Here is a 57,671-nt window from a genome sequence, read left to right as displayed (position 1 = left end):
GCCAAGGCGCTGCAGGCGGCCGGCAACCCACCCGAAGGCATGATCGTGCAGTCCGGCGAAGGCCACGGCTTCTACAAGGAAGAGAACAACCTCAACCTCTACACCCGGATGCTGGGGTTCTTCGACGCGCACCTGGGCGGTTCCGCGGCACGACCGAGCGCATCCGCGCAGGCCGGCGCGCCCTGACGCTGGCGCAGACAACGCCACGGCGCGCCGCCGTGGCACGCGCGGCGCGCTGCACGCGCCGCGCCTTTCCCTCGCCCTGGTCGCCATGCCAGGGTTCTTTTTTTCTTGCCGCTACCGTCCGCCGCCGCTCAAACGCGCAACAACGCCATCGCCGCATTGTGGCCGGGCGCGCCGGTCACGCCGCCACCGGGGTGGGTGCCGGAGCCGCACAGGAACAGGCCGGGAATCGCACCGCGGTACGCCGCCTGGCCGAGCATCGGCCGTGCGCTGAACAACTGGTTGAGGCTCAGCGCGCCATGGAAGATGTCGCCGCCGATCAGCCCGAAGGTGCGCTCCAGGTCCAGCGGGCTCAGCACCTGCCGGCCCAGCACCGAGGCGGCGAAGCCAGGCGCGTAGCGCTCGACGGTGGCGATCATCAGGTCGGCGACCTCGTCGCGGTGCGCGTCCCAGCTGCGCCCGTCCGGCAACTTCGGCGCGACGTGCTGGCAGAACAGGCTGGCCACGTGCTGGCCGGGCGGCGCCAGGCCATCGTCCAGGGTGCTGGGAATCAGCAGTTCGACGATCGGTTCGCGCGACCAGCCGTGCCGGCGCGCGTCGTGGTAGGCGCGGTCCATGTAGTCCAGGCTAGGCGCCAGTACGATGCCGGCGGTGAGATGGTCGCCCGGCCCCGGCAGCGCGCTGAAACTGGGCAGCCGCGACAGCGCCACGTTCATGCGGAACGTGCCCGAACCGCAGCGCCAGTGCGCCATGCGCTCGCGGGTGGCGGCCGGCACGTGCGCCGGATCGAGCAGGCGTTCGTACAGCAGCTTGGGATTGACGTTGGCGACCACGTGCCGCGCCCGCAGGCGCTCGCCCTGCTCGGTGACCACGCCGACCGCGCGTCCGCCCTCGACCAGGATCTCGCGCACGCCCGCATCGGTGCGGATGCGCGCGCCGGCCGCAGTGGCCGCGCGGGCCATGGCCTGGGTGATCGCGCCCATGCCGCCCAGCGCATGGCCCCAGGCGCCCTTCATCCCGTTGCTCTCGCCGAACACGTGGTGCAGCAGCACATAGGCCGATCCCGGCGTGTACGGGCTGGCGTAGTTGCCGACGATGCCGTCGAAACCGAACAGCGCCTGCGCCGCGTCGCTCTCGAACCAGCGCTGCAGATACTCGGCGGCGGAGATGGTGAACAGGTCCAGCAGGTCCTGGCGCAGTTCCGCATCCAGCGCATGCAGGCGGCGCCCGAGGCGGCCGGCGCGCAGCAGCTCGGGCAGTGCCTGCAGCCAGCCGCCATCGGTGACGTTGGGCGGCGGCTGCAACGCCAGCGCGCGCAGCACGTCGGCGATGCCCTCCAGCCGCGCCTCGTAGGCCGGCAGGCGCGCGGCGTCGCGTGCGGAGAACCTGGCCAGTTCGGCCTGGGTGTGGCCGGCGCCGGTCAGCAGATAACGTCCATCCGGCAACGGCAGGAAGTTGTTGCGCCGGCGCGGCACGATGCGCAGGCCGTGGCCGGCCAGATCCAGGTCGGCGATCACCTTGGGCTGCAGCAGCGACACCGTGTAGGACGCCACCGAGTTGCGGAACCCGGGGTGGAACTCCTCGGTCACCGCGGCGCCGCCGACCACGCCGCGCCGCTCCAGCACCGTCACCTTCCAGCCGGCCCGCGCCAGGTAGGCGGCGCAGACCAGGCCGTTGTGGCCGGCACCGACGATCAGGGCATCGCATGGCGGTTCGCGGGTCATGGCCGCATGGTAAACCAGCGCCGGCGGGCTTGCCGACGGCAGGCGGCGACGCCGTCCTGCGGCCCAATGGCCAGGGCCACCCATGACCTTCGACACCCCTGAAACCTGCAGTGGCGGCGTAGAGTCTCGCCACGGCCCGTGCGGGCCATTCCTTTATCCACGTCGGCCTGGAGCCTGCCTGTGACCCTTCGCAATCCCAAGATGCTGCTGTTGACCCTGGCCGTGAGCGCCGCGCTGACCGGCTGCAACAAGCCCGAGAGCGCCGCGCCCGCCGCCGACGCCGCCAAGCCCGCGCCGGCCGCCGCCCCGGCCGCGGCGTCGACCGACCTCAAGCTCGACACCAGCAAGCTGCCGGCCTACAACGCCTTCAACGTCGACGACCTGGACGCCAGCAAGAACGCCTGCGACGACTTCAACGGCTACGTCAACGGCAAGTGGCTGGCCGCCAACGAGATCCCCAAGGACCGCAGCAGCTGGGGCGCGTTCTCGATCCTGGACGAGCGCTCGGTCGCGGCGCAGCACCAGCTGGCCGAACAGGCCGCCGCCGCGGCCAACCCGCAGGGCGTGGAGAAGATCGTCGGCGACTTCTGGTCCTCGGGCATGGACGAAGCCAAGATCAACGCCCAGGGCATCGCGCCGCTGAAGGCCGACCTGGCCGCGATCGACGGCCTCAAGGACGGCCCGGCGGTGGCCGAGTACCTGCGCCAGAGCGCGGCCAAGGGCGAGAACGGCCTGTTCGGCTTCGGCGCCGAGGCGGACTTCAAGAATTCGGCGATGAACATGGCCTACGCCATGCAGGGCGGCCTCGGCCTGCCCGACCGCAGCTACTACTTCGACGCCGACAAGCAGGACAAGCTCAAGGCCTACCAGGCGCACGTGGCCAAGGTGCTGGAACTGGCCGGCGTACCGGCGGCCGACGCGGCCAAGCAGGCGCAGGACGTGGTGGCGCTGGAAACGCGCCTGGCCAAGGTGTCCAAGTCCAGCGAGCAGCTCTCGCGCGACGCCGAGCTGTCCTACAACCCGGTCACCCCGGCCGACGCCGACAAGCTGACCCCGAACTTCCCCTGGACCAAGTTCTTCGAGTCGCAGGGCGTGGCCGTGCCGGAGAAGTTCTCGCTGGCGATCCCTGCCTTCCATCAGGAAGTGAGCAAGGCGCTGGGCGACACCGACCCGTCGGTGTGGCGCGCCTACCTGCGCTTCCACACCGTGGACAGCGCCTCGCCGTACCTGAGCGACGCCTTCGCGCAGGAAAACTTCGCCTTCTACGGCAAGGAACTCAACGGCCAGGCCGAGATGAAGCCGCGCTGGAAGCGCGTGCTCGGCAGCATCAACGAAGGCGCCGGCGAGGCGATGGGCCAGATGTACGTCAAGGTCGCCTTCTCGGCCGACGACAAGGCCAAGATGCAGCAACTGGTCGAGAACCTGAGTCAGGCGCTGAAGGCGCGCCTGGAGAAGCTGACCTGGATGAGCGACGAGACCAAGGCCAAGGCCCTGGACAAGTGGAAGACCTTCACCCCGAAGATCGGCTACCCGGACAAGTGGCGCGACTACGCCAGCCTGAGCACCCAGCGCGACAGCTATCTGGACAACGTGCGCGCCGCCACCTCGTTCAACTACAAGTACAACCTCAGCAAGATCGGCAAGCCGGTGGACAAGACCGAGTGGGGCATGACCCCGCAGACGGTCAACGCCTACTACAACCCGCTGCAGAACGAGATCGTGTTCCCGGCGGCGATCCTGCAGCCGCCGTTCTTCGACCCCAAGGCCGACGACGCGTTCAACTACGGCGGCATCGGCGCGGTGATCGGCCACGAGATGACCCACGGTTACGACGACCAAGGCGCGCGCTTCGGGCCGACCGGCAACTTCGAGAATTGGTGGACCCCGGCCGACGCCAAGAAGTTCTCCGCGCTCACCGGCAAGCTGGTGCAGCAGTTCGACGGCTACGAGGTCGACGGCAAGCACGTCAACGGCAAGCTGACCCTGGGCGAGAACATCGCCGACCTGGGCGGCATCACCACCGCCTACGACGCCATGAAGAAGGCCACCGAGGGCAAGGACGACCCGAAGGTCGGCGGCATGAGCCGCGACCAGAACTTCTTCATCAACTGGGCCACCGTGTGGCGCACCAAGTACACCCCGCAGAACGCGATGGTGCGCCTGACCACCGACCCGCACGCCCCGGCGCAGTTCCGCGCGATCGGCGCGCCGTCGAACCTGGAGGCCTTCGCCACCGCGTTCCAGTGCAAGCCGGGCGCGCCGATGGTGCGCAGCGGCGACAAGCGCGTGGTGATCTGGTAAGCGACGGCGTCACTGCCGTCTCGCGAAAAGGCCCGGCTTGTCCGGGCCTTTTCTTTGCGTGGGCATCGGCCTGCGACGACGGCGGCGATGCCGACCGCCCTGACCGGCCACCGGCACCCCGTGCCTGCCGGCGTCGCTCGCTGAATCCGATGGGGACGTGGACGCGCATCATCGCCACAGTTGCACACCGCGGCTTGTTAAACTCCGCCGACTTTAATCCTGACCGGATGCGTTCCCGATGCCCAATGCCCGTCCGCTTGCCCTCGCCGTCGCCCTCGGCCTGATCGCCCTCGCCTCCGCCGCCGATGCCGCGCCCAAGAAGAAGCGCGCCGCCGCGCCCAAGGCCCCGCCGATCAGCGCCGCCTGCAGCGACTTCTACGACGACGCCAACGCCGACTGGCTGAAGCAGAACCCGGTGCCGCAGACCGGCGCGGTCACCGCGCTGGGCCAGCTGGCCGAGCGCACCCAGCAGCAGCAGCGCGACCTGCTCGACGCCTCCATGCAGTCGCCGCAGAACGCGGTGCAGAAGGCGCTGGGCGATTTCTGGGCCAGCGGCCTGGACGAGGCCGCCGTGGAGAAGGACGGCTCCAACCCGATCGCGCCGCTGCTCGGCCGCATCGATGCGATCAAGAAGGCCAAGGACGTGCCGGCCTCGATCGCCGCGCTGCACCAGATCGGCATCCCGGTCGCGTTCAACTTCGGCGCCGACGTCGACCTGAAGGCGCTGGACCGCCACATCGGCTACTTCATGCAGGGCGGCATGGGCCTGCCCGACCCGGCGTTCTACACCCGCACCGACGCCGACACCATGGCGCTGATGGGTCGCTACCGCACCTACGTCAAGCAGATCCTGACCCTGACCGGCACCCCGGCCGACCGCCTCGAGGCCGACGCCCAGTCGGTGCTGCAGATCGAGACCGCGCTGGCGCGCAGCGCCAAGTCGCTGTCCGGCATCAACAACCCGTTCAACAACTACGCGCCGATCTCGACCAAGGAGTTGAACAAGCAGTACCGCAACCTGCAGCTCGACGCCTTCCTCAAGGCGCAGGGCGTCAACGACGACCTGGTGTCGATGGCCGACCCGGACATGTTCAAGCAGCTCGACGGCATGATCGTCAGCATCAAGCCCGAGCAGTGGAAGGCCTACCTGCGCTGGCGCGTGGGCGATGCGATGGCGCCGTACCTGTCCAAGAGCTTCCGCGATGCCAGCTTCGAGTTCCGCGGCCGCGTGCTGCAGGGCCAGGTCGCGCCGCCGCCGCGCTGGGCGCAGGTGCTGGACGCGATCAACGTCGCCGCCGGCCCGATGCTGGGCCGCGAGTACGTGGCCCGCTACCTGTCGGCCGACACCCGCCGCCAGGCCGAGACCATCGCCGACCAGGTGCGCGACGCGCAGATCGCCGCGGTCAAGCGCAGCACCTGGCTGAGCGAGCCGGCGCGCACCGAGGCGCAGGCCAAGCTGGCCGCACTGAAGATCGAGGTCGGCGCGCCGCGCCGCGACCTCGACTACACCCTGCAGCCGATGGGGCGCGGCAGCTTCGGCGGCAACATGCTGATCGCCTCCACCTGGCGTCACCGCGAGGAGATGAAGCGCATCGGCAAGGGCAACGCCGACCGCCGCTGGGACGTGCTGCCGCAGCAGCCCGCACTGACCTACGACATCGCCCAGAACCGCCTGATCGTCACCGCCGCGGTGCTGCAGCCGCCGGTGTACGCGGCCGGCGGCGACGCCGCGACGCTGTACGGCGCCTACGGCGCGATGGTCGCGCACGAGCTGATCGGCGCCATCGACAGCAAGGGCAGCCAGGTCGACGCGCAGGGCCAGTTGCGCAACTGGTGGACCCCGGAAGACAAGAGCGCCTGGAACGCGCTGGCCGCCCGCACCGCCGCGCAGTACGGCGCCTACGACTTCCCGGGCGTGAAGGGCGCCAAGGTCAACGGCCCGCTGACCCAGGACGAGGACCTGACCGACATCGGCAGCGTCGAACTGGCCTGGCAGGCCTACAGCGCCGCGCAACCGACCGCCAACGAGGCAAGCAAGCAGGCGTTCTACAAGGCCTGGGCCGGCCTGTGGGCGCAGCAACTGTCGCCGAACGAAGCCGTGCAGCGGGTCACCGCCGACGTGCACGCGCCCGGCCGCTGGCGCACCAACGGCGCGCTGGCCAACCTGCCCGCCTTCGCCGCGACCTTCACCTGCAAGCCCGGCCAGCCGATGGTGCGCAGCGAAGCCGAACAGATCCACCTGTGGCCGTGAGCCGGTGCCGGCGCTAGCCGCCGGCCAGGCACACACAGCAAGACGGCGCGGGCAACCGCGCCGTCTTGCGTTCAGGGGTCGGGAAAACGTGCCGCCGGCGTCGCGCCTGCGGCGCGCAGCAGCCGCAGGCGTTTTCGCTCAGCGCACGATGCGCGGACGCGGCGGCTTGCGCTTGCCGAACGGCGGCTGGCCGCGCCAGTAGCGGATCATCAGCCAGCCGAACAGCATGCCGCCCAGATGCGCGAAATGCGCCACGCCCGGCTGCCAGCCGGTGAAGCCCATCAGCAGTTCCAGCGCGCCGAACACGATCACGAAGGTCCGCGCCTTCATCGGGATCGGCGGGAACAGCAGCACCACCCGCTGGTTCGGGAACAGCATGCCGAATGCCAGCAGCAGGCCGAAGATGCCGCCGGAGGCGCCCAGGGTCGGATACGGCGCGCTGCCGTTGCTGAGCATCCACCAGCCGACCAGCAACTGGCACAGGCCGGCACCGACCACGCAGACCAGGTAGTAGGTCAGGAAGCGCTTGTTGCCCCAGGTCTGCTCCAGCGGCCCGCCGAACATGTACAGCGCCAGCATGTTGAACAGCAGGTGCGAGAAGCTGCCGTGCAGGAAGCCGTAGGTCAGCAACTGCCAGAGCTGGAAGTTCTGCCCGGGCGAGAACGCATCGAAGACGCCGATCGGCCACAGCATGAACGGCTCGAACGTCGCGTCGCCCAGCAAAAAGGGTTGCTGCAGCAGGAACACCACGACATTTGCGATCAGAAGCGCTTTAGTGACGGGCGGAAGTCTGGGAAACATGGTCGGGTCCGTGGCAACTGACTCCATCATAGCCGCTCGCTGGAGACTGCACTCCAACCAGCGTGGCTTGCATTCCACGACCAACGCTCCTCCTCCAAGAAATATTGCGAGCGCGGTGCGCCGAAGAGACAGCCGAGGGCGCGGGCGAAGCCTCGCGCAGTCAACATGCAGCATGCGCTTCGCGTCCGTACCCTCACCCCACCCCCTCTCCCGAAGGGAGAGGGGCTTAGCGTTCCCTTCTCCCTCCGGGAGAAGGTGCCCCGAAGGGGCGGATGAGGGTACGGGCGCAGCCTCATGCAGTCGAAACACCGCATGCGCTTCGCGCCCCTACCCTCACCCCAACCCCTCTCCCGGAGGGAGAGGGGCTTTTACCTCCTTCTCCCTCCGGGAGAAGGTGCCCCGAAGGGGCGGATGAGGGTACGAGCGCAGCCTCATGCAGTCGAAACATCGCATGCGCTTCGCGCACCTACCCTCACCCCAACCCCTCTCCCGGAGGGAGGGGGGCTTGGCGTTCCCTTCTCCCTCCGGGAGAAGGTGCCCCGAAGGGGCGGATGAGGGTACGGGCGCAGCCTCATGCAGTCGAAACACCGCTCGCGCTTCGCGCCCTACCCTCACCCCAACCCCTCTCCCGGGGGGAGAGGGGCTAAGCCCTTCACAGCCGGCGTCTTCTGCGCTTCGAGACACGAGCCCCGCAGTTCTGGCGCACCTCGCTAGCGCGGCCCCCAGACCTCGGCATCGAGATCGCGCGCCGGCGCCGGCGCACGCTTCACCCGTCCGCCCTGCACCGCCACGCCTTCGGCGCGCAGGCGCTGACATTGCTCGCGATAGCCGCGCGAGCCTTCGGGAAAGGCGATGCGGCCGTCGCTGCGCAGCACCCGGTGCCAGGGCAGCGCGGCATCGGCATTGCCGCCGAGCAGACGCGCCACCAGCCGCGCGCGTCCCGGCAACCCGGCCAGCATCGCCACCTCGCCATAGCCGCGCACCTGGCCCGACGGGATCGCCCGGATCGTCGCCAGGATCCGCGCATGCGCCTCAGCCGCCGCTGTTGCGGCCGGCGCCGACGCGCTCGCTGCGGGCGGCCGCCGTGGACTCATGCCGACCGTGCCCGCACCGGCCGCGACACCAGCAGCACCCCGCCCAGTACCAGCACGGTGCCGGCGATCTGCCACGGCCCCATTGCCTCGCCCAACACCAGCACGCTGAGCACGATGGTCGAGACCGGGCCGAGCATGCCGATCTGCGACGCGAGCGCCGAGCCGATGCGCTGCACCGCCAGCATCGTCGCCAGCACCGGCACCGCCGTGCACAGCGTGCCGTTGAGCAGCGACAGCGCGTAGACCGGTTTCGGCAGGACCAGCGCGTGCAGCGGCCGCAGCAGCAGGAACTGGGCGATGCACAGCGCGCAGGCGACCAGGCTGGCGTAGGCGGTCAATCGCACCGCGCCGACCCGCGCCACCAGTTGGCCGCTGCCGACCAGATAGGCCGCATAGGCCAGCGCGCTGCCGAATACCAGCAGGCTGCCCCAGGCGGTGCGCGCGCCGCCGATCTGCAGGTCGTGGCCGAACGCCAGCAACACGCCCAGGTAACTCAACGCAAGCGCCCACAGCTGGCGCCGCTGCGGACGCCGCCGCCACAGCAGGACGCCGATCAGCAGCACCAGGGTCGGGGTGAGATAGAGGATCAGCCGCTCCAGGGTCGCGGTGATGTAGGCCAGGCCGAGGAAATCCAGGAAGCTGGCCAGGTAGTAGCCGAGCACGCCCAGGGCGACGATTCGCCAACGGTCGCCCGCCTGCAGCGGCGGCGCGCGGCGCGCCGCCCACAGCGCCATCGCCGCGAAGCACGGCAGCGCCACCAGCATGCGCAAGGCCAGCAGGGTCACCGCATCGACGCCATAGCGATAGCCGAGCTTGACGATGATGGCCTTGCCGGAAAATGCGATCGCGCCGCCGGCGGCGAGCAGCACGCCACCGAGGCTGGCCTGGGTGGCGGTGGGGGCGACGGCGGCGGACGTACCGGACGCGCTCATCGCGCGGCGCCGCGGCAGGGAGAAGAGGACACGTGCATGCCGCCATTCTACGGCGCCACAGCCAACCAGCCGCCGGATCGCGGCGACCTCAGCGCATCAGCACCACTTCCTCGGCCGAAGTCGGATGGATCGCCACGGTGTCTTCCAGTTGCTGCTTGGTCACGCCCAGCTTCAATGCCACCGCAAAGCCCTGCAGGATCTCGTCGGCCCCATCGCCGAGCAGGTGGAAGCCGACCACACGCTCCTCGGCGCCCACGCACACCAGCTTGAACAGGCTGCGCTGCGGCGAATCGGCCAGCGCCTGCAGCATCGGCCGGAAATTGCTGCGGTACACGGTCACAACGTCGGCGCCATAGCGCTCGCGTGCCTGCTCCTCGCCCAATCCCACCTGGCCCAGCGGCGGATGCGAGAACACCACGCTGGGCACGTTCTCGTAGTCCAGCCGCGCCTGCGGCCGGTCGCCGAACACGCGGTCCATCAGCTTGCGCCCGGCGGCGATCGCCACCGGGGTCAGGCCGATCTTGCCGGCCACGTCGCCGATCGCATACAGCCCCGGCACGTCGGTGTTCTGGTACGCGTCCACCACGATCTCGTGCTTGTCGCCCAGGCGCACACCAAGCGCTTCCAGGCCAAGGTCGCGCGTGTTGGGGCGGCGCCCGATCGCGAAGAACACCTTGTCGACGCTCTCGCCGGGCTGCCCCTGCGCATCGACCACGCACAGGCCCTCGCCGCTGCGGCGCAAGGCGCCGGCGCGGTAGCCGAAATGCAGGCGCACGCCCTGGTGGCGCAGGTTGTCGGCAAGCTGCCGTGCCAGTTCCACGTCGAACCGCTCCAGCAGGCGCTCGCCCTGCACGTACAGTTCCACCCGGCTGCCCAGCGCCTGCAGCAGCCCGGCCAGTTCCACCGCGATATAGCCGCCGCCGACGATCGCCACCCGCGGCGGCGCCTCGCAGAGATTGAAGAAGTCGTCGGAGACCAGGCCCAGCTCGGCGCCGTCGATGTTCGGCCGCAGCGCGTGCGCGCCGGTGGCGATCACCACGTGCTTGGCGCTGACCCGCACGCCGTCGTCGCATTCGACGGTGTGCGCATCGACCAGCCGGCCGCGCCGCGGGATCAGCACCACGCCGTCGGCATCCAGCCGGCGCCGGTAGCTGGCGTGGATGTTGCCGATGTAGCCCTGGCGATGCGCCACCAGTTCCGCCCAGGACAGCGTGGCCTCCGGAATGGCGAAGCCGACCGCGCGCGCCAGGTCGATGCGTTCGACCAGATCCGCCGCCAGCCACATCGCCTTCTTCGGCACGCAGCCGACGTTGACGCAGGTCCCGCCGAGCGCGCTCGGCTCCAGGATCGCCACCCGTGCGCCATGGCTGGCGGCGCGGAAGGCGGTGGCCAGGCCGCCGGACCCTCCGCCCAGCACAAGAAGGTCGTAATCGCGGATCGCCCCGTTCACGGCGCACGCTCGGCGCGCGGCGGGGTCGCATCGGGCGCGGCACGGTGCGCGCGGTTCACATCGTCCATCGGCTGTCCTGTCGCATGTCTCGGTCGCCGCGGAGCATGCCATGGGCGACCGCGCGGCAGATGTGAGGACGCCGCTGCAGCGCCTGCGCTCAGGCCGCGTCGCGGCGCCGCATCGGCTGCCAGCGCAGGTAGCTGGCCGAGCGCCACAGCCACTCCACCGGACCGAAGCGGAACCGCTGCAGCCACCAGTGCGACAGCGCCACCTGCAGCGCGAACAGCGCGACCGCGAACGGGATCTGCCAGGCGCGCGGCAGTTGTTCGAAATAGCCGAAGCCGTAGCCGTAGAACAACGTCGTGCACACCAGCGACTGCAGCAGGTAGTTGCTCAGCGCCATGCGTCCGGCCGGCGCCAGCCACTGCAACGCCGCTGCGGCGCGCACCAGCCAGGCCGCATAGCCCAGCGCCATCAGGCCGCTGGCGACGCTGGCCAGGGCGTAGGCACAGGTCAGGCGCAGATCCAGCCGCGCCGGATCCATCCACGGCTCCAGCCGGAAGCTCAGCAGCATCAGCCCCAGCCCCAGCGGCAGCACACCCCAGCGCAGCACCGCCAGCAGCCGCGGGAAGCGCTGCGGTTGCGCGGCCAGGCCGCTGCGCACGCACCAGGCGCCGAGCAGGAACATGCCGAAGATGGTCGGCGCATTGAACAGCAGCCCGCTCAGCGATTCGACCAGGTCGCGCGCGCGCTGCGCGGTGGCCTGGGCGTAGCTGCCGTGGCCGAACACCTCGCGCTGCTGCGCCAGCGCCGCCGCGCCGTGCTGCGCCTGCTCGGCCATGTCCCGATGCCACTGCGCCGCACCGTGCGGATCGGCCTGCGCCGCCCAGGCGGCGGCGCCGACCAGCAGCCACAGCGCCGGCGCGAACAGGTAGACCACCAGCGCCATGCCCGGCAGCCAGCGCGTGGGCGCCTCGCGGAACGCCAGCAGCATGAACGCCAGCAACGCATAGCTGACCAGGATGTCGCCGGACCACAGCAGCACGGCATGCAGAAGGCCGATCAGCAGCAGCCCCGCGCTGCGGCGCAGGAAGAAACCACCGAACGGCCGCCGCGCGATCTCGGCGCGCTGCGCCATCACTGCGAAGCCCATGCCAAACAGCAGCGAGAACAAGGTGTAGAACTTGCCCTGCACCAGGATGTAGACCAGGGCGTCGGCGATGCGGTCGGCGCCGCGCAGCGCCGGATCCAGGCCGGTCATCGCCGCGTCCAGCGGGCCGACGAAGCCCTCGATGTTCATCAGCAGGATGCCCAGCAGGGCGAAACCGCGCAGCACGTCCAGCGTGGCGATGCGCTCGGCGGGCGCGACGGGCTGCAACACGGGGGCGGAAGTGGCCAAGGCGGCACCGGGCGGAAGGCCGGCGATGTCCCTCGCCGCGATCAGGAAGGCCGCCGGCGTCCGCAGCGGCACGATGGCGCCGCTGCGTGCGGCGCCAGGGCTGGCGGCACCGGCGCGACCGGCACCGCCGCCAACGCACTCAGTGGTGGTGGCCGCCGTCGCCGTGCACGTGGCCGTGCTCGATCTCTTCGGCGCTGGCCTCGCGCACGTCGACGATCTCCACGTCGAAGTGCAGGTCCTTGCCGGCCATCGGGTGGTTGAGGTCGACGTCGACCACGCTCATGCCGACCTTCTGCACGGTCACCGCGCGCGGGCCGAAGTTGGTCTGCAGCACCACCTGGCTCCCCGGCTGCAGCTTGACCGCGCCGAAATGCTTCTTCGGCACGCGCTGGCTCAGGCCCTCGCGGTATTCGCCGTAGGCGTCCTTGGCGGCCACGTCGACACCGAAGCTGTCGCCGGCGGCCTTGTCCATCATCGCGTTCTCCAGGCCCGGGATGATGTTGCCGTGGCCGACCAGGATCACCAGCGGATCGCGGTCCTTGGAGCTTTCGATCGGTTCTTGACCAACTTCCGAAACGGTGTAGTGGAAACGGACGACGCGGTCTTTTTCGATCTTCATGTGCACTCTGCGCTGTGGCTGCCGGGGGCAGACGGGATGGGCGGCTTGTCGGCCGCCGGGAGCGCCGCCATGATGGCGGCCTTCTGAGGTCGCGCATTATCCCGGCTCCATGCACAACACGCCAGTTTCGCCGCGCGGCCGCCGCGCGTTCCCGTGGTGGCTTTCGCTGCTGTGCACCGCCGCGCTGGCGGCCTGCGGACGCCACGAGGTCCGCCACGCCCGGCCGGCACCGGTGGCGGTGCGCGAGTGGCCGCAGGTGGCGCCGGCCGACCCGGGCGCGGCCAACGCAGTGCTGATGCGGGCGCTGGGCCTGGTCGGCACGCCCTACCGCTACGGCGGCAACACCCCCGAGTCCGGCTTCGACTGCAGCGGCCTGGTCGCCTACGTCTACCGCGACATGCTCGACCTGCGGCTGCCGCGCACCTCGCGCGAACTGGCCGCGGTACAGGGGCCGCGGATCGACCCGCAGCGGCTGAGCACCGGCGACCTGGTGTTCTTCGGCAGCGCTGGAAATGTGACGCACGTCGGAATTTATGTCGGTGAAGGCCGCTTCGTGCACGCTCCCAGCACGGGCGGAACGGTGCGCCTGGATTCGCTGGACGGGGCCTACTGGCGGGATCACTACACCGGCGCAAAGCGGGTTTTGCGCTGAACTGTGATTTCACCCACATTCATAATTACGAAAATTTAACCTTATTTGAACTTCCTATTTCTGTCTACAAGGCATGATCCCCCATCGTTTTATTTTGTGATCCAAGCGTGACGACCGAAGCCCAGACCTCTCCAGGCAAGCCCGCCGTTCCCCGCCGGACCGCTTTCCGCCTCTTCTGCACCGCCTCGCTCTGTTTCTCGGCCCTTCCGGCCCTGGCCCAGACCGCTCCCGCCGATACCGTCGTCCCGGAAGCGATCGCGACCGTCGCCCCCGCTCCCGCCCAGGTGAGCGCCACCGCGACCACCGCCCAGGCGACCGCGCAGACCCCCAACACCACCACCTCGGCCAAGCCGGCCGCCGCCCAGGCGCCCGCACCGTCGCGCAGCAAGGCCGACGCCGCCGCCACCGCCACCCTGGCCGCCCTGCTGCCGCACCTGGCCGCCAACGACACCATTCCGCTGATGGACCGCTCGGCGATGTTTGCCGGCGACATCAGCCGCCTGCTGGCCAACTACGACGTGTCCCAGCCGGTCCCGCGCGAAGGCGTGGTGCCGGGCGGCGACAAGGTCCAGTCCGTGCTCAAGCGCGCCATGGCGCTGCTGGGCACCCCGTACCGCTGGGGCGGCGAGGACACCGAAGGCTTCGACTGCAGCGGCCTGGTCGGCTACGTGTTCCGCACCGCGCTGGGCATCGAACTGCCGCGCGTGTCGCGCGAGATGGCCCGCGAGGCCAATGCCCAGCTGATCAAGGACCGCGACGCGCTGGCGCCGGGCGACCTGGTGTTCTTCGGTCGCAAGGGCCGCGTCGACCATGTCGGCCTGTACGTCGGCGAGGGCCGCTTCCTGCACGCCCCCAGCCGCGGCAAGGACGTGCGCGTGGACACGCTGACCTCCGGCTACTGGGGCGAGAAGTTCGTGCAGGCGCGCCGCGTGGCGATGTAAGCCGCCGCTCCGCAGATACCGCACAGAAAAGGCCGCTGGGGACAGCGGCCTTTTTCGTTGTGGCGTTTCGCGGCCGCCCGGCTGGCGCTCGTGCCACTGGCACCGACGCGGCCGCCCTCAGGCGGTGGCAACGATCGCGCGCACGTCCTTGTCGATCCGCAACGCGCCGTCGCCATGCGCAAACGCTGCCTCTACCGCCTGCCGCAAGGCTGACGCGTGCGCCTGCGGCGGCAACGGCAGACTCTGCAGATAGGCCATGACGTCCTCGGGATCGGTGCAGACCAGCACGTCGTCGAAGCGTGCGACCCGGACCTGTGCGAAGTGCATCGCGAACAGGCGCGCGCCCGCCTCCGCGTCCAGGCGCAGGGTGGACGGGTCGCGGTCCGGACCACCGGCCACCCCGGCGACCAGTTGCGCGAGTTGACGCATGTTGTCGCGACCATTGAGCACCGCCAGTACTGCCGCGCCTGGACGAACGATGCGCCGCAGCTCGCGCACGCCCGCATGCGGATCGGGCAAGTGGTAGAGCATATGCACGGCCAGTGCGGCGTCGATGCTGGCATCGCGCAGCGGCAGGCGCATCGCGTCGCCGACCACACCCCGTGGCCGCAACGCCGCCGCCTGCGCCAATGCCGCAGCGACCATGGCCGGCGAGCGATCCAGCAATTGCACTGCCAGCGATGGCGGCCATTGCCCGGCGAGCGCGCCCCACAGCTGGCCGGTGCCGCAGCCGATGTCGGCCACGCGCATGTCTGCGGCCAGCGGCACCTGCGCGCGCAACCACGGGTACCAATCGCCGCGGCCGTACTTGGCATGCAGCGACTTACGCTGCACCAGCCGCTGTGTATCGCCGTATTGCCGCTGCAGTTCCGCGCTGTCCGCCTGGAGCGTCATCGTCGCCGTCCGCGTTGCCCGCCGGCACGATACGCTGTCCGCCTCGATCGCGTCACCAGAACTTCGATGACACCACGCCCCTCGCCTGCCTCGCAGTCCTGCCATGCCGATGAGCCCGTCTGCCGGGTCGCGTCCTGGCCGCAATTGCAGGCGCCGCGCTGATGCCGGCCGAGCACGCCCTGCCCACGCCCGCCCAGGCGCTGGCGATCGCGCAATCGCTGCTGTGCACCCGCTACACCGACGCGGCGTTCGGCTTCGCGGCCGGCTCGATCCTGCGCGGCGAAGGCACGCATCTCTCCGATCTCGACCTGGTCGTGGTCTATGAGCACCTGCCGGCCGCACGCCGCGAATCGTTCCTCGCCGACGGCATGCCCGTCGAAGCATTCGTGCACGCCCCGGGCACGCTGGCCTGGTTCGTCGACGAAGACGCCGCCCGCGGCCGCCCAAGCCTGCTGCACATGATCGCCGAGGGCACCCTCGTCGGCACCGCGACCGAATCCGCACGCAGCCTGCAAAGCCAGGTCGCCGCGCGGCTGCAGGCCGGGCCGCCGCCGCTGACGCAGGCGCAACGGGACGCGCTGCGCTACGAGATCACTGACCTGGTCGACGACCTGTGCGGCGAGCGCAGCGCCGCCGAGATCCTCGCCATCGGCGCCCTGCTGCATCCGCGCCTGGCGGAACTGGCGCTGCGCGGACGCGGCCATTGGTACGGCAGCGGCAAGTGGGTGCCGCGCCTGCTGGCACGGATGGATCCGGCCTTGGGCCAACGCTTCGACCAGGCCTTCGCCGCGCTGTTCGCCAACGCCGACGGTGCGCCGGTGCTGGCGCTGGCGCAGCAGGAACTGGCCGTGCACGGCGGCCGCCTGTTCGACGGCGACTGCCGCATCGCGCCCGCGGACTGGCGCGCCTGAGCCAGCGCGCGGGCGCGCGCCCTCAGCCGTGGTAGTGGGCGATGGTGTCCTCGATGCCCTTGCTCAGTTCCATCACCTTCTGCGCGTACTCGGCCAGGCGATGGTCTTCCGGCGTGTCCGGATGCCAGGCCGGCACCGCGGTGGGGCGGCCTTCGACGCCATCCAGGGCCACGAACACGATGATGCAATGCGTACACAGACGCGGCTCACCGCCCATCGGATCGCGGGCGCGCACCTCGATGGCGAAATGCATGCTGCTGGTGCCGGTGTGGACCAGCTTGGCGCCGACCGTGACCATGTCGCTGATGCGGATCGGCGAGACGAAGCGGATGCCGCCCACCGCCACGGTTACGCTGTAGTGGCCGCTCCAGCCCACCGCGGCGGCGTAGCCGACCTGGTCGATCCACTTCATCACCACGCCGCCGTGGACCTTGCCGCCGTAGTTGACGTCGATCGGTTCGGCCAGGAAGCGGAAGGTCAGTTCGCGTTGCGTGCCGCTCATCGGGAGTCCATGCAGGGGAAGGAGGCGGCAGTCTGCCATGCGCCGCCGCCGCCAATCGCAACGGCGCCGCAATAAGGTGTCGCCGCAGACGCGCCGGCGGTCGGCGGCGCCGGCTAGACCGCGGCCAGCGCGAGATTGTCGCGCTTGCGGATGCACAGCCACGGGAAATGCGGCTGGCGCCAGCGCAACGCCCGCAGGCAGCGCACCGACAGCCGCCGTGGGTCGAACAACCGGCGCAGCACGATGCCGTCCAGTACCGCCTCGGTGTGCTGGTGGTACTGCTGCGCCAGTTCGGCGCAGCCCAGTCCGCTGAAGTAGCGCAGGCTGCGCGCGGCGCTGGCCCTGGCTTGCTCGACGTCGGCGTAGAACGGGCTGTCGAGGATGTGCAGTTCGCCGTCGTGCTGCAGCAGCTGCAGCAGGCGGGCGATCAGCGCACGCGGATCGGCGAAGTATTGGAGGCAGGCCGGCACCACCACGACATCGAACCGCTGCGCCGGCAGCGGCAAACGCAGGATGTCGCCGGCGACGAAGCTCAACCGCGGCGCGTCGGCAAAGACTCGCGCCGCCTGCGCCAGTTCGGTGCGATTGACGTCGACACCGCAGACTTCGCGCTGCAGGCCGCTGGCCAGGCGATACGACAGCCAGCCGTTGCCGCAGCCGAGTTCCAGCAGAGGACCGTCGCCGCCACGCGCACGCAGATGGCGCAACAGGCGCCGGCACGATTCGGCGCGCACCCGCCATTCGTGGCTGGCGCCGAGCGCGCCGGGCGGCTGCGGCAGCGTGCGCACTTGGGCGTCGCTGTAGAGCCGGCCTTCGCGGCGGCGCACGTCCAGGTAGCGCTGCTCGAACGGGTCGTCCGGCAGCGCGTCGTGCACCAGCACACCCGCGTGCAGCGTCAGCCCGGGCAACTGTCGCAGCTGCGCGCGCAGGCTCTCGGCAGGCGTACTCACGGACGCATCAACGCACCTGGCCGGAACCGTCGACCGGCGGATCTTCCAGGCCGACATTGCTCGGGGCGGCCTCGTAGATGCTGCGATCGAGCAGGCCGGTCTCCTTGGCCACCAGCACCGGCACCAGCATCTGCCCGGTCACGTTGGTCATGGTGCGCATCATGTCCAGCACGCGGTCGATGGCGTACAGGTAGCCGATGACCTCCAACGGCAGGTTGGCCGCGCTCAGCACCACCGTGGCCATCACCACCGCGGTGCCGGGCACGCCGGCGGTGCCGAAGCTGCCCAGCACCGAGGCGATCAGCACCACGAAATACTGGTTGGCGGTCAGCGGCACGCCGGTGTACTGGGCGATGAACACCGCGCACAGCGCCGGGAAGATCGCGCCGCAGCCGTCCATCTTGATGCTGGCGCCCAGCGGTACGGCGAACGCGGCGTAGTCCTTGTTGACGCCGAGGTTGTGGGTGATCGAACGCAGCGCCACCGGCATCGCGGCGAAGCTGGAGGAACTGACGAAGGCCACCTGCATGCCCGGCGCGGCGCCGCGGAAGAACTTCCACGGATTGAGCCCGTGCACCAGCAGCAGGCCGCTGTACACCACCACGATGTGGATCGCGCAGGCCAGGTACAGCGCCAGCACGAAATTGCCGAACGGCAGCAGCTTGCCGAAGCCGTAGCCGCCGACCAGCGCGGCGATCAGGCCGAAGGTGCCGAGCGGGGTCATCTCCAGCACGAAGCGGGTGACCTGGATCATGATCTCGCTCATCTGCCTGGTGAGCTTGCGCGCCTCGGCCACGCGCTCGCCGAGCTTGACCATGGCAAAGCCCAGCAGCGCGGCGAAGAAGATCACCGGCAGGATCGAACCGCGCCCGGCCGCCAGCACGGTCTCGCCAGCGGCATTGGTCCTGGTGCCGATACCGGTGAGCGCATAGAACGGGTTGGACGGCACCACGTCCAGCAGCACCTGCACCGGGCTGGGCACGTCGCGCGGGGTCCAGGCGCTGTCCACTCGCAGGCCCAGATGGCCGGCGCCCGGCTGCAGCACCGTGCCCACGGCCAGGCCGACGCCGACCGCCAGCGCCGCGGTGACCACGAACCACAGGAAGGTGCGCCCGCCCAGCTTGGCCACCGACTGCTGTCCGTGCAGCGCCGAGATCGCGTTGATGACCGCGAAGAACACCAGCGGCACCGCGATCATCTTGATCAGGGTGACGTACAGATCGCCCAGCGGCTTGAACCAGGTCTCCGCGGTCGGGCCCAGCGCCCAGCCCGCCAGGGCGCCCAGCAGGAAGCCGGCGACCACGCGCTGCCAGAACGGAATGCGTAACCAGGCCGTCACCAGTTTCATCGACGCTGTCCAGAAAGATCGGGGGTTTCGCACGATAGCGCACCCCGGCAGCAGCGACGACGCCATGGCTGGAAAGGCGCGATGTCATCGGCGTGCCTTGTCGTAGCCGGCATAATGCGGGGGACTTCGTTGTTCAGGACCCGTTCTGCGTATGCGCCTTTCCGTTTCCGCCCTCGCCGCCGCCTCCACCCTGCTGCTGGGTGCCTGCGCCAGCACGCCGCACGCGCCGGCCGCCAGCGCCAACATCGCGCCGATCGTCGTCCCCGCCGTGGCCCATCCGGCCGGCGAGACCCCGGCCTGGTGGTACCGCAGCGGCGCCGCCAAGGCCGCCAACAACGGCGCGATGCGTGGCAAGGCCAAGAACGTGATCCTGTTCCTCGGCGATGGCATGAGCCTCACCACCGTCGCCGCCGCGCGCATCCTCGACGGCCAGCGCAAGGGCGCCTCGGGCGAGGAGAACCAGTTGTCGTGGGAGGCGTTCCCGGCCACCGCGCTGAGCAAGACCTACAACACCGATTCGCAGACGCCGGATTCGGCCGGCACCATGACCTCGATCACCACCGGGGTGAAGACCCACATGGGCGCGATCGGCGTGGCCGCGGGCAAGCGCGACGCCTGCGCCGACAGCCTCGGCAAGCAGTTGCTGAGCTGGCTGGAACTGGCCGACAGCGCCGGCATGGGCACCGGCATCGTCACCACCACCCGCCTCACCCACGCCACCCCGGCCGCGACCTATGCGCACGTGCCCGAGCGCAACTGGGAAAGCGATGCCGACCTGCCGGAGAAGGCGGTGACCGAAGGCTGCCGCGACATCGCCCAGCAGATGGTGAGCGCGCGCTTCGGGCGCGGCCCGCAGGTGATGCTGGCCGGCGGCCGCGGCCAGTTCACCACCGTCGAGCAGCGCGATCCGGAATACGACGACAAGGTCGGCCTGCGCCTGGATGGCCGCGACCTGGTCGGCGAATGGCGCCAGCGCCATCCGCAGGGCGCCTACGTGTGGACCCGCGGGCAACTGGAGGCGGCGCAGAACGCGCCGGCGCTGCTGGGCCTGTTCGAGCCGGACCACATGCAGTTCGACCACGACCGCGACCGCAGCGCCAAGGGCGACCCGAGCCTGGCAGAGATGACCCGCGCCGCGATCCGTACCCTGTCGCAGGACAAGAACGGCTACGTGCTGATGGTCGAAGGCGGACGCATCGACCACGCGCACCACGCCGGCAACGCCTACCGCGCGCTGGACGAGACCATCGCCCTGTCGCAGGCGGTGCAGGCCGCGGCGGACGCGACCTCGGCCGAGGACACGCTGATCATCGTCACCGCCGACCACTCGCACACGCTGAACTTCGTCGGCTACCCGCAGCGTGGCAACCCGATCCTGGGCAAGGTCCGCGGCACCAGCGGCGAGGACGCCAACACCGGCGACCTGGCGCTGGACGGCAACGGCCAGCCCTACGCCACGCTCAGCTACGCCAACGGCCCCGGCTACACCGGCGCCAGCAACCAGCAGCCGGCCGGGGTCAAGACCTTCCCGCATGCGCCGAGCAACTTCGAGCCGGCCAACGGCCGTCCCGACCTGACCCACGTCGATACCGAAAGCCCGGACTTCATGCAGGAAGCGCTGGTGCCGACCAAGGCCGAGACCCACGGCGGCGACGACGTCGGCATCTGGGCGCGCGGCCCCGGCAGCAACGCCTTCCGCGGCAGCCTGGAGGAGAACGTGATCTACCACGTGATCGTGCAGGCCACGCCGACGCTGCGCGCGCGGCTGTGCCAGGCCGGCACCTGCAACGGCGACGGCGTGCCGGTGGAACTGCCCAAGCCGGCAGCGTTCATGACCGGCACCGCCACCGCGCAGTGAACCGCCTCCTGCCCCGGCCGTGGCGCCGTGGCCGCCTGCGTGCGGCAGCGGCGCTGCTCGCACTGGCGACAACCGCAGCCGCTGTGCAGGCACAGGCCCAGCCCGACGACGCCTGCCGGCTCGGCGATCCGACCACCGACCGCGACGTCGTGCCGGACTGCCGGCTCGGCGCCGACGAACGCCTGGTACTGACGCCACAGGCGCTGCGGCGCCTGACCTTCGATCGCGACGGGCTGGCGCTGCTAAGCGTCGGCGCACGCTTCTACTACGTGCGCGCCGATGGCCGCAGCTTGCCGGTGATCACCTGGGACAACGGTCCGGATGGATTCACTGAAGGGCTGACCCGCGGCATATTCCACGGCCGTATCGGCTTCTACGACCGGCAGCTGCGCGAGGTGATCGCGCCGGTCCACGACTTCGCCTGGCCGTTCGAGCACGGCGTCGCCGAGGTCTGCGACGGCTGCAGCGCGGGCACGCCCAACACCGACGGCCACACGCCGATGCAGGGTGGCCGCTGGTACTCCATCGATCGCCACAACCGCGAAGTGCCGGCGCCCAAGCGCTGAGCCGATGAGCGTGTGCGGTATGGCCGCGTTGTCGCGGAGAAGGTCGCCAAGGCTGGTTCTCTGCAACGCGTCTCTTTGAATCTCCCGCGATGTCGCGGGAAGCGCATCGTCCGCGAGGTGAGACATCCCCGCGTCGGGACTGAAGTCCCTCCCACAGGGGGCCAACGCACGTTGCGCGGCTTCAAGCGCCGTCGCGCGCTGGCGGCTGGCCAGCCGTCGCGTGCTGGCAACCAACATCGAGCGGGCACCGGGCTGAGCAAGCATTTGGGCCAGCCACGAGTGCCGACAATTGCTCTTGTGGGAGGGACTTCAGTCCCGACGCATTGAACTGAAAGGCGTCGGAACTCTGGCCGCAGGCCGGTCGTCGCGTGCTGGCCGCCGACATCCAGCGGGCAACGGGCTGAGCAAGCAGTCTGGATAGTCCCGAGTGCCGACACCTGCTCTTGTGGGAGGGACTTCAGTCCCGACGCGATTAGCTGAAAGGCATCGGGACTGAAGTTCCTCCCACAACGCTGCCAAGCGCAAAGACGTCGCCATGCCACGCTTCGCGCTGACCTGCGCTTGCGTCTACAGTGACGCGATGCCGCCGCACGCCTCTACGCCCCCGTTGTCCGCACTCGCCACCGCGCTGCCCGATCCGGCACCGGCGCCGCTGCTGCTCGGCCTCAGCGGCGGACTGGATTCGACCGTGCTGCTGCACCTGCTCGCGCAGCAGCCGTCGTATCGCAGCACCGGCCTGCGTGCGCTGCATGTGCACCACGGCCTGCATGCCGACGCCGACGCCTGGGCCGCGCAGTGCGCGCAGCTGTGCGCCGCGCTGGCGGTGCCGCTGCAGGTGGTGCGGGTGCAGGTGCCGCGCGACAGCGGCGATGGCCTGGAAGCGGCCGCGCGGCAGGCGCGCCGCCACGCCTTCGCGCAGGCGCTGCAGCCCGGCGAATGGCTGGCGCTGGCGCAGCACCGCGACGACCAGGCCGAAACCTTCCTGCTGCGCGCGTTGCGCGCGTCCGGGCCCGACGGCCTGGCGGCGATGCAGGCGCTGTCCGACTTCGCCGGCAGCCGCCTGTGGCGGCCGCTGCTGGCGCAACCGCGCAGCGTACTGCACGCCTATGCGCAGCAGCACGGCCTGCAGTGGATCGACGACCCCAGCAATGCCGATCCCGGCTTCGACCGCAATTTCCTGCGCCTGCAGGTGCTGCCGCTGCTGCGCCAGCGCTGGCCGCACGCCGATGCCGCCCTCGTCCGCAGCGCGCGGCTATGTGCCGACGCCAGTGCACTGCTGGAGGCGGACGACCGCACGGCGCTCGATGCGCTGCAGGACGCCCCGGGTGCTCCGCTGCCACTCGCCCCGCTGCGCGCCCTGCCCGCGGCACGACGCGCACGCGTACTGCGCCACTGGGTCGCACAGGCCGGACTGCCGCCATTGCCTGCGGCCGGCCTGGCCGCGATCGAACGCGACCTGCTGCAGCCGCGTGCCGATGCCGCGGCGCAGTTCGCCTGGCATGGCGCCTGCTTGCGCAGCTGGCACGACACGCTGTACGCCGAGCGCGACCCTGCGCCCTGGCCTGCGGACTGGCAGGCGCAGTGGGACGGCCGCGCGCCGCTGGCGTTGCCCGATGGCCGCCGCCTGCACCTGCGCGCCGACACCACGCTGGCCTTCGATACGCCGCTGCTGGTGCGCGCGCGCCGCGGCGGCGAACGTCTGCTTCTGCCAGGGCGGACGCAGTCGCAGGCATTGAAGCACCTGCTGCAGACGCAGGCGTTGCCGCCGTGGCAGCGCATGCGACTGCCGCTGCTGTTCGACGCCACGCAACTGCTGGCTGCCGGACCGGACCTGCTGGCCGCGCCGCTGCACGATTGGCTGCAGGCGCACGCTGCACGCCTTGAGCTGGATGCGCTGCCGGCGCCGGCGCGCGGCTCGCATTGACCCTGCTGCCGCCGCCGCGCACACTTTCGCCATGCCCAAGAAGCCCCAAGACGATGCCTCCCCGGTCGCCCGCTTCGAGCAGTCGCTCGAAGAACTGGAAGTGCTGGTGGAAAAGATGGAAGCCGGCGACCTGAGCCTGGAACAGTCGCTCAGCGCCTACGAGCGCGGCGTGGGCCTGTACCGGCAATGCCAGCAGGCGCTGGAGCAGGCCGAATTGCGCGTGCGCCTGCTCAGCGATCCCGAACAGCCCGACAGCGCCGAACCCTTCGACCCCGTGCCGCCCCATGGCGGCTGAGGCGGCGTTCGCACGCTGGCGCGAGCGGGTGGAAGCCGGGCTGCAGGCGCAGTTGCCGGCGGCCACGCTGGCGCCGCAACGCCTGCACGCGGCGATGCGCCACGCCACCCTCGGCGGCGGCAAGCGCATGCGCCCGCTGCTGGTCTACGCCAGCGGCGCGCTGTTCGGCGCCGACGCCGCGCGCCTGGACGCGCCGGCGCTGGCGGTGGAACTGATCCATGCCTATTCGCTGGTGCACGACGACCTGCCGGCGATGGACGACGACGCCCTGCGCCGCGGCCAGCCGACCGTGCACATCGCCTTCGACGAAGCCACCGCGATCCTCGCCGGCGATGCGCTGCAGAGCCTGGCGTTCGCGCTGTTGGCCAATGCCGAGGACGCGGCGCCGACACTGCGCGTGCAGTGGCTGCAGACCCTGGCCGAGGCCGCCGGCGCGGCCGGCATGTGCGGTGGGCAGGCGCTGGACATCGACGCCACCGGCCGCGTGCAGGCCCTTGCCGACCTGCAACGCATGCATGCGCTGAAGACCGGCGCACTGATCCGCGCCAGCGTGCGCCTGGGCGCACTCGGCGGCGGCGCCGCCGCCGATGCGCTAGCGCAGCTGGATACCTTCGCCACCGCGCTGGGCCTGGCCTTCCAGGTGCGCGACGACATCCTCGACGTGGAAGCCAGCTCCGAACAGCTCGGCAAGACCGCCGGCAAGGACGCGGCGCAGGCCAAATCCACCTACCCGGCCCTGCTCGGCATGGACGGCGCCAAGGCCAAGCTGGCCGAACTGGCGCAGGCGATGCAGGACAGCCTGGAAGGCTATGGCGCTGCCGCCGATACACTGGCGGCGCTGGCGCGGCTCGCGGTCGATCGCGCGCACTGATCGCCACGCTCGACGTGTGCGATCGTTGCGGCTGGGCCGCACGCGTCATTAGCCGCGCAGGCGCTGCACCGCATCCGCGAAACCAGGGATGAATGCTGGCGCTGGCCGCGCGCAGCCCGTGATGACCAGAGGCGCTGTTGCAGGAGCGGCTTCAGCCGCGACAGACGGCATCGGTCATGCCTGTCGCGGCTGAAGCCGCTGCTACATGGGCTTGCGGTGAGTGTCTGAGGCAATGTGGGAGGGACTTCAGTCCCGACTGCTTTCGCGATCCGATCGTCCGCCACGCCGCTCGTCGCGGATGCATGACGGTTGACTCCCACACCAGGCGACCAGGGGCATCTCACGCCACGGCAACCCGCGTTGCCGCAAAAATGCCGACGCCGCGCATACCGCTGCAGATCGCGATGACGACGGCTGCGGCGAATGGAGATCCCGGACGTCCTCATCGCCTTCGGCAAACGCCGCCACCAGCACGATCTGCACGCACGCACACGCACAGTGCGAGCGTGATCGCCACATGGCCTATCGCGACGCTGCGCTCGATCCAGTGCATGCCGCTGCAGCGCGACACTCACGCGCGGCGATGTCTGTCCGCGATGCCGATACTGAGACCTGGCGCGCGCTTCGCTGGACGAAATCGAAGACAAACACACCTGCGACGCGCACGCGCGCATCACCGGGCTAGTTTGCTTCGGCCCCTGTCACGGGGCGCCCACTTTCGACGGAGAGAGACTGCATGAAACACGCATCCCGGATCTCGGCAGCGATCGGCTTCAGCCTGGTCGGCATCATCTCGGCGGCCACGGCGCAATCGCAACTCACGCGCACGCCCGCGCCGCTGCAGGTCGAACTGACGCCGGTCGCCGACGCCGACGGCCAGCAGCGCGGCCAGATGGCGGTGACCGTGCGCAACACCGGCACGCAGGTCGCACGCGTGCCCAAGTGGGAACTGCCGCTGGGCGATCTCGACAACGCCCTGTTCCAGGTCCAGCGCGACGGCAAGCCGGTGGATTACGTCGGGCGCCTGGTCAAGCGCGCCGCGCCGCGCGCCGAGGACATGGTGGTGCTGCAGCCGGGCGAAGCGAAGCAGGCGCAGATCGACCTGAGCCGCGCCTACGACCTGACCCGCAGCGGCACCTACAGCATCCGCCTCGACGCGCCGCTGCAGGGCGCCGCGCTCGCCGATGGCGCGCGCATGCTGCGCGCCGACGGCGAGCCGCAGACCCTGTCCAGCGCGCCGCTGACGGTATGGCTGGATGGCGGCCGCGGCCATGCGGTGCGCAACGACCTGATGGTCGGCCCGCAGGCGGTGGTCAACGGCGTCAACTACGCCTCGTGCAGCACCAGCCAGATCAGCACCATCGGCAGCGCGGTGAACGCGGCACGCACCTACTCGCAGAACGCCAAGACCTACCTCAACGGCGGCAGCACCGGCGCGCGCTACACCACCTGGTTCGGCGCCTACAACGCCAGCCGCTACAGCACCGCCACGTCCAACTTCGTCAACATCGATTCGGCGATCGACCAGAACAACGGCCAGATCACCATCAATTGCGGCTGCAGCGACAGTTCCTACGCCTACGTGTATCCGAACCAGCCGTACCAGATCTACGTGTGCAATGCGTTCTGGAGCGCGCCGCTGACCGGCACCGACTCCAAGGCCGGCACCCTGATCCACGAAATGAGCCACTTCAGCGTGGTCGCCGGCACGCAGGACACCGCGTACGGCCAGAGCGCGGCCAAGAGCCTGGCCAAGAGCGATCCGGCGCGCGCGGTGAAGAACGCCGACAGCCATGAGTACTTCGCCGAGAACAATCCGTCGCAGAACTGAGTCCGGCACGCCGGTGATGTCCCCGGGCGCCGACCTCGCGTCGGCGCCCGGTTCGCGTGCGGCCCAGGCCGCACGCTCTATGCCCGCGTGGTGTCCTAGGCCACCAAACCCTCCAACCTGGGCAGCCCCGCGCTGCCGGGAAACACCTGGGTGTCCAGCGCGCGCTCGGACACGCCCAGATGCGCGCCGAGCACGTGCCGGAACAGGCTGCGCAGGTCGCTGGTGGCGCGCAGGTCGCGGCCCTCGTTCAAGGCCCGCGGCGACAGGCCGGGCCAGTCTCCCGCGATGCGCCCGCCGCGCACCGCGCCGCCGGCCAGGAACGCCACCCCGCCGGTGCCATGGTCGGTCCCGCCGGTGCCGTTCACCGCCGCGGTGCGGCCGAACTCGGTCACCACCGCGACCACGCTGCGCGACCAGCAGGCCTGCGCGCCATCGTGGAACGCGCGCAGCCCCGCATCCAGTTCGCCCAGCTTGCGCTGCAGCACCGCGGCCTGGTTGCCGTGGGTATCCCAGCCGGCATCCTCGACGAAGCCGATCCGCGGCCCGTCGGGCTTGGTCATGAAGCTGGCCGCCGCACTCATCGCCTGCGGCAATTGCCCACCCTTGACGCTGTCCACCTGCATGCCCTGCTCGCGCAGCGCGCGCGCGAAATCACCGGCCAGCTGCGGATCGGCGGCATACAGCGGCTGCAGGCGCTGCAGCAGGATCGGATTGACCGCGCTCGGCAGAGGCGGCGACCAGCTGTTCACCGCGCCAGGGCCGCGCATGATCAGCGGCGTCACCGCGCTCACCGACACCGCCTCGGCGCCGTGCAGGGCCAATGCGCAGCGGTTGAGCCAGCCGCTGGCGGCGCCACTGGGCCGCGCGGTGCCGTTCTCCAGGCAATCCTGCGCCTCGAAGTGCGAGCGCTCGCGGTACGGCGGCGCCACCGCCACCACCGGCAGCCATTGCTTGCGCGCGTACAGCTCATGCGCGAACGCCAGCGCCGGATGCAGCGCGAAGCTGCCGTCCAGGGCCAGGGTCTGCGGCGGCGCCAGCGCGCCGCGCAGGCGTGCGTAGTCGGGGTCGGCGGTCGGCACCAGCGCATGCAGCCCGTCCAGCGCGCCGCGCAGCAGCACCACCAGCAGGCGCGTATCGGCGCCCGGCGCGGCCAGGCCGCTGCCCGCCCACAGGCTCAACACGGTGGCCGCACCGCTGGCGGCAAGGAAACGACGGCGTGTCAGTTGCATCGGAGCTTCTCCCATCGCGGATCGGACCGCGCGCCGCTCAGGCGCGCCATTGGAAGGCCGGGCTGGCCAGCAGCACCGCCACGCCTTCGCGTGGCGATTCGGCGCGCCGCACCGCGGTCAGCGTGTCCGCATCCGGACCGTCGCCGAACGCGGTCGCGGCCAGTGCCAGCGGCTCGCCTGGGGCCATCCCGGCCAGCGCCTCGGCGGCCTGCACGCGCTTCCACAGTGCGTCGGCGCCGCTCCATTCCGCGGCCACGTCGGCATAGCCGGCCGGCGAGCGCGGCGTGAACGGCGGCTGCCCCATCCGTGCCAGCAGGGTCAGCACGGTCTTCTGCTGCGGCGGTGCCTCGGGCCAGGTACCTCCGGCGCGCAGTGCGGACACCACGAAATCCTGCGGCGGCTTGAACTTGCGCGCCTGCGCGTCCCATGCCTCGGGGCTGTCGATCAGGGCGCGGTAGACGTGGCGCAGGTCGCCATCGTTGCGCCGCCACGCGTCGGCCATGCGCTGTACCAAGGCTGGCGGCGGATCGTCGCGGACGAAATGCCGGGCCAGCTTGAACGAGACGTGCTGCGCGGTGGCCGGGTGCCGCGCCAGCGCCGCCAGGATCGCCTCGCCCTGCGCCACGCCGTCCTCGGCGTAGCGCCGGCCCAGCACCAGGCGGCTGCCGGCGGCATGCGCCGGCGCGCGGAACACGAAGGCGGCCCCAGGCGCGCCCTGCTCGAAATCGCGTGGCGCCGGCACGCCCCAGCCGGTGATCGCACGCGCCAGTTCGGTGACGTCGGCCTGGGTATAGCCGCCGTCCACGCCCAGCGTGTGCAGTTCCAGGATCTCGCGCGCCAGATTCTCGTTGAGCCCCAGGCGGCGTACGGGACGTTCGGGATCCAGGCGCAGGGCCCGGCGCTGCGCGCGTTGCGCCAGCAGCGAGTCGGGGCCGACCGAATTGGCGTTGTCCAGGTAGCGCAGCATCGCCGGGTGCCGCTCCACCGCCAGCAGCAGGTCGGCGAAGCGGCCCATGCAGTGCGGGCGGATCGCCTCGCGTTCCATCGGCGCCGCGTACAGCGCGGCTGCGCGCTTGTCGACCGAGACCGCGAAATGATTGGACCAGAACTGCACCAGGCGCTCGGCGAATCCGGCCGGGGTGGACACCGCGACCCGGTAGCGCGCCGCCAGTTCCTGCGCCTGTGCCTGCCGGTACAGCCCGCGCGCGGCCTGCTGCGCCTGCTGGGCGGCCTGCTGCGGATCGCCGGCCGCCTGCTGCCGCGCCTGGCGGCGTTCGCGCTGGTAGTCGGCCTCGCGGCGCAGGTAGGCCAGGCTGTCGGGCAGGCCCTGCAACTCCGCCGCCAGCGGCGGCGACTGCAACTGCGCGGCGAGCCAGGCGCGCGGTTCGCCCATGGCAGCCAGGTCCCCGGGACGGGCGCCCAGGCCGAAGCGGTTGGCGGCGCTCAAGCTCTCGCGGCGGATCATGCGGCGCTCCGGTGATGGCGACAGCCTTGCAAACGCGCAGCACGGGCCGCGGTTGACCGGCCGGTGGCGGCGTTGCGCCTGGCCGCCCTGCGACCTCCCGCCGGAGCGCGGCGCGGGCACAAAAAAGGCCCGGCGCAGCGGCCGGGCCTTCGGGGACGCGTCGCAGGCGCGCTTACTTGATCAGGCGCAGCGCGAACGGGTAGCGGTAGGCGACGCCGTCGTTGGCCTTGATGCCGGCCAGGATGCAGAACACCAGGTTCACCACCCACACCACCGGCATCAGCAATCCGCCGATGACGATCACGCTGAGCACCACGCAGATCACGTACGCGATGGCGACGGTGATCTGGAAATTCAGCGCTTCCTTGGCCTGGTCGTTGAGGAAGGACTTGGCCGGGTTGTCCTTGTTCACCAGCCAGATGATCAGCGGCACGATGAAGCCGGCGATGATCCCGGACAGATGGGTGATCAGCGCGACAGTGCGATCTTCCTGGGGGCCTGCCGAGGCCGGCGGCGGCGGCGGGGCAGTGACGTTGTCGAATTCGCTCATCGGTATTCCGTTCCTTTGGTGGTGAGGGGACAAGACGTTTGGCGCGTCACTCTCGGCGGCTGGCGCAGCGCTGTCAAGCCAAGCCGGCAAGGCGGGAAGACGCCTCGACGGGCTCAAGGATCGCCCGCTCGGCAACCGCGGCGCTGATCCGACGCCCCATACGGCAGCGGATCGCGCTAGCGGCGACCGAGCATGGCCTTGGCCGCCGCGTATAGGCTGACGCCCATCGCCACAAGCAGCATCAGGACCAGCAGCCACCCGAACACGAGCACGGCACCGAAGATCAGCACGCTCGGCGCCAGCAAGACCGCACTCAGTAGGGACAGGCCGAGGCCCATCCGCATGGCCTGGCGCGCGTGTTCGGCGACGAACGGCTGCCTGCCCCGCATCACCCACCATTGCGCGCCCGGCAACAGCCACAGCAACAGCAGCCACCACAGCGCGTAGCCCAGGTGCACATTGCAGGCGGCGAACAAGCCGATCCACATCGACAGATGCGCAAATGCCGCCAGCGCGCGCTCCCACGCGGGCGCAGGGCCGTCGGTGATCGTGTTCTCGGTGTCGCTTGCCTGCATGGCTGTGCGTCCTTGCGCGCTGCCTGCGTCGCGGCGCTTAGTCGTTGCCGGCCACCGTCATCCTGCCGACCAGCACCGCGCCGATATGCACATGCGAGCGCACGTCGATGTCGGCGCCGACCGCCTCGATGTCATGGAACATCTGCCGCAGGTTGCCGGCGATGGTGATCTCGTCCACCGGATAGGCGATTTCGCCGTTCTCGATCCAGAATCCGCCGGCGCCGCGCGAGTAGTCGCCGGTGACCGGATTGACGCCGTTGCCCATCAGGTCGGTGACCAGCAGGCCGCGCGGCAGGCCCTTGAGGATGGCCTGCAGGTCCACCGCGTTGGCCGCCACCTGCAGGTTGTGCACGCCGCCGGCATTGGCGGTGGTCTGCAGGCCCAGCTTGCGCGCCGAGTAGCTGCCCAGCACGTAGCGCTGCAGCACGCCGTCGCGCACCAGCGGCGCCTCGCGGGTGGCCACGCCCTCGCCGTCGAAGGCGGCCGAGCGCAGGCCGCGGCGCAGGTGCGGCCGTTCGTCGATCGCGAACCACTCCGGGAACAGGCGGGTGCCGGCGCTGTCGAGCAGGAAGCTGGCGCGGCGATACAGCGAACCACCGGACACCGCGCCAAGCAGATGCCCGATCAACGAGCGCGCCATCTCCGGCGCGAACAGCACCGGCACCTCGCCGGTCGGCAGCGAGCGCGGCTGCAGCCGCGCCACGGTGCGCTCGGCGGCACGGCGGCCGATCGCCGACGCGCGTTCCAGGTCCTCGCGTGCCAGCGCGCTGCTGTACCAGCCGTCGCGCTGCATGCCGTCGCCCTGCCCGGCGATCAGCGTGCAGGCGATCGAATGGTGGGTGCTGCGCTCGCAGCCGACGAAGCCGTGCGAATTGGCATAGACCGACAGGCTCTCGCTGCTGCCGGCCGAGGCGCCGTCGGAATTGCTGATCCGCGCATCGGCGTCGCGGCCGGCGGCCTCGCAGGCCAGCGCCAGGTCGATCGCCTCCTCGGCCTGCAGCGGCCACGGATGCCAACGGTCGTAATCCGGCTGCTCGCGCGCCATCAGCGCCGCCTCGGCAAGGCCGGCCGCCACATCGTCCTCGGTGTAGCGGGCGATGGCGCAGGCCTGGGCCACGGTGGCCTCCAGGCTGGACTCGTGCAGGTCGGCGGTACTGGCGCTGCCCTTGCGGTGGCCGAAGTAGACGGTGACGCCGATGCCGCGGTCGCGGGTGGATTCCACCGTCTCCACCGCGCCCAGGCGCACGTTGACGTCCAGCCCGCGGTCTTCGCTGCAGCTGACCTCGGCCTGGCTGGCGCCAAGCGCGCGGGCGCGCGCCAGCAGCCGTTCGGCGATGTCAGACAGGCGCTCCAGGCGCTGCTGGCTGTCGTCGCGGTGCAAATCGGGGGTGATCGCGTTCAATGCTTTATCCTTGTTGTGCGAATCCCTTCGCCCCTGCCCGGCCGTCCTGGCCGGATGTGTTGATTTGATTTCCAGCCCGATCGAGTAGTACGAGCATGCGCGGACGCGACGAAGACACCGGTGAATTCCGCGGCGAAAGCCGCAGCCAGCAACGCCGCGAGGCGCTGGAAGTGCTGAGCCTGGGCGAGAAGCTGGTGGCGCTGACCCCGGCGCAGCTGGCCAAGCTGCCGGTGCCCGAGTCGCTGCTGCCGCACATCGCCGAGACCAAGCGCATCACCTCGCACATCGCGCACAAGCGGCAGCTGGCGTTCCTGGCCAAGCAGATGCGGCGCGAGGACGAGGCGGTGCTGGAAGCGATCCGCGAGGCGATGGACGTCAACAGCGACAGCGCGCGCCGCGAAGTGGCGGCCATGCACCGGGTCGAGGACTGGCGCGAACGGCTGCTCGCCGAAGGCGACACCGCGCTGGCCGAACTGCTGGCCGAGCATCCCGACGCCGACCGCCAGCGGCTGCGCCAACTGGTCCGCAACGCCAAGGACGAGCGGTTGAAGAACAAGCCGCCGCACGCTTACCGCGAATTGTTCCGGGAACTGCGCGAGATGATCCTGGGGGGTGCGTCGGGAATGGGGAATGGAGAATCGGGAATCGAAGAAGCGGACGACGACGCCGCGTTCGACGACACGCGCGACTGAGGCGCGGCAACGTCGGTTGCCGCGTACGACAGCCGACGCGCTCCCAGCACCGTAGCTGGCAAGGCGCGCGATGAACCTATCCGCCAGGCCGGCAACGCCGCAGCACATCGCGGCGCCCGCTTTGCCCATTCCCGATTCCCGATTCCCCACTCCCGGCTCCTAGGCCGTCCCGCCCACGGTCAGCCCGTCGATCAGCAGCGACGGCTGGCCCACGCCCACCGGCACGCTCTGCCCGTCCTTGCCGCAGACGCCGACGCCCTCGTCCAGCGCCAGGTCGTGGCCGATCATGCGCACCTTCTGCATGGTCTCCGGGCCGTTGCCGATCAGGGTGGCGCCCTTCACCGGCGCGGTGACCTTTCCGTCCTCGATCAGGTAAGCCTCGGTGGCCGAGAACACGTACTTGCCGCTGGTGATGTCGACCTGGCCGCCACCGAAGTTGACCGCGTACAGGCCCTTCTTCACCGAGCGGATCATCTCCTCGGGATCGTGCTGGCCGGCGCGCATGTAGGTGTTGGTCATGCGCGGCATCGGCAGGTGCGCGAACGATTCGCGACGGCCGTTGCCGGTCGGCGCCACGCCCATCAGCCGCGCGTTGAGCGTGTCCTGCATGTAGCCGACCAGCACGCCGTCCTCGATCAGGGTGGTGCAGTTGGTCGCGGTGCCCTCGTCGTCGACGTTGAGCGAACCGCGGCGGCCGTCCAGGGTGCCGTCGTCGACGATGGTGACGCCGGGCGAGGCCACGCGCTGGCCGATGCGGCCGGCGTAGACGCTGGTGCCCTTGCGGTTGAAGTCGCCCTCGAGGCCATGGCCGACCGCCTCGTGCAGCAGCACGCCGGGCCAACCCGGGCCCAGCACCACCTGCATGACCCCAGCCGGCGCCGGCACCGCCTCCAGGTTCACCAGCGCCTGGCGCAAGGCCTCGCGGGCAAAGGCTTCCGGGCGGCCGTCGGCGAACAGCGTGGCGTAGTCGTAGCGGCCGCCGCCGCCGGCATAGCCGGATTCGCGGCGGCCCTGCTGTTCGACGATCACCTGCACGTTCAGCCGCACCAGCGGGCGCACGTCGGCGGCGAGCACGCCGTCGCTGCGCGCCACCAGCACCGTGTCCACGCCGCCGGACAGGCTCACCATCACCTGCTGCACGCGCGGGTCGGCGGCGCGCAGGTATTGGTCCAGCCGCCGCAGCAGCTCGACCTTGTGCGCGTTGTCCATCGCGTCCACCGGGTCCAGCGCCGGGTACAGCGCGCGGCCGCCACCGCGCTGCAGCGCGTGCGCCGGCTGCGCGCCGCCGTCGCGGGAGATGGCCCGCGCCGACTGCGCGGCGGCCAGCAGCGCATCGCGGTGGATGTCGTCGGAATAGGCGAAGCCGGTCTTCTCGCCGGAGATCGCGCGCACCCCCACGCCCTGCTCGATGGAGTGGGCGCCATCCTTGACGATGCCGTCCTCCACGCTCCAGCTCTCGCGCCGCGAATGCTGGAAATACAGGTCGCCGAAGTCGATGCCGGGGCCGAGCAGCGTGCCGAAGGCGCGCTCCAGGCTGGTGGCATCCAGGCCGGCGGGAAGCAACAGGCGGGTTTCGGCAAGACTCAGGGCGTGATCGTTCATGGGCTCAACATGGGGGACGAAGGCGCGCAGCGCAAGCGGCGGGCGGCACAGTGTGAACACAGCAGGCGCGCGAGAAGCGCGGCGGTCTCCAGGCAATGCACCGCATCCCATGCACGCGCAGGGCGCCGCGCCACTGCCATCCTTGCGGGCCGGCATCGCGCGCAACCGCCGCCATCCCCACTCCCGGCTTTCAACAGCCGCAGGCTGGTCATCCCCAATTCCGGCTTTTCAGCGCTTCCCGGACGCAGCCGGCGGCGTCGCGGCAGGCGCCGCCGGCGGGCGCGCCGACTCGCGCTCGATCACGTCCACCTTGGGATCCTTCCACGGCCCGGTGACCCGGTAGGTGCGCGCGCCGATGTTGCCCAGCGGCTTGCCCAGCACCGCGTTGGCGGCGGCGCCGACCGCCGCGCCGACCGGCCCGCCGGCCACCGCGCCGACCACGGTCAGCAGGTTGCCGGACTTGGGATTGACGTCGATGGTCTGGTCGAACTGCTGGGCGCGCAGGTCGGCCTCGCCGCGCACCTTGATCTCCGCGGCCGGGCCATCGATGACCAGGTTGTCGCTGCGCGCCAGGCCGTCGCCGAAACGGATCTGGCCGTCGATGCGGTTGAAGGCGAAGCCCTTGGAAAAGAAGTCGCGGAAATCGAACATCAGCCGCCGCGGCAGTTGCGCCACGCTGAGCAGGCCGAGCACGCGTCCGGCGCCCGGGTTCAGTTCCAGCAACTGCCCATTGCGCGCGGCCACGTCGAGCTGCCCCTGCACCGTGGCCAGCTGCAGGCCGGACGGCGTGCCCGGCCAGGCGGCGCTGAGCGTCAGCTGGCCTTCGCCGCCGCGCACCTGCCCGCCGAAGTCCAGGTTCTGCATCAGTTCGCCCAGGTCGCGGCTGTCGACGTTGGCGTTGAGCTGGGTCCGGGCGGTGGCGCCCTTGCCGCGCCAGTCGCCGCTGATGTCGATCTTCTGCTTGTCCGAGCGCAGGTGCAGTTGGTCCACCTGCATGCCGTCGGCGAGCTTGCGCGTGCGCAGCGAGGCCGCGCCGAGGGTCATCGCGCCGAAGCGCAGGTCGTCCACGTCCAGCGCCAGCGCCGGGATCGTGGCCGGGTCCAGGCTGTCGGCGAACGGGCCAGCCGGGACCGGGCCGGCGCTGCCGGCGACCCCGCTGTCGGCGGGCGTGGCGACCACCGCCGTCGGCGTGCCGTTCGCCACCGGCAAGGTGGCCGTGGCCGAGCGCCAGTGCACCCGCGCCAGGCGTCCGCCGAGCACGCCGCCGTCCTTGGTCGGCACGCTGAGGTCGCCGGCCAGGGCCGGGCCGTCCAGGTGCACGTCGATGCTGTCGGCCTGCGGCAGCAGGCGCAGGCGGGTGTTGTCGAACACGCCGCCCAGCAACAGCAGATGGTCGGCCAGGATCTCGATGCGCCGCAGCGGCATCGGGTCTTCGCCGCCGTTGGCCGCGGCGGCGTTCGGATCGGGGCGGCTGACCACGCCGATCCAGTCGATGGCGTTCAGCGCCGCGGTGCGCCCGCTGACTACCAGGCCGCTGGCCGGCGGTTCGTCGGCGACGTGGTCGCTGCCCATCACCACGCGCACGCCGGTCTTGCCGCCCTGGCTGCGCGCCGCCAGCGCCATCAGCTTGCCGAAGGCCACCTCGATGCGACCGCTGCCGACCGGCAGCGGCACGTTGACCGAGGTCGCCAGCGGCGTGGCCGGCGCCTTGTCCATCGGCGCCGGCATCAGCAGCTGGGTGCCGACCAGGTCCGAGCGCAGTTGCAGCCGGGTCGGCGGCTGCGCGCCGCCGTCGGGCGTCTTGGGCAGGCCGACGCCGATGTTCCAGCGAGAGCGGCCCTGCACGTACGGCTTGAGCCAGGCCATTTCCGGCACCCGGTCGAGCAGTTCGTTCGCGTCCAGCGACGCGCTCAGCGCGGCCTCGAAGGCCTGTTGCGGATCCTGCACGCCGTCGCCGGCGCGCAGCGCCAGTTCGCCCTGGTGGCCCTGGTAGGCCACGCTCAGCTTCTGCGCGGCGAATCCGGTATCGCTGTAGTTGGCGCTGCCGCGCATGTCGTCGAAGGCCAGGTCCCAGCGCTTGTCGGCGATATGCGCGCCGAGCAGGTCGACCGTGCCGCGCAGGTGGTGGGTGCCGATGTCGGCGCGCAGCGGCTGCAGCAGGTCGAAGGTGACATCGGCCGGCCCCGACGCGCTGAGCGCATCCAGGGTGTCGCCGTAATGGGCATGCAGCGGACTCTGCCGCAGCATCGCCAGCAGCTTGCCGGTCTCGGCGCGGGTGCTGGCCAGCACGCTGAGCTGGCCTTCCTTGTAGTCGGGCAGCGCCGCCGACAGCTGCTCCACCGGCAGCCCGCCCATGCTGCCGCGGCCGTGCACCTCGAAGCCGTTGCCGATGAAGGCGACGCTGGCGTCCACGTTCTCCACCGCCGGCCAGTCGTGCTGGAAGCGCACCTTGGCGTCCTCCAGCCGCGCGGTCGCCTCGAAGCGGCCGTTGTGGTCGGCGAACGGCCAGTCATCCAGGTCGCCGGAGACCAGCGCATGGCCGTCGCGCAGGCGCCCGCCCTGCAGCGCGGCGTCGAGCCAGTCGGTGGCGGCCTTGCTCATCTTGGAATGGACCCAGAACTTCTTCGCCGCCACCACCGGCGCGTCCTGCAGATCGGCGGCCAGGTCGATCCACGGCCGCGAGCCGTCGTCCTGGAAGCGCAGCCCGCCGCGCACGTCGGCGCCGTAGTCGCTGCCCTGCACGCGCAGCCCCGGGGTCGCTACGCGCAGGCCGTCGCCATCGCGGAAGGCGACGATGCGCCCGGCCAACTGGACTTGGTGGACCACGCCGAAGCCGCTGGGCCAGTCGACGCGGACCGGGCTGCCGGCCTCCAGCGCCAGTTCGCCGGCCTGCGCATCGCCGTCGAAGCGGCCGCGCAGCCCGCTCACACCCGGCGCACCGCCCGCCGGCGCGAACGCCAGGTCCGCCAGCCGCCCCTGGCCGTACAGCGGACCGCCGGGAACCCCGCTCACCGCCACCTGGGTCAGTTGCAGACGCGGCCGTGCCACCGCCAACCAACTGCGCAGGCTGGGCGAAAGCCGATCGCTGAGTCCGGCCACCGCGATCAGCGGCGCCAGGTCGAGCCGATCGCCGTACAGAGCGAAACGGCGCCCGCCGGCCACGGTCAGCCCGTCCAGGCGCTGCAGCGGCTGTCCGGCCTGGCCGAACTGCAGTTGCGGCGCATCCAGCCGCCAGCCGCCGTCGATCTGGCGCCAGCGCGCCTTCGCGCGGAAGGTGGTGAAGGCGAGCTGCGGCCGGGTGCGCCCGTCGGCCAGCGGCGCGCCGCGCAGGCGCAGCGCGCGCAGCGTGGCGTCCACGGTCACCCCGGCGACCCGGCGCTGCTGCAGGTCCAGCCAGGCCTGGACGTCGCCGACGCCGCCCTGCAGTTCGATGCCGGCCGCATGCAGCAGGCCGGCCCAGCCCGCCAGTTCCGCCGGGCGCACCGCCAAGTAGGCCTGGCCGTCGCCACTGCGACGGTCCAGGTCCAGCACCGCGGTCAGCGGCGCCTGTTGCAGATCGCTCCAGCCGTGCACGCCCACCTGCAGGCGCTCGCCGTTCACGCGCATCCGCAGGTCGATCTTCGGCACCTGCGCTTCCAGGCCCAGCGACGGGGCGTGTACACGCAGGCGTCCATCGATGACCTGCAACTCGCCCAGCCCTTCCAGCGCATCCAGCGGATCGCCGCCCTGCCCCGAGGTCGGCAGGCCCTGCACGCTCCAGTTGCCGTCGTCGGCGCGCTGCAGGGTCAGCGCCAGGCCGCGCAGGCGCAGTTCGGTGAACGAGCGCCCGGGCAGCAATCCCGCGTACATCGACACCAGCACCTCGGCCTGGCCGATGCGCACGCCGTCGCCGGCACCGATGCGCAGCCCATCCAGGCGCAGCAAGGGACCGCGCCGGGTCCAGGCCGTCTCCAGCCGGTCGAAGCGGATCGGCCGCCCGGCGCGCTCGCTCAGCCACGCCGCCACCTGCTGCGGATGCCGCTCCACGAACGGCAGCGCCTGGCTCAGCGCGCCCACCGCCAGGGCCACGCACACCAGCCCGATCGCCACCGCGTAGAACGCGAAACGGCGAGCCAGGCGCAGGCGGCGGCGCAGCGGGGTGTGCATCAGGGGCGGGGAATGGGGAATAGGAAATGGGGAATCGCAACAGCAGAGCGCGAACTGCTCATTGCCGTGTGAAATTCGGCCGAGGAATCCAGGGACGCGTCAGCGCAAACAGCGCGCTCTTCCCCCATTCCCCATTCCCGATTCCCCACTCCCAGCCTCACAACAACACCACGTCGAACTGCTCCTGCAGGTATTGTTCGTCGGCCTGGAAGCGGATGGTCTTGCCGAGGAATTCCTCCAGCTCGGCCACCGCCGCCGATTCCTCGTCGGTGATGCGCGCCACCACCTTGGTCGAGGCGATCACCAGCAGCCGCGCCGCGTCGAACTGGCGCACCGCGCGGGTGATCTCGCGGAAGATCTCGTAGGTCACGGTCTCGGCGGTCTTGATCGAGCCGCGCCCGCTGCATTCCGGGCACGGTTCGGACAGCTGCCGCTCCAGGCTCTCCACGGTGCGCTTGCGGGTCATCTCCACCAGGCCCAGCGGCGAGAACTCGTACACCGTGGTCTTGGCATGGTCGCGCGAGAGCGCCTTCTCCAGCGTGCGCAGCACCTGGCGGCGGTGCTCGGCATCGTCCATGTCGATGAAGTCGATGATGATGATGCCGCCGAGGTTGCGCAGACGCAGTTGCCGCGCCACCGCCTGCGCCGCCTCCAGGTTGGTGCGGAACACCGTCTCCTCGAGGTTGCGCTGGCCCAGGAACGAGCCGGTGTTGACGTCGATGGTGGTCATCGCCTCGGTCTGGTCGATGACCAGGTAGCCGCCGGACTTCAGCGGCACCTGCTTGTCCAGCGCGCGGGCGATCTCGTCCTCGACCCCGTACAGGTCGAAGATCGGACGGTCGCCGGTGTACAGCTCCAGGCGCTCGGCCAGCACCGGCATGTACTTGGCGACGAAGGCCTGCAGCCGTTCGAAGGTCTCGTGCGAATCGACCTTGACCTTCTCCACGTCCTTGCGGATCAGGTCGCGCACCGCGCGCAGCGGCAGGCTCAGGTCCTCGTAGATGATGCTGGCCGGGGCGCCGTCGCGACCGCGCCGCTCGACCACGTTCCAGACCCGCGACAGGTAGGCGATGTCCTCGGCCAGGGCCTCGGCCGGCTGGCCCTCGGCATTGGTGCGGATGATGTAGCCGAAACCGCCGTGGCTGGCGGCCAGGTCGGCGACCAGGGTCTTCAGGCGCTGCCGTTCGGCCTCGTCCTCGATCCGCGCCGACACCCCGATCACCCGCGACTGCGGCAGCAGCACGAGATAGCGCGAGGGGATGCTGATCTGCGTGGTCAGCCGTGCGCCCTTGCTGCCGATCGGGTCCTTGACCACCTGCACCACGATGTCCTGGCCGTCGCGCAGCAGTTCCACGATCGGCACCGCGGCCGAGACCGGCAATGGCGTCGCCTCCTCGGTGTCGCCATTGCCGACCGGCGCCGGCCGCACCACGTCGTTGGCGTGCAGGAACGCCGCGCGCTCCAGCCCGACCTCGACGAATGCCGCCTGCATGCCCGGCATCACCCGCTGCACCCGACCCTTGTAGATGTTGCCGACCACGCCGCGGCGCCAGCCGCGCTCGATGTGCAGCTCCTGCAGCATGCCGTTCTCGATGACGGCCACCCGGGTCTCGCGTGGTGTGACGTTGACCAGGATCTCTTGCGACATCACAGCACTCCGAAGGTGCGCAGCAGGTGGTGGGTCTGGTGCAGGGGCAGGCCCATCACCCCGGAATAACTGCCGTCGAGACGGCTGACGAAACGCTCGGCGCCGCCCTGGATCGCATACGCGCCGGCCCGCCCCATCGGCTCGCCGCTGGCCACGTAGTCGGCGATGTCGCGCGCGGACAACGCGGCGAAGGTCACCGCCGTGGGCACCAGCACCAGCTCTTCGCGGCCGGCGGCGACCAGCGCCACCGCGGTCATCGCCTGGTGGGTGCGCCCGGACAGGGCCGCCAGCATCGCCGCCGCATCCTCGGCGTCGGCCGGCTTGCCGAACACGCGATCGTCCAGCACCACCTCGGTGTCGGCGCCGAGCACCACCGCGTCGGCGGCGTCGGCCAGTTGCGCCAAGCCGGCGCGGGCCTTGTCCAGCGCCACCCGGCGCACATAGGCCTGCGCCGACTCGTCGGCCGCGCGCACTTCCGGCACCTCGAGATCGAGGATCCGGAACGGCACGCCGAGGCGGGTCAGCAGTTCGTTTCTGCGAGGGGAACGGGACGCGAGATGCAGCATGGCCGAAGGATAACCCGACCGGACTGACTGAACGATCGCTAATTGCGGGACGATCGCTTCGACCCCGGCGAAGATCACGACGCGTTCATCGTCGCGGCAACACCCTCGCCCAATCTTCACAAGGAGAACATCGATGCGCGCATTGTCCGTCCGCCCGCTGCTGCTGGCCCTGTCCCTCGCCCTAGGAGGCACGATGACCGCCCACGCCCAATCCGCCGCGCCCGGCTACGCCGTGCCCGCCGACGGCACCCTGCTCAACATCGCCGCGCAGGCCGAGGCCAAGCGCGCGCCCGACGTCGCCGCCATCTCCGCCGGCGTGGTCACCCAGGCCACCGACAGCGCCGCGGCGATGCGCCAGAACGCCGAGCAGATGACCAAGGTACTGGCCGCGATCCGCGCCGCCGGCATCGCCGACAAGGACGTGCAGACCAGCGGGGTCAGCCTCAACCCGCAGTACAAGTACGCCGAGAACCAGGCGCCGCAGATCATCGGCTACCAGGCCAACAACTCGGTGAACCTCAAGGTGCGCGACATCGCCAAGCTCGGCAAGGTGCTCGACGCGCTGGCCGCGCAGGGCGCCAACCAGATCAACGGCCCCACCTTCGAGATCGACGACCCGGAACCGCTGTACGACCAGGCGCGGGTCGATGCGCTGAAGAAGGCGCAGGCACGCGCGCAGACCTACGCCAAGGCGCTGGGCCTGCACGTGCGGCGCATCGTCAGCATCTCCGAAGGCAGCAGCGGCGGCGTGCGCCCGCCGATGCCGATGATGCGCGCGATGGCGATGAAGGCGGAGATGGACAGCACCCCGGTCGCGCCGGGCGAGAGCAGCGTCTCGGTCAACCTGGATGTGGTGTTCGAACTGGGCAAGTAAGCCCGGTTCGCACCCTCCTTCGCGACGGCGCCTGCGGGCGCCGTCGTCGTTTCCAGTCCGCCGCAGCGCCCCTCGCCAATACGGCACCCGGCCTCGATCGCCGCCGCCTCTTGCCAAAGTGCCCGCGACCGGCGCACTGTCGAAACGCGGACGGGCGCGATGACCCCATCCGTCGCCCCCGTGCGTTTTCCGGTACCGCAGTCCACGACACTCCTATCGCAGAGGTGGATCCATGGTTCGCACGCAACTCCCCGCCCCGTCCTTCCGCATCGACCTGTCCCGGGTCCTGGCCTACAGCACCGCGATCGCCCTGCACGTGCTGGCCGCCCTGTTGCTGCTGCTTCCGCTCTCGCACGTGACCACGCCACCGGAACCGGCGCAGGTGCAGCCGCGCTGGCAGCAACAGGTGCTGGTCAAGGTCACGCCACCGCCGCCGACCATTCCCACCGTCGAGAAACAGGTGCCGACGCAGCCGCGTACGCCCACTGCGGTGCCGGTGCCGACCTCGACGCCGGCGCCAGCGGCCGACAGCAGCCCGGTGGTGCTGGACAGCGCGCCCAACGTCGACCCCGCGCCCAGCATCGCCGCGCCCAGCCTGCCGCCGGCGAGCGTGAGCGCGCCGGTGGACGGCATGCAGTTGCAGTACCTGCGCGCGCCGGCGCCGCCGTATCCGCGCGACGCGCTGCGCGATCGCTTGCAGGGCAGCGTGCTGCTGCGGGTGCTGGTCGGCACCGACGGGCAACCGCTGCAGGTCAGCATCGAGAAGAGCAGCGGCCACCGGGTGCTTGACCAGGCTGCCCGCGACCAGGTGCTCAAGCGCTGGGCGTTCAAGCCGGCGCTGCAGAACGGCACGCCGGTGCAGGCGTACGGGCTGGTACCGGTCGATTTTTCGATGGACCGCTGAGGGCTGCAATGCGCCGGCCGGGCACCGCCCGGCCGTGCGCGTTACGCAAAAATTCACCATTTGTTCACGATAGATACACCTAGATGGGAACCAGCCGGCCGTCAAAAGGTCGGCACTTTCGCCAGAAAGTCACAACCTGCGTTTCCAGTTAGGAGAGAAACTGTGAACATCCCGACCCAACGGCGTGCAACCCGCCGTACGCTGCTGTGTGCCTCCGTCGCCGGCGTTCTCGCCGCCCTCGCAGGGCCCGCCGCCCTCGCCCAGGAAGCGGCCACCAATCTCGACCGCATCACGGTCACCGGCTCCAATATCCCGCGCACCGACACCGAGACCCCGTCGCCGGTGCAAGTGGTGACCCGCCAGGAAATCGACCGCACCGGCAAGACCTCGCTGGCCGAGTACCTGCAGACCCTGACCGCCGACGGCGCCGGCTCGATCCCGAAGACCTTCGGCAACGGCTTCGCCGGCGGCGGCGCCGGCATCTCGCTGCGCGGCCTGGGCGCCGGCTCCACCCTGGTGCTGTTGAACGGCCGGCGCATGGCCACCTACGGCCTGGCCGACGACGGCCAGAAGGTCTTCACCGACCTGAGCACCATCCCACTGGACGCGGTCGAGCGGGTCGAAGTGCTGAAGGACGGCGCCTCGGCGATCTACGGCTCCGACGCCATCGCCGGCGTGGTCAACATCATTCTGCGCAGCGATTTCCAGGGCGCGATCCTGCGCGGCTCCTACGGCCTCTCCGGCGACGGCGACGGCGATGCGCGCAAGGCGACCCTGACCGCCGGTACCGGCGACCTCGCCAGCGACGGCTGGAACGCGTTCTTCAGCCTGGACGTGGGCAAGACCGACGCGATCAAGATCAGCGACCGCAAGGACCGCAAGTGGATCGGCACCGGCGACATCCGCCGCTGGGGCTATGCGGCACAGGATGCGCAGTTCCTCGGCGGCGCCTATCTCAGCGGCGGCACCGCCGGCGGCACGGGTCCCAATGGCTCGGTGTTCAACACCGCCGGCCGCTTGGTGGCACTGCCCGGCTGCGCCGGCCTGACCACCATCCCCGGCCAGAGCGACGCCACCGCGCAGGCGCAGGGCTGCCTGTGGGATCCGGCACAGCAGTTCCGCGATCTGACCCCCGAGGAGAAGTACGTCAACGTGTTCGGCCGCGCCAGCTTCGCCTTCGGCGAGGGCGGCGAGATCTACACCGAGATCGGCTACTCGAAGAAGAACACCGTGTTCTCCAATACCCCTTCCGGCGTATCCGGCGGCTGGGGCTACCCGGGTGGCCCGGTCAACGCCAACAGCGGCGCCGGCGCCACCGTGCTCTACGCCGGCCATCCCGACAATCCCCTGCCCTACGCCGCGCGCCTGCGCTACAGCGCCTGGGACGTGGGCCCGCGCGTCACCGACAACACCAACGAGTTCAACCGCTTCCTGGTCGGCGTCAAGGGCAACTGGGGCGACTGGAGCTACGACACCGGCTACCTGCACTCGGGTACCAACCTGGTCAACAAGCGCACCGGCTTCCTGCGCTACAGCGCCGTGCGCTGCGTGCTCGGCAACCCGGCCTGCCCGGCCGGCACCTGGCGGATCGGCGACAACGCCAACCTCAACTCGCAGGCGCTCTACGACTACATCTCGCCGACCATCAGCGCACGTGCCAAGTCTGAACTGGACATGTTCGACTTCACCGTCTCGCGCAGCCTGATGGACCTCAAGGGCGGGCCGCTGGGCCTGGCGCTGGGCGCGGAATGGCGCAAGACCAGCAACAGCCTGACCCCGCAGACCTACACCGATATCGGCGACATCATCGGCCTGGGCTACTCGGCCTACGACGGCACCCAGAACGTCTACGCCGCGCACGTCGAACTGTCGGCACCGGTGCTGGAGCAACTGGAACTGTCGGCGGCGCTGCGCTACGACAAGTACGACGGCGGCGACGGCAAGGCCACGCCGAAGCTGGGCGTGAAGTGGACCCCGGCCAACTGGATCGCGCTGCGCGCCAGCTACGCCGAGGGCTTCCGTGCGCCGAACCCGGCCGAGAACGGCGACGGCGGCCTGGCCGCGTTCTCCAACGCCCGCGATCCGGTGCGCTGCGCGATCGATCCGGCCAACGAGTGCACCGCGCGCTCGGTGGCGATCATCACCCGTCCGAACCCGGCGCTGAAGCCCGAGGAGTCCAAGAGCTATTCGGTGGGCTTCGTGCTGCAGCCGACCTCGACGACCTCGCTGACCGTGGACGGCTGGGAGATCAAGCGCACCAACGAGATCGCCCAGGGCAGTACCGCCGATGCGATCGCCGCCGGCAACGTCCTGCGCGACAGCAACAACATCGGCGGCGTCGCCAACAGCGGCACCATCCTGGCCGTCAACACCGGCTACGTGAACGCGAACTCCTCGCGCGTGCGCGGCATCGACACCGACATCCGCCAGACCTTCGAGATCGGTCCCGGCCAGTTGGAGCTGGACGCGCAGTGGAGCCACCTGCTCAAGTTCGAGCGCACCGAAGGCGACACCACCGTCGACTACGTGGGCACGCACGGCAACTGCGACGTGACCAACTGCATCGGCACGCCGCAGGACCGCATCAACTTCGGCACCACCTGGAAGCAGGGCAGTTGGAGCGTGAGCGGCGTGGTCAACTACATCGACAGCATCGAGAACAAGGATCGCCGCGGCGGCGACTACCAGGCGTTCTACGCCGACGGTACGCCGGTCAAGAAGATCGCCTCGTTCACCACTTTCGATCTGTCGGGCCGCTGGAACATCACGCCTGCCTTCGAACTGAACGCATCGGTGCAGAACGTGTTCGACCGGATCGCCCCGCTGGATCCGACCACCTACGGTGCGGTCAACTACAACCCGCTGCACTTCAGCGGTGCGATCGGCCGCTACTTCACGGTGGGTGCGAAGTACACGTTCAATTGATCGCGAACGTCGCAAGGCCGTAACGAAAAGCCCGGGCGAAAGCCCGGGCTTTTTTTGTTGCCTGAGCGGTGCGCCAGCATCGGCATCACGCACGCATTGCCGCCACGCGCACGCGATCCGCGATCCGCGATCAGGCGATCAGGCGATCAGGCGCGATGGTAAGGATGATTGGCCAGCATCGCCGCCGCACGGTACAACTGCTCGGCCACCACCAGCCGCACCAGCATGTGCGGCAGAGTCAGCGGCCCCAGCGACCAGGATTCGCTGGCCACCGCCAGCACCTCCGGCGAATGGCCCTCGGGGCCGCCGATCAGGAACGCCAGATCGCGTCCCTGTCCACGCCAGTGCTCCATGCGCTGCGCCAGTTGCTCGGAACTGTGTTGCTTGCCGGGCACGTCCAGCGCCACCACCAGTGCATTCTTCGGCAGCGCCGCCAGGACCCGGCGGCCTTCGTCCTCGATCGCGCGCTGCGCATCGCGGCCCTTGCCGCGCAGGCCGGGTTCGATCTCGACCAGATCCAGCGGCAACCAGTGCGAGAGCCGCTTGCGGTACTCGGCGAAGCCTTGCGCCACCCAGGCCGGGGCGCGCTCGCCGGTGGCGATGATGCGCGCCTTCATCGCTGCGCGCGGCAGGCGCGCATCACCAACGCTCGCCCAGCAGCAGGGCGTCGTACATCGCGTCGTCCAGTTCCTGCTCGGCCAGCCGGGCACGCTCCCGCTTCAACCATTGCTTCAGCGTGTCGGCCTGCCGCGCCGCAGCGCGATCGTCGGCACAGGAGCGGATCTCCTCCTGCACCTGCCGCTTGATCTGCGCCAACAGCGCATCCAGGCGCTGCGGCTGCGGCGCGCGCTCGTCTTGAAGACCGTAACGCCCCATGAAGTCATCGACCAGTCCGGCCAATGTCTGCTCGACCTGCCGCAGTTGCGCGGCGAACAGGTCGTTGTAGTCACGGATGCGCTCCTCGGCCATCGCCGCGATGCCGGCCTGATCCAACTGGCCGATTTCCAGTTGCAGTTCCAGCAGTGCCAGCAGGTCGTCGTTTTGATACGCCTGGTTGAGCCGCTGCATCAAAGCGGTCTTGCGCTCGCGCTGCTGCGGATCGGGTTCGCGGTCCGGATGCAATGCGGCAACCAGGTTGCGGTACAGCGCGCGACGCGTCTGTTGCGGATCGGCGGCGACCTGCGCGGCCTTGCCTGCACCGGCACGGCGGCGCTTGTCGCGCTGCTGGGCGCGCCCGGCCGCATGCGCCTGCTGTGCGTGCAGCCGCTGCTGGATCTGCGCATACAGCGCTTCAGGGGAGTGGATATGCGCCATTTCCTCTTCGGTCAGGCCGAATTCCTCACCGATGACCGACGTCAGCAATGCCTCGGATTCGGCCAGATCCTGGTCGAATCCGAGGGGGCTATGCCGGTCGTAGATGTCCTTCAGGCCATCGTTGTCGCCGTCCCGGATCAACAGCGCAGCCAACTCGCAAATGAGCTCGGACAGATCGGCGCGATCGCGCTTGCTCAACTTGTAGGTGGCATGCGCTGCGTCCAGTTCCCGCAACAACTGTACCTGCGCCGCATCGCGCTCCTGCAGCAAGGGATCGACCTGCTCGTGGAAACGCTGCTCCCAGCGCGGCAGCGCATCCTGCCACGCATGCAACTGCGCACGGGCGCGCTCCAGACGCTTGACCAGGGAGTCGAAGCGCTTGCGTGCCGGCGTCGCGGGTGTCGATTCGGTCGCGCCGACACGCTTGCTGACCGGCAACGCCTCGCTGCCGACGCTGCGCGCGGGATTGCGCCGCTTAGGCATCGCGTGCCGAGTCGTCGTCGCCCGGCGGCTGGTCGCCGACCGTCCACAGCCGCTCCAGCGCATAGAACTCGCGCACCCGCGGCAGCATCACGTGCACCACCACGTCGCCGAGATCGACCAGCACCCACTCGGCCTCGCGCTCGCCTTCCACGCCCAGCGGCATGACATCCAGGCGCTTGGCGTACTTGATGACTTCGTCGGCGATCGACTTGACGTGGCGGGTGGAGGTGCCCGAAACGATGACCAGGTAGTCGGTGACGCTGGACTTGCCGCGCACGTCGATTTCCGCCACGTCCTTGGCCTTGAGTTCCTCGACTGCCTCGCGGACGTGGGCGAGCAGGACCGGCAGCGGCGGCGGCGGATTGGGGACTTGGGTCTTGATGACGTGGGCTTGACTGGACAAAGCGGCGAACTCGATGGAATGGGGCGAATTATAGGCGACCCCGGCAGGACGCGTATTCAGCCAGCGGCGGCGGCACCGGACGCATACAGCGCATGGTCGCGGATATAGGCCCCCACTGGTGCCGGCAGCAAGGCCGCCCAGTCCTCGCCGGCGGCGATGCGCGCGCGCACCAGGCTGGCCGATTCGCTGCGCAGCGGTTGCCGCAGGCACCACAGGCGGCCGCCCGGCGCACGGGCCAGCGCCTGCGGCGTGTCGGCCCAGCGTCCGGCCACCGCCTGCGTCAGTTCCGCCGGCACCGCCCGCTCCCAGCCGCTGCCGGCGCGGTCGGCGACGATCAGGTGCGCGGCCTCGAGCAGCGCCCGCCACTCGCGCCAGCCGTTGAAGCCGACGAAGCTGTCGCTGCCGATCAGCAGCGCCAGCGGCGCGTCGGCGCCGAGCTCGGCGCGCAACTCGCGCACCGTGTCGATACTGTAGGACGCCACGCCCGGCCGGGCCTGCGCACGGCGCACTTCGTGCAGGTCCAGGACCAGCCCCGGCGTATCGGCGATGGCCAGCGCCAGCATCGCGCAGCGCTGCTGCGCATCGGCCCCGGGCGTCGGCCGATGCGGCGGATCGGCCGCCGGCATCAGCCGCACCGGCACCCCGAACGCCTCCCGCGCCGCCCGCGCGATCGCCAAGTGACCGTTGTGGATGGGATCGAAGGTGCCGCCGTAGATCAGATGCAGTGGTGGGGAATGGGGAATGGGGAATGGGGAAGAAGCAACAGCCGCAGGCTGCGAGGTCTCTGGCGGGACCACAGCGCCGCTGTTCCCATTCCCCATTCCCGATTCCCGGCTCCCAGCCGTCATACCACCAACAACCGAACCGCCCGCGCCTCGGCGATCGCCAGCAGCAGGCGTTCCAGGGCGATCCAGGCATCGCCGTCGGCGCGGCCCTTGGCGATGCGGTCGATGCGGCCGGCCTCGGCGGCGAAACGTTCCCAGCGGCGCGGTTCGGCGTGGCGCTGCAGGGCGCGCTTGAACGGCGCCTGCCGCGACTCCCAGATGCCCTGCCCCTTCATTTCCGCCGCCAGGTTGCCGCCGGCGGCCTGCACCTTGGCCAGGGTGGCAGTGCGCAGCAGCTCCTTGATCAGGATCGGCAGCAGTGCGGCCACCGCCTCGCCCTCGGCGCGCAGGCCGGCGAGCATGCGCCGCACCGCCGGCGCCTGCCCGCCGAGCGTGGCCTCGGCCAGGCGGAACACGTCGTAGCGGGCGGCATCGGCGACCAGCGACTCCATCGCCGCCACGTCCAGGCCCTGGCCGTCGGCCAGCAGAGCCAGCTTGTCGATCTCCTGCGCCGCCGCCAGCAGGTTGCCTTCCACCCGTTCGGCCAGGCGCTGCACCGCGCCGGCGTCGGCGCGCAGGCCCTTGCTGCGCAGGCGCCGCTCGATCCAGTCGCCCAGTTCGTGCGGCTTGATCGCCCAGGCCACGGCGATGGTGCCGATGCGCGCGACCGCGTCGGCCCACTTGCCCTGGTGCGCCTTGCTCCATTCGTTGCAGGTGATCAGCAGCACCACGTCCGGCGGCGGATCGGCGCAGAACGCACTGATGACCTCGCCGCCCTCCTTGCCGGGCTTGCCGCTGGGCAGGCGCAGCTCGATCAGGCGTTGCGCGCTGAACAGGCTGGGCGCATTGAAACTGGAATACAGCTGGCCCCAATCGAAATCGCGACCATCGGCATCGAACACTTCGCGCTCGCCGATACCGGCGGCGCGCGCGCGGGCGCGCACCGCATCGGCGGCTTCCAGCACACGCAGGGTTTCCGGACCGGCGATCAAATAGACCGGCTGCAGCGGCTGCGACGCCGGTTGGGTGGCGAGTTGTTCGGGGCGCAGTTCCATGACGACAGCCTACGCTGCTGCAGGCACATACGGCGAACGCCATGCGCCGGCAGCGAACGGCGTGGCCGCCGTGCGCGGCGGCGAAGGCAGCAGGGCCAAGCTCAAGGCTGCGGCGTAGTCGCCGGCTTGCCTGCGGCCGGGGTACCGTCGGCCGGCTTGCCCTCCACCGGCGTGCCATCGGTGGACGGCGGCGCGGCGTTGACGTCCTTGCCGTCGCGCACCTGCGCGCGCACCACGCTGTCGATCCGGCGCAGCATCGAGGCCGACATCTCGCGGCGCAGTTCGTCGGCCAGGATCTCGCGCTCGGTGGAGGTACCGGTGGCGTCGGTCGGCGGGGAGACGTAGTCGCGCGACAGCTCGATCACCTGCTGCGGCACCAGCACGCTGCCATCGGCGCGGCGGAACACGAAGATCGCCGCGTAGCGCAGGCTGTATTCCTGGGCGCGGCCTTCGGCATCGAGCGCGATCGGCAGGTCGCCCCAGCGCTCGGACAGCACCTCCAGGCGGGCCACGCCGGTGTTGACGTCCTTGGGCGCGATCTGCGCGCCGGCCGCGCGCAGGCCGCGCTCGAGCAGCTTGGCCAGCTCGCTGTACGGCGCCGAGGACACCACCTTCACCGACGGCGTGTCGGCCGGCAGGGTCAGCTTGTTGCGCAGGTGGAAACCGCAGGCGGTCAGGGACGCCGCGAAGACGAGAGCGAGCAGGAGTCGGGTCATGGACACAGTCTGGAGGAGCCGGCTGGGCGCGGCAACAGGCGGCTAGCCTGCCGTACGCCGCGTGAACGCGGGTTGAGACCTGCCGCGCCGCACGGCCGCGACGCGGCCGCAGCGGCGCGCCGGCTCACGCCGCCACCAGATTCACGATCTTGCCGGGGACGATGATGATCTTGCGGATGCTCAGCCCTTCCAGGAACTTGGCCGCATTCGGCTCGGCCTGGGCCAGCGCCTCGATCTGCTCGCGCGGGGTGTCGGCGCCGACCTCGATGGTGCCGCGCAGCTTGCCGTTGACCTGCACCGCCAGGGTCACCGCGTCGCGCACCAGCGCGGCCGGGTCCGGCTGCGGGAACGGCACGTCCTCCAGCAGCGTCGCCGGATGGCCCAGCGCCTGCCACAGCGCGTGGCTGGCGTGCGGGGTGATCGGGTTGAGCAGCAGCACCGCCGCTTCCAGCGCTTCCTGGCGCACCGCGCGGCCCTGATCGCCGGCGTCGTCGAACTTGGCCAGCGCGTTGGTCAGCTCCATCACCGCGGCGATGGCGGTGTTGAAGCTGTGGCGGCGGCCGTAGTCGTCGGCGACCTTGCCGATGGTCTCGTGGGTCTTGCGCCGCAGCGCCTTGTGCTCGGCGTTGAGCGCGGCCGGGTCCAGCGCCGGCGCGGCGCCGTCGGCGACATGCTTGTGCACCTGCGCCCACAACCGGCGCAGGAACCGCGCCATGCCGTCCACGCCGGCCTCGTTCCACTCCAGCGACTGCTCCGGCGGCGCGGCGAACATCGAGAACAGGCGCACCGTGTCGGCGCCGTACTTGCCGACCATCGCCTGCGGATCCACGCCGTTGTTCTTGGACTTGGACATCTTCTCGGTGCTGCCGATCAGCACCGGCTGGCCGTCGCCGCGGTGCACCGCGCCGATCACCCGCGCCTTGTCGTCGCGCTGCACGTCCACGTCGGCCGGGTTGATCCAGTCCTTGGAGCCGTCCGGGTTCTGCCGGTAGAAGGTCTCGGCGATCACCATGCCCTGGGTCAGCAGGTTGGTCGCCGGCTCGTCGCTGTCCACCAGGCGCGCGTCGCGCAGCAGCTTGTGGAAGAAGCGGAAGTACATCAGGTGCAGGATCGCGTGCTCGATGCCGCCGATGTACTGGTCCACCGGCAACCAGTAGTTGCCGCGCTTGTCGACCATGTCCTTGGCGCCGGGCGAGGTGTAGCGCGCGTAGTACCAGCTCGACTCCATGAAGGTGTCGAAGGTGTCGGTCTCGCGCTCGGCCGCCGCGCCGCACTGCGGGCAGGTGGTCTTGCGCCATTCCGGGTCGGTCTTCAGCGGCGAGCCGGTGCCGCTCAGGGCCACGTTCTCCGGCAGCAGCACCGGCAACTGGTCCTCGGGGACCGGCACCGCGCCGCAGCTCTGACAATAGATCACCGGGATCGGGCAGCCCCAGTAGCGCTGGCGGCTGACGCCCCAGTCGCGCAGGCGGTAGTTGACCCGACGCTGGCCCTGGCCCTTGCGCTCGAAGCGCTCGGCCAGCGCCTCGAACGCGCCCTGGAAGTCCAGCCCGTCGAACTCGGCGGAATTGACCAGTTCCAGCTCGCGGGTCTTGTCGCCGTACCAGTCCTGCCAGCGGCTCGGGTCGTAGCTGCGCTCGTCGTCGTTCTTCGGCGCCTTCAGCGCGATCACCTGGCGGATCGGCAGGGCGTACTTGCTGGCGAACTCGAAATCGCGCTGGTCGTGGCCGGGCACCGCCATCACCGCGCCGGTGCCGTAGCCCATCAGCACGAAGTTGGCGACCCACACCGGCACCTGCTCGCCGCTGATCGGGTGCACCGCGGTCAGGCCGGTGGCCATGCCGCGCTTTTCCTGGGTTTCCAGTTCGGCTTCGGAGACGCCGCCCTGCTTCAGCTCGGCCAGCAGCGCGGCCAGCTCGGGATTGGACTTGGCCGCGTGCAACGCCAGCGGGTGCTCGCTGGCGATGGACACGAAGGTCACGCCCATCAGCGTGTCCGGGCGCGTGGTGAACACGCGCAGCGGGTCCAGCGCGCTGCCGTCGGCGTCGCGCACGTCGAACTGGATCTCCAGGCCCTCGGAGCGGCCGATCCAGTTGCGCTGCATGGTCTTGACCGACTCAGGCCAGCCCGGCAACTGGTCCAGGCCGTCCAGCAGTTCCTGCGCGTAGTCGGTGATGCGCAGGAACCACTGCGGGATCTCGCGCTTTTCGACAAGCGCGCCGGAGCGCCAGCCGCGGCCGTCGATGACCTGCTCGTTGGCCAGCACGGTCTGGTCGATCGGGTCCCAGTTGACCACCGCGTTGCGGCGGTAGGCCAGGCCCTTGCGCATCAGCCGGGTGAACATGCGCTGCTCGTGTACGTAGTACTCCGGCCGGCAGGTGGCGAACTCGCGCGACCAGTCGATGGCGTAGCCCAGCGACTTGAGCTGGCTGCGCATGTGGTCGATGTTGGCGTAGGTCCACTTCGCCGGCGCGGTCTTGTTTTTGATAGCCGCGTTCTCGGCCGGCAGGCCGAACGCGTCCCAGCCCATCGGCTGCAGCACGTTCTTGCCGATCATGCGCTGGTAGCGGCTGATCACGTCGCCGATGGTGTAGTTGCGCACGTGGCCCATGTGCAGCGCCCCGGACGGGTACGGCAGCATCGACAGGCAGTAGAACTTGGGCTTGTCGGAGGTCTCGTCGACCTCGAAGGCGCGGGTGGCGTCCCAGAACTGCTGGGCGGAGGATTCGACCTGCTGCGGGTCGTAGGCGGTGGGCTCGACGGCGGACATGGAAACGGGCAAGGGCCAGGCGGCAACAAAGCGGCCAAGGGTACCGTAGCGCGGCAAGCCGCTCCAATCCCGGCGACGGGCGGCAACGGCGCGGGACGCCGCCGCGGCGCCTGGCAGGCGCCGGGAGCGCGGCTGCAACGCGATTGGCGACACCGGGCCGCACGCCGGCATCGACCCTGCCACAGCCCGCCTCGACGGCCGACTGCGCAAGTCCGACCGGGTCAGCCGCGGTGCGGGACCCTCGTTGGCCCCGGCCACCAGGCCAGCAGCGCCAGCCAGCCCCACCACAGCAGGAACACCAGCCGCTGCGCCAGCGCCGGCGACAGCAGCCGATCCAGCGCGAACGCGCCCAACGTCACCAGCAGCGCCATCGCCAACGCCAGCGCGGCCCAGCCGCGCGCGGCCGGATCGCGGCGCGCGCCCAGCCCCAGCAGGGCCGCGGCCGCCACCAGGGCCACCACCCACAGCAACCACGCGCTGGCATGCAGTTGGGACGCGCGCGCGTCCAGGTCGGTCGGATCCAGCGGCAGCAGGCCCATGCCGGCGAAAGCCAGGCCGGCCAACAGCAGCAACTGCCCACCAACGCGAAACGACCAGGGCGCGTGGCGGCCGGCGCGGCGCAGCAGCCGCAGCGCCAGCGCCATCGCCAGGCCCCCGGGCAACACGAATGCCAACAGGTTGAACGCCCAGGCGTGCGGGATGCCGCGCGCGCCGAGCAGGGCCAGCGGATGCGACCACGGCAGATAGCCGGGCAGCACCGCGCCGAAGCCCAGCATCGCCGCCACCGCGGCCACTGTCAGCAGCGGCCCGATCCAGCGCAGCACCCGTTCGCTCACCTCGCCCATCCGTTCCCGTCCTTTCGCGCCGGCATGGCGCCTCCAGCCGGGCATTGTCGCCGCTGCGGCCGCGGCCGGCACGCGCGGCGTGGCGCCGCCGCCCTTGCATCGGCGCCGCGGCGCCTCCATACAGAGCGTCCTCTCGCCTGCGATGACACTGCCCATGTCCGACACGCCCCACGTTTTCGACGCCAAGACCGAGACCTTCGAAGCCGACGTGCTGCAGCGCTCGCTGCAGACCCCGGTGCTGGTGGACTTCTGGGCGCCCTGGTGCGGCCCGTGCAAGACCCTGAGCCCGATCCTGGAAAAGCTGGCGGCCGAGTACAACGGCGGCTTCGTGCTGGCCAAGGTCGACGTGGACCAGGAGCAGCAGATCGCGGCGGCGTTCCAGATCCGCTCGGTGCCGACCGTGTTCCTGGTCAAGGGCGGGCAACTGGTCGACGGCTTCCCTGGCGCCCTGCCGGAGGGCCAGTTGCGCGAGTTCCTGACCCAGCACGGGATCGTGCCACTGGCCGCGCAGGAACCGGCCGAGGACGTGCCGGCGGCGCCGCTGGATCCGCAGGCCGAGGTGCAGCGCCTGCGCGAGGCGGTGGCGGCCGAGCCGGACAAGGACGAACTGAAGCTGGATCTGGCCCTGGCCCTGGTCAAGGTCGGCGCCGCCGCCGAGGCCGAGACCCTGATCGACGCATTGCCGGCCAATCTCGCCACCGACGAGCGCGCGGTGCGGGCACGGGCGCGACTGGGCTTCGTCGGCGCGCTGCAGGCCGCCCCGCCGCTGGAGACCCTGCAGGCCACGCTGGCGCAGGATCCGGCCGATCTCAAGACGCGCTACCTGCTGGGCGTGCGCCACCTGGTCGGCGGCGACGACGCGGCCGCGCTGGAGCAGTTCCTGGAAATGCTGCGCCAGGACCGCGCGTTCGAGGACGGCCTGCCGAAGAAGGCGCTGATCGATGCGTTCCGGGTGATCGAGGACGAGGATCTGGTCGGGCAGTACCGCCGGAAGATGTCCGCCCTGTTGTTCTAAGATTACAATCTCAGGTCCAGCGGCTGACTACGGCGTCTCCAGCCGCTGCGACGGACGGACGCGACCCGGCCTGACCCCAGGATGCCGCGATCAGGGACGAACGCTGCCTGCAGCCCCGCAGGCAGCGCCGGCCTGGTCTTTTGCCGGATGTATGCCGTGAACCAGTTCGATCGCCGCATGGCCTCGCCCACCCGCACCTCGTGGGCAGGCGCACGCAGACTGGCCGGCCTGCTGTGCTGGATTGGCCTGCTGCTCGCCCCCACTGCGATGGCGCAGGACTGGCACTACCGGGTGCGCCCCGGCGATACGCTCTGGGATCTCGGCCGGCTGTATCTGCGCCCGGGCATGGACTGGGCGCGGTTGGGCCAGCACAACCAGGTCGCCGATCCGCAGCGGCTGGTGCCGGGATCGCGCCTGCGGTTTCCGATCGCCTGGCTGCGCATGCAACCGGCGCCGGCGCGGCTGGTCGCCCTGCGTGGACAGATCAGCGTGCAGACCGCCGACCGGGCGACGCTCTCGGCGCAGCAAGGCATGCCGCTGCCGATCGGCAGCGCCCTGCAGACCGGTGCCGATGCCAGCGCGACCGTGCAGTTCGCCGACGGCTCGCGCATGCAGGTGCGCGAGAACAGCCTGGTGCGCTTCGACCAGCTAGTCCGCTACGGCGCCACCGGCATGGTCGATACCCGGGTGCGGCTGGAGAAGGGTCGCACCAGCAACGACGTCATCCCCGCCACCGGCCCCGCCTCGCGCTACATCATCCAGACCCCGTCCAGCACCAGCAGTGTGCGCGGCACCCGCTTCCGGGTCGGCGCCGGCAGCGACAGCGCGTTCGCCAGCACCGAGGTGCTGCAGGGCGCGGTGCGCGTCGCCGGCCAGGGCGGCCAGCGCCTGCTGCAGCCAGGCGAGGCGGCGCGGGTCGCCACCGGGTCGGCGCCGCGGCAGGAAGCGCTGCTGCCGGCGCCGATCCTGGACCTGGCGCACAGTCGCCTGCAGCGTCCGCCCTACCTGCTCGCCTGGGCGCCGCTGGCCGGCGCCAGCCACTACCGCCTTGAGGCGGTGGACGCGCAGCAACGCGAGGTGCTGCGCTTCGCCCAGGAAACCGAGACCACCGCACTGGCGCTGGACGCGCTGCCGGCCGGCGACCTGCGACTGCTGCTGCGTGGCGTCACCGCCACTGGCGTGGAAGGCGAGGACGCCGAGCAGCCGCTGCAGGTCTCGGCCACGCCGCTGCCGCCGCTGACCGTGCAGCCGCTGCACGAGCAGCAACTGCGCATCGCGCGGCCGCGCTTCGCCTGGACCCGCAACCCGGAGGCGACCAGCAGCGTGCTGCAAGTGGCGCGCGATGCGCAGTTCCAGGACCTGCTGCTGGAGCAGGAGACCGACGCGACCCATCTGCGCGCGCCGCAGCCCCTGCCGCCCGGCACCTACTTCTGGCGCCTCGCCTCGCGCGATGCGCAAGGCCGGCAAGGCCCGTTCGGGCAGGCGCTGACGCTGCATCTCAGCGATACGCCGGTCGATCCCGGCCTGGCGCCGGCGCAGGCCGAGCGCAGCACGCTGACCCTGCGCTGGCAGCCGGATCCGGACGCGCACCATTACCGGGTGCAGCTGGCGCGCGATCCCGCGTTCCGCCGCGGCCTGCTCGAACGCACCGTGACCCAGCCGCAGGTCGCGCTGCCGCGGCCGCGCCGCGGCACCTGGTACGTGCGCATCCAGACCCTGGACGCCGACGGCGAGGCCGCGCCGTTCTCGACGCCGCAGACGCTGGACCTGCCCTGCCGCTACTGCAAGCTCGGCACGGCCGGCGGCGCGCTGCTGCTGTGGCTGGCGTTGTGAACGGCGCGCTGTTGCGACACGTGCTGGTGGCGCTCGTCGCAGCCGCACTGGCCGCGGCACTGAGCCTGGGCGATGTCACCGGGCGACTGGACAACGCGCTGTACGACGCGGCAATCGCGCAGGCGCCGCGTCCGGCCGATCCGCGCATGCTGCTGATCGCCATCGACGACCGCAGCCTGCAGGCACTGGGCCAGTGGCCATGGCGACGCGACCTGCACGCGCGCCTGCTCGACCGGCTCAGCGCAGCGGGCACCGAGCGGGTGGCGCTGGATCTGCTGTTCAGCGAACCCGACCTGCAACACGCCGACGACGATGCGCGCCTGGCCGCGGCGCTGCGGCGCAATGGCCGCACCGTGCTGCCGGTGATCGGCAGCGCCAGCGGTGCGGACATGCCGCAGGAGCTGCTGCCGATCCCCGCCATCGCCACCGCCGCGGCGGCGCTGGCGCACACCGACCTCGCCGTCGATGCCGACGGCATCGCGCGCGGCGTCTACCTGCGCGCCGGGCTCGGCAGTGCGCACTGGCCGGCGCTGGCCGCGGCCCTCACCGGCCGCGCGCTGCCGCCGGCGCCGGCCACCACCGACGCACCCTATGCCTGGCATCGCGCGGACTACGTCGGCCTGCGTTTCGCCGCGCCGTCGGCACCGTTCGCGCAGGTGTCCTACGTCGACGTCGTGCAGGGCCGGATTCCGCCGCAGTCGCTGCGCGGACGCCTGGCGATCGTCGGCGTCACCGCCACCGGTCTGGGGCAGCGGGTGATGACGCCGATGTCCGATGCGCGCTGGATGAGCGCGCCCGAATACCAGGCCAACGTCGCGGCGATGCTGTTGCGCGGCGACCCGATCCTGCCGTCGTCGCGCACTGCCCAGGTGGCCGGGTCGACGCTGCTGGTGCTGCTGGCCTGCCTGGGCACGCAGTGCGCCGGTGGGCGCCGACGGCGCTGGCTGGTGCCGCTGGCGAGCATGGCGGTGGTCGCCGGCGGCAGCCTGCTGTGGCTGCTGCTCGGCAGCCGCTGGTTCGCGCCAGGGGCGGCCCTGCTCGCCCTGGCCATCGTCGCCGCCGGTCAGTTGTGCCTGCACGCGGCACGCTGGCGCCGCCAGGCGCATCGCGACGCCCTGACCGGGCTGGTGAACCGCCACGGCTTCGAACAGGCGTTCGCCCAGGCGCTGGACGAGGCGCGGCGCAGCGGCCGGCCGCTGACGCTGATCATCGTCGATGTGGATCATTTCAAGCGCTACAACGACACCCTGGGCCATCGCACCGGCGACCGCGCACTGAAGCTGGTGGCCGCCGCGGTGGCGCGGCATGCACGACATCCGCGCGAGGTCGCCGCGCGCTTTGGCGGCGACGAGTTCGCCATGATCCTGCCCGCCACCGATGCCGCCGATGCCAGCCGCATCGCCGCGGCGCTGGTCGAGGAGATCCGCGGGCTGTCGCTGCGCGCGCCGAACGGCAGCGTCGCCATCACCGCCAGCCTGGGCGTGCACAGCGCCACCGCGACAGCGCTCACGTCGGAGCGCGCGTTCTTCGAATCCGCCGAC

The 57,671-nt window shown here is 70.7% G+C and carries 47 protein-coding genes (2 of these 47 only partly in view); 19 read left to right on the top strand and 28 right to left on the bottom strand.

What is annotated here, in order from left to right; all coding sequences use genetic code 11:
• Positions 1–186 carry the final stretch of a S9 family peptidase gene (locus tag SLW52_RS04580; RefSeq protein ID WP_320739302.1) on the top strand. 1,818 nt of this gene lie to the left of the window's left edge, so 186 of the gene's 2,004 nt are visible here — the last part of the coding sequence; the start codon falls outside the window, past its left edge; it ends in the stop codon at positions 184–186.
• Positions 187–314: 128 nt separating this feature from the next.
• Here SLW52_RS04580 and SLW52_RS04575 read toward each other — a convergent pair whose 3' ends face one another.
• The gene (locus SLW52_RS04575; RefSeq protein WP_320739303.1) at positions 315–1,907 is read right to left on the bottom strand and encodes an NAD(P)/FAD-dependent oxidoreductase; all 1,593 of its coding nucleotides are present in this window, start codon (positions 1,905–1,907) and stop codon (positions 315–317) included.
• A gap of 201 nt (positions 1,908–2,108) precedes the next feature.
• Here SLW52_RS04575 and SLW52_RS04570 point away from each other — a divergent pair, with 201 nt between their 5' ends.
• Together SLW52_RS04570 and SLW52_RS04565 are read left to right on the top strand one after the other, a co-directional pair.
• Entirely contained in the window at positions 2,109–4,208 is a 2,100-nt protein-coding gene (locus SLW52_RS04570) for a M13-type metalloendopeptidase (protein WP_043095183.1), read from the top strand.
• A 238-nt stretch (positions 4,209–4,446) separates the two neighbouring features.
• A complete protein-coding gene (locus tag SLW52_RS04565; RefSeq protein WP_017915602.1) occupies positions 4,447–6,459 on the top strand; it encodes a M13 family metallopeptidase in 2,013 nt (670 codons plus the stop codon).
• Between the two features lie 138 nt (positions 6,460–6,597).
• On the opposite strand, the gene SLW52_RS04560 is transcribed toward SLW52_RS04565, so the two are convergent.
• The 6 genes from SLW52_RS04560 to SLW52_RS04535 all read right to left on the bottom strand — a co-directional run bounded on the left by SLW52_RS04560 (position 6,598) and on the right by SLW52_RS04535 (position 12,754).
• Positions 6,598–7,260, bottom strand: a complete 663-nt coding sequence (locus tag SLW52_RS04560; protein ID WP_267121137.1) for a rhomboid family intramembrane serine protease — start codon at positions 7,258–7,260, stop codon at positions 6,598–6,600.
• Positions 7,261–7,970: 710 nt separating this feature from the next.
• A complete protein-coding gene (locus SLW52_RS04555; protein ID WP_026143991.1) occupies positions 7,971–8,354 on the bottom strand; it encodes an MGMT family protein in 384 nt (127 codons plus the stop codon).
• Positions 8,351–9,286, bottom strand: coding sequence for a DMT family transporter (locus SLW52_RS04550; RefSeq protein ID WP_295943621.1), 936 nt, complete (start codon positions 9,284–9,286; stop codon positions 8,351–8,353). Before SLW52_RS04550 ends, SLW52_RS04555 begins: the two co-directional genes overlap by 4 nt.
• Positions 9,287–9,374: 88 nt before the next feature.
• The gene (gene gorA / locus SLW52_RS04545; protein ID WP_320739305.1) at positions 9,375–10,736 is read right to left on the bottom strand and encodes a glutathione-disulfide reductase; all 1,362 of its coding nucleotides are present in this window, start codon (positions 10,734–10,736) and stop codon (positions 9,375–9,377) included.
• Positions 10,737–10,893: 157 nt separating this feature from the next.
• On the bottom strand, positions 10,894–12,135 hold the full coding sequence (locus SLW52_RS04540; protein ID WP_320744233.1) for a DUF418 domain-containing protein: 1,242 nt from the start codon (positions 12,133–12,135) through the stop codon (positions 10,894–10,896).
• Between the two features lie 139 nt (positions 12,136–12,274).
• On the bottom strand, positions 12,275–12,754 hold the full coding sequence (locus tag SLW52_RS04535) for a peptidylprolyl isomerase (protein WP_017909247.1): 480 nt from the start codon (positions 12,752–12,754) through the stop codon (positions 12,275–12,277).
• A 109-nt stretch (positions 12,755–12,863) separates the two neighbouring features.
• On the opposite strand from SLW52_RS04535, the gene SLW52_RS04530 reads away from it, so the two are divergent.
• Both SLW52_RS04530 and SLW52_RS04525 read left to right on the top strand, forming a co-directional pair.
• Complete coding sequence (locus SLW52_RS04530) at positions 12,864–13,406, top strand: C40 family peptidase (protein ID WP_320739307.1); 543 nt, start codon at positions 12,864–12,866, stop codon at positions 13,404–13,406.
• Between the two features lie 107 nt (positions 13,407–13,513).
• Entirely contained in the window at positions 13,514–14,347 is an 834-nt protein-coding gene (locus SLW52_RS04525; RefSeq protein WP_082028753.1) for a C40 family peptidase, read from the top strand.
• A 117-nt stretch (positions 14,348–14,464) separates the two neighbouring features.
• Here the strand turns inward: SLW52_RS04525 and SLW52_RS04520 are convergent, their stop codons facing one another.
• Positions 14,465–15,241 carry a class I SAM-dependent methyltransferase gene (locus SLW52_RS04520; RefSeq protein ID WP_152182841.1) on the bottom strand — a complete coding sequence of 259 codons (777 nt, stop codon included), beginning with the start codon at positions 15,239–15,241 and terminating at the stop codon, positions 14,465–14,467.
• A gap of 161 nt (positions 15,242–15,402) precedes the next feature.
• On the opposite strand from SLW52_RS04520, the gene SLW52_RS04515 reads away from it, so the two are divergent.
• Positions 15,403–16,152, top strand: coding sequence for a nucleotidyltransferase domain-containing protein (locus SLW52_RS04515; RefSeq protein ID WP_320739308.1), 750 nt, complete (start codon positions 15,403–15,405; stop codon positions 16,150–16,152).
• A 22-nt stretch (positions 16,153–16,174) separates the two neighbouring features.
• Here SLW52_RS04515 and SLW52_RS04510 read toward each other — a convergent pair whose 3' ends face one another.
• The 3 genes from SLW52_RS04510 to SLW52_RS04500 all read right to left on the bottom strand — a co-directional run bounded on the left by SLW52_RS04510 (position 16,175) and on the right by SLW52_RS04500 (position 18,952).
• Positions 16,175–16,654: an acyl-CoA thioesterase gene (locus SLW52_RS04510; RefSeq protein ID WP_017909252.1), complete on the bottom strand. Its 480-nt coding sequence runs from the start codon at positions 16,652–16,654 to the stop codon at positions 16,175–16,177.
• 113 nt (positions 16,655–16,767) lie between these two features.
• Complete coding sequence (locus SLW52_RS04505) at positions 16,768–17,604, bottom strand: class I SAM-dependent methyltransferase (protein WP_295972534.1); 837 nt, start codon at positions 17,602–17,604, stop codon at positions 16,768–16,770.
• 7 nt (positions 17,605–17,611) lie between these two features.
• Positions 17,612–18,952 carry a dicarboxylate/amino acid:cation symporter gene (locus SLW52_RS04500; protein WP_320739309.1) on the bottom strand — a complete coding sequence of 447 codons (1,341 nt, stop codon included), beginning with the start codon at positions 18,950–18,952 and terminating at the stop codon, positions 17,612–17,614.
• A 151-nt stretch (positions 18,953–19,103) separates the two neighbouring features.
• On the opposite strand from SLW52_RS04500, the gene SLW52_RS04495 reads away from it, so the two are divergent.
• The 6 genes from SLW52_RS04495 (at position 19,104) to SLW52_RS04470 (ending at position 26,297) form a co-directional block, all read left to right on the top strand.
• Positions 19,104–20,810 carry an alkaline phosphatase gene (locus SLW52_RS04495; RefSeq protein ID WP_320739310.1) on the top strand — a complete coding sequence of 569 codons (1,707 nt, stop codon included), beginning with the start codon at positions 19,104–19,106 and terminating at the stop codon, positions 20,808–20,810.
• The gene (locus tag SLW52_RS04490) at positions 20,807–21,376 is read left to right on the top strand and encodes a WG repeat-containing protein (RefSeq protein WP_320739311.1); all 570 of its coding nucleotides are present in this window, start codon (positions 20,807–20,809) and stop codon (positions 21,374–21,376) included. The genes SLW52_RS04495 and SLW52_RS04490 overlap by 4 nt, the downstream gene beginning before the upstream one ends.
• Before the next feature lie 607 nt (positions 21,377–21,983).
• Entirely contained in the window at positions 21,984–23,300 is a 1,317-nt protein-coding gene (gene tilS / locus SLW52_RS04485) for a tRNA lysidine(34) synthetase TilS (RefSeq protein ID WP_320739313.1), read from the top strand.
• Between the two features lie 31 nt (positions 23,301–23,331).
• Complete coding sequence (locus tag SLW52_RS04480) at positions 23,332–23,595, top strand: exodeoxyribonuclease VII small subunit (RefSeq protein ID WP_160947972.1); 264 nt, start codon at positions 23,332–23,334, stop codon at positions 23,593–23,595.
• Positions 23,585–24,466 (top strand): polyprenyl synthetase family protein, encoded by an 882-nt coding sequence (locus SLW52_RS04475; RefSeq protein WP_267121146.1) that lies wholly within the window; start codon positions 23,585–23,587, stop codon positions 24,464–24,466. The genes SLW52_RS04480 and SLW52_RS04475 overlap by 11 nt, the downstream gene beginning before the upstream one ends.
• A gap of 736 nt (positions 24,467–25,202) precedes the next feature.
• Positions 25,203–26,297 (top strand): M35 family metallo-endopeptidase, encoded by a 1,095-nt coding sequence (locus SLW52_RS04470; RefSeq protein WP_017909615.1) that lies wholly within the window; start codon positions 25,203–25,205, stop codon positions 26,295–26,297.
• Between the two features lie 95 nt (positions 26,298–26,392).
• Here the strand turns inward: SLW52_RS04470 and SLW52_RS04465 are convergent, their stop codons facing one another.
• From SLW52_RS04465 to pmbA, 5 genes are all read right to left on the bottom strand, one after another.
• Positions 26,393–27,526 (bottom strand): DUF1501 domain-containing protein, encoded by a 1,134-nt coding sequence (locus SLW52_RS04465; protein WP_267085079.1) that lies wholly within the window; start codon positions 27,524–27,526, stop codon positions 26,393–26,395.
• A gap of 37 nt (positions 27,527–27,563) precedes the next feature.
• A complete protein-coding gene (locus SLW52_RS04460) occupies positions 27,564–28,991 on the bottom strand; it encodes a DUF1800 domain-containing protein (protein ID WP_320739314.1) in 1,428 nt (475 codons plus the stop codon).
• A 172-nt stretch (positions 28,992–29,163) separates the two neighbouring features.
• A complete protein-coding gene (locus SLW52_RS04455) occupies positions 29,164–29,541 on the bottom strand; it encodes a DUF4870 domain-containing protein (protein WP_017910613.1) in 378 nt (125 codons plus the stop codon).
• Between the two features lie 176 nt (positions 29,542–29,717).
• Positions 29,718–30,116: a DUF4870 domain-containing protein gene (locus SLW52_RS04450; RefSeq protein ID WP_295943649.1), complete on the bottom strand. Its 399-nt coding sequence runs from the start codon at positions 30,114–30,116 to the stop codon at positions 29,718–29,720.
• A 37-nt stretch (positions 30,117–30,153) separates the two neighbouring features.
• Complete coding sequence (gene pmbA / locus SLW52_RS04445; protein ID WP_320739315.1) at positions 30,154–31,518, bottom strand: metalloprotease PmbA; 1,365 nt, start codon at positions 31,516–31,518, stop codon at positions 30,154–30,156.
• A gap of 95 nt (positions 31,519–31,613) precedes the next feature.
• On the opposite strand from pmbA, the gene yjgA reads away from it, so the two are divergent.
• Complete coding sequence (yjgA, locus tag SLW52_RS04440; protein ID WP_017910610.1) at positions 31,614–32,210, top strand: ribosome biogenesis factor YjgA; 597 nt, start codon at positions 31,614–31,616, stop codon at positions 32,208–32,210.
• 159 nt (positions 32,211–32,369) lie between these two features.
• On the opposite strand, the gene tldD is transcribed toward yjgA, so the two are convergent.
• The 4 genes from tldD to SLW52_RS04420 all read right to left on the bottom strand — a co-directional run bounded on the left by tldD (position 32,370) and on the right by SLW52_RS04420 (position 40,172).
• The gene (tldD, locus tag SLW52_RS04435; protein ID WP_017914545.1) at positions 32,370–33,812 is read right to left on the bottom strand and encodes a metalloprotease TldD; all 1,443 of its coding nucleotides are present in this window, start codon (positions 33,810–33,812) and stop codon (positions 32,370–32,372) included.
• A 228-nt stretch (positions 33,813–34,040) separates the two neighbouring features.
• Positions 34,041–37,958: a YhdP family protein gene (locus SLW52_RS04430; protein ID WP_320739316.1), complete on the bottom strand. Its 3,918-nt coding sequence runs from the start codon at positions 37,956–37,958 to the stop codon at positions 34,041–34,043.
• Between the two features lie 157 nt (positions 37,959–38,115).
• On the bottom strand, positions 38,116–39,606 hold the full coding sequence (rng, locus tag SLW52_RS04425) for a ribonuclease G (protein ID WP_010340444.1): 1,491 nt from the start codon (positions 39,604–39,606) through the stop codon (positions 38,116–38,118).
• Positions 39,606–40,172 (bottom strand): Maf family nucleotide pyrophosphatase, encoded by a 567-nt coding sequence (locus tag SLW52_RS04420; RefSeq protein WP_267093763.1) that lies wholly within the window; start codon positions 40,170–40,172, stop codon positions 39,606–39,608. The genes rng and SLW52_RS04420 overlap by 1 nt, the downstream gene beginning before the upstream one ends.
• Positions 40,173–40,305: 133 nt before the next feature.
• Between SLW52_RS04420 and SLW52_RS04415 the strand changes: the two genes are divergently transcribed.
• The 3 genes from SLW52_RS04415 (at position 40,306) to SLW52_RS04405 (ending at position 44,875) form a co-directional block, all read left to right on the top strand.
• On the top strand, positions 40,306–41,046 hold the full coding sequence (locus tag SLW52_RS04415) for an SIMPL domain-containing protein (protein ID WP_017907288.1): 741 nt from the start codon (positions 40,306–40,308) through the stop codon (positions 41,044–41,046).
• A gap of 232 nt (positions 41,047–41,278) precedes the next feature.
• Complete coding sequence (locus SLW52_RS04410; RefSeq protein ID WP_320739317.1) at positions 41,279–41,950, top strand: energy transducer TonB; 672 nt, start codon at positions 41,279–41,281, stop codon at positions 41,948–41,950.
• A 162-nt stretch (positions 41,951–42,112) separates the two neighbouring features.
• Positions 42,113–44,875 (top strand): TonB-dependent receptor, encoded by a 2,763-nt coding sequence (locus SLW52_RS04405; protein WP_320739318.1) that lies wholly within the window; start codon positions 42,113–42,115, stop codon positions 44,873–44,875.
• Between the two features lie 146 nt (positions 44,876–45,021).
• Here SLW52_RS04405 and rlmH read toward each other — a convergent pair whose 3' ends face one another.
• The 8 genes from rlmH to SLW52_RS04365 form a co-directional block, all read right to left on the bottom strand.
• On the bottom strand, positions 45,022–45,492 hold the full coding sequence (gene rlmH, locus SLW52_RS04400) for a 23S rRNA (pseudouridine(1915)-N(3))-methyltransferase RlmH (protein ID WP_320739319.1): 471 nt from the start codon (positions 45,490–45,492) through the stop codon (positions 45,022–45,024).
• 22 nt (positions 45,493–45,514) lie between these two features.
• A complete protein-coding gene (locus SLW52_RS04395; protein WP_267117105.1) occupies positions 45,515–46,672 on the bottom strand; it encodes a J domain-containing protein in 1,158 nt (385 codons plus the stop codon).
• Positions 46,665–47,075 (bottom strand): ribosome silencing factor, encoded by a 411-nt coding sequence (rsfS, locus tag SLW52_RS04390; RefSeq protein ID WP_043092642.1) that lies wholly within the window; start codon positions 47,073–47,075, stop codon positions 46,665–46,667. Before rsfS ends, SLW52_RS04395 begins: the two co-directional genes overlap by 8 nt.
• Positions 47,076–47,131: 56 nt before the next feature.
• A complete protein-coding gene (gene nadD / locus SLW52_RS04385) occupies positions 47,132–47,896 on the bottom strand; it encodes a nicotinate-nucleotide adenylyltransferase (RefSeq protein WP_320739321.1) in 765 nt (254 codons plus the stop codon).
• A 23-nt stretch (positions 47,897–47,919) separates the two neighbouring features.
• A complete protein-coding gene (gene holA, locus SLW52_RS04380; protein WP_320739322.1) occupies positions 47,920–48,954 on the bottom strand; it encodes a DNA polymerase III subunit delta in 1,035 nt (344 codons plus the stop codon).
• A gap of 101 nt (positions 48,955–49,055) precedes the next feature.
• A complete protein-coding gene (gene lptE / locus SLW52_RS04375) occupies positions 49,056–49,670 on the bottom strand; it encodes an LPS assembly lipoprotein LptE (RefSeq protein ID WP_320739324.1) in 615 nt (204 codons plus the stop codon).
• A gap of 124 nt (positions 49,671–49,794) precedes the next feature.
• Positions 49,795–52,437, bottom strand: a complete 2,643-nt coding sequence (gene leuS, locus SLW52_RS04370; protein ID WP_320739326.1) for a leucine--tRNA ligase — start codon at positions 52,435–52,437, stop codon at positions 49,795–49,797.
• A gap of 221 nt (positions 52,438–52,658) precedes the next feature.
• Entirely contained in the window at positions 52,659–53,282 is a 624-nt protein-coding gene (locus tag SLW52_RS04365) for a DUF998 domain-containing protein (protein ID WP_320739327.1), read from the bottom strand.
• 154 nt (positions 53,283–53,436) lie between these two features.
• Here SLW52_RS04365 and trxA point away from each other — a divergent pair, with 154 nt between their 5' ends.
• The 3 genes from trxA to SLW52_RS04350 form a co-directional block, all read left to right on the top strand.
• Positions 53,437–54,297, top strand: coding sequence for a thioredoxin (gene trxA, locus SLW52_RS04360; RefSeq protein ID WP_242004297.1), 861 nt, complete (start codon positions 53,437–53,439; stop codon positions 54,295–54,297).
• Between the two features lie 156 nt (positions 54,298–54,453).
• On the top strand, positions 54,454–56,130 hold the full coding sequence (locus tag SLW52_RS04355; protein ID WP_320739328.1) for a FecR domain-containing protein: 1,677 nt from the start codon (positions 54,454–54,456) through the stop codon (positions 56,128–56,130).
• A gap of 26 nt (positions 56,131–56,156) precedes the next feature.
• On the top strand, positions 56,157–57,671 hold the 5' portion of the coding sequence (locus SLW52_RS04350; protein ID WP_320739329.1) for a CHASE2 domain-containing protein. 126 nt of this gene lie beyond the right edge of the window; the window shows 1,515 of its 1,641 coding nt (coding positions 1–1,515); its start codon is at positions 56,157–56,159; the stop codon falls past the right edge of the window.

Source organism: Xanthomonas sp. LF02-5, from assembly GCF_034105325.1.
GTDB lineage: Bacteria > Pseudomonadota > Gammaproteobacteria > Xanthomonadales > Xanthomonadaceae > Xanthomonas_A > Xanthomonas_A sontii.
This window is presented reverse-complemented; position numbering and strand designations above follow the sequence as displayed.

Coding starts and splice junctions, on each gene's coding strand:
- SLW52_RS04555 (WP_026143991.1), bottom strand. CDS start 8,354: ATGAGTCCACGGCGGCCGCCCGCAGCGAGCGCGTCGGCGCCGGCCGCA.
- SLW52_RS04520 (WP_152182841.1), bottom strand. CDS start 15,241: ATGACGCTCCAGGCGGACAGCGCGGAACTGCAGCGGCAATACGGCGAT.
- SLW52_RS04495 (WP_320739310.1), top strand. CDS start 19,104: ATGCGCCTTTCCGTTTCCGCCCTCGCCGCCGCCTCCACCCTGCTGCTG.
- rlmH (WP_320739319.1), bottom strand. CDS start 45,492: ATGAAGGCGCGCATCATCGCCACCGGCGAGCGCGCCCCGGCCTGGGTG.
- SLW52_RS04430 (WP_320739316.1), bottom strand. CDS start 37,958: ATGCACACCCCGCTGCGCCGCCGCCTGCGCCTGGCTCGCCGTTTCGCG.
- SLW52_RS04420 (WP_267093763.1), bottom strand. CDS start 40,172: ATGCTGCATCTCGCGTCCCGTTCCCCTCGCAGAAACGAACTGCTGACC.
- SLW52_RS04500 (WP_320739309.1), bottom strand. CDS start 18,952: ATGAAACTGGTGACGGCCTGGTTACGCATTCCGTTCTGGCAGCGCGTG.
- SLW52_RS04460 (WP_320739314.1), bottom strand. CDS start 28,991: ATGATCCGCCGCGAGAGCTTGAGCGCCGCCAACCGCTTCGGCCTGGGC.
- rng (WP_010340444.1), bottom strand. CDS start 39,606: ATGTCGCAAGAGATCCTGGTCAACGTCACACCACGCGAGACCCGGGTG.
- SLW52_RS04470 (WP_017909615.1), top strand. CDS start 25,203: ATGAAACACGCATCCCGGATCTCGGCAGCGATCGGCTTCAGCCTGGTC.
- SLW52_RS04410 (WP_320739317.1), top strand. CDS start 41,279: ATGGTTCGCACGCAACTCCCCGCCCCGTCCTTCCGCATCGACCTGTCC.
- holA (WP_320739322.1), bottom strand. CDS start 48,954: ATGGAACTGCGCCCCGAACAACTCGCCACCCAACCGGCGTCGCAGCCG.
- SLW52_RS04465 (WP_267085079.1), bottom strand. CDS start 27,526: ATGCAACTGACACGCCGTCGTTTCCTTGCCGCCAGCGGTGCGGCCACC.
- SLW52_RS04530 (WP_320739307.1), top strand. CDS start 12,864: ATGCACAACACGCCAGTTTCGCCGCGCGGCCGCCGCGCGTTCCCGTGG.
- SLW52_RS04395 (WP_267117105.1), bottom strand. CDS start 46,672: ATGCCTAAGCGGCGCAATCCCGCGCGCAGCGTCGGCAGCGAGGCGTTG.
- SLW52_RS04535 (WP_017909247.1), bottom strand. CDS start 12,754: ATGAAGATCGAAAAAGACCGCGTCGTCCGTTTCCACTACACCGTTTCG.
- yjgA (WP_017910610.1), top strand. CDS start 31,614: ATGCGCGGACGCGACGAAGACACCGGTGAATTCCGCGGCGAAAGCCGC.
- SLW52_RS04450 (WP_295943649.1), bottom strand. CDS start 30,116: ATGCAGGCAAGCGACACCGAGAACACGATCACCGACGGCCCTGCGCCC.
- lptE (WP_320739324.1), bottom strand. CDS start 49,670: ATGACCCGACTCCTGCTCGCTCTCGTCTTCGCGGCGTCCCTGACCGCC.
- SLW52_RS04365 (WP_320739327.1), bottom strand. CDS start 53,282: ATGGGCGAGGTGAGCGAACGGGTGCTGCGCTGGATCGGGCCGCTGCTG.
- nadD (WP_320739321.1), bottom strand. CDS start 47,896: ATGGGGAATGGGAACAGCGGCGCTGTGGTCCCGCCAGAGACCTCGCAG.
- SLW52_RS04455 (WP_017910613.1), bottom strand. CDS start 29,541: ATGAGCGAATTCGACAACGTCACTGCCCCGCCGCCGCCGCCGGCCTCG.
- SLW52_RS04475 (WP_267121146.1), top strand. CDS start 23,585: ATGGCGGCTGAGGCGGCGTTCGCACGCTGGCGCGAGCGGGTGGAAGCC.
- SLW52_RS04570 (WP_043095183.1), top strand. CDS start 2,109: ATGCTGCTGTTGACCCTGGCCGTGAGCGCCGCGCTGACCGGCTGCAAC.
- trxA (WP_242004297.1), top strand. CDS start 53,437: ATGTCCGACACGCCCCACGTTTTCGACGCCAAGACCGAGACCTTCGAA.
- SLW52_RS04575 (WP_320739303.1), bottom strand. CDS start 1,907: ATGACCCGCGAACCGCCATGCGATGCCCTGATCGTCGGTGCCGGCCAC.
- SLW52_RS04560 (WP_267121137.1), bottom strand. CDS start 7,260: ATGTTTCCCAGACTTCCGCCCGTCACTAAAGCGCTTCTGATCGCAAAT.
- SLW52_RS04550 (WP_295943621.1), bottom strand. CDS start 9,286: ATGAGCGCGTCCGGTACGTCCGCCGCCGTCGCCCCCACCGCCACCCAG.
- SLW52_RS04510 (WP_017909252.1), bottom strand. CDS start 16,654: ATGAGCGGCACGCAACGCGAACTGACCTTCCGCTTCCTGGCCGAACCG.
- leuS (WP_320739326.1), bottom strand. CDS start 52,437: ATGTCCGCCGTCGAGCCCACCGCCTACGACCCGCAGCAGGTCGAATCC.
- SLW52_RS04415 (WP_017907288.1), top strand. CDS start 40,306: ATGCGCGCATTGTCCGTCCGCCCGCTGCTGCTGGCCCTGTCCCTCGCC.
- SLW52_RS04565 (WP_017915602.1), top strand. CDS start 4,447: ATGCCCAATGCCCGTCCGCTTGCCCTCGCCGTCGCCCTCGGCCTGATC.
- SLW52_RS04515 (WP_320739308.1), top strand. CDS start 15,403: ATGCCGGCCGAGCACGCCCTGCCCACGCCCGCCCAGGCGCTGGCGATC.
- SLW52_RS04480 (WP_160947972.1), top strand. CDS start 23,332: ATGCCCAAGAAGCCCCAAGACGATGCCTCCCCGGTCGCCCGCTTCGAG.
- tldD (WP_017914545.1), bottom strand. CDS start 33,812: ATGAACGATCACGCCCTGAGTCTTGCCGAAACCCGCCTGTTGCTTCCC.